Genomic DNA, 57,671 nt, shown 5'->3' with positions numbered 1-57,671 from the left:
GAGCACGGCAGCAGGCCAGCACCCACGCGCTCACGCGATCACACGACCGAAACGAACGGCCCGCTCAGCTCCACCACGCCGGGAACGACAGCGTGATCGTCTCCACCAGCGCCTTCCGCGACCGACGGGGCCCCGCCAGCCAGGCCTCGATCGCCCCGACGAACCCCTGCGCCACGAACCCCGCGGCGACGTCGTCGAGCAGCTCGGGCCGGCGTGCGGGGTCGAGCTCGCGGATGTGCAGGGCACTCGACACCGTGAAGTGCTCGACGAGCAGCCGGTGCAGCGACGCGTCGTTCGGGTCCGGCAGCGCCTTGCCGTAGATGTCGCGGTGCGTGGTCACGTGCTCGACGACGGCGTTGATGCCGCGCCGGGTGATGGCTGCGAGCTCGTCGGCTCCGGCGCCCCGGTCGGCGGCGGCTCGGCGCTCGTCGGCGTCGTCCTGCCGGATGCGGTCGAGTTCCGGCGTCAGGACGTCGGCGAGCAGCGACCCGGGGGAGACGGCGTGCGAGTAGAACGTGGCCCGGTTGATGCCGGCGGCACGCGTGACGTCGGCGACGGTGATCTCCGAGACCGGTCGGTCCGCGGCGAGTCGCAGGATCGCCTCGCGCAGCGCTGCAGTGGTGTGCAGGATCCGGGCATCCACCATGACGCCCACCCCCTTCTGATCCGCTTCACCCGGAAGGCCCCCGAGCAGTCCGACGCTACCGCATGGTCCGCGCGCGGCCGAGGGGCAGCACGAGCCGCTTCACGCGGGCGGCCGGCACCGGCGGCGCCGAGCACGCACCGGCGACCGTAGGATGGTTCCGCGGACGAATCGATTCGATCGACCCGCGATCACCCCCGCCCCCCTCATCGTCGAAGGACTCCTGTCTCGTGACCGCGCCCGCCACCACCGGTTCGCTCCGGGTCGTCCTGCACCCGGGAGACTCGCTCTCCCGCGGGCAGCGACTCGTCTACGTCTTCGTCCTGGGCGCCCTCACGGCGCTCGGTCCGTTCACGATCGACCTGTACCTGCCGGCGTTCCCGGCGATCAAGGACCAGTTCAGCGTCACCGACGGTGCGGTCCAGCTGACGCTCACCGCGACGACGCTCGGCTTCGCCATCGGGCAGCTCCTGGTCGGCCCGTGGAGCGACAAGGTGGGTCGCCGGCTGCCGCTGATCATCGCGACGACGGTGCACATCGCCGCGTCGATCGGCGCCGCGACCGCGCCGGACATCGAGCTGCTCGCCGTGTTCCGCGTGCTGCAGGGCATGGGCGCCGCAGCCGGTGGTGTCGTCGCGATGGCGACGGTGCGTGACCTGTTCGGCGGCAAGCCGCTGGTGCGGATGCTGTCCCGCCTGGCGATGGTGAACGGCCTCGCGCCGATCCTCGCGCCGCTCATCGGTTCGCAGATGCTGCAGTTCACCAGCTGGCGCGGCATCTTCGTCTTCCTCGCCTGCTACGGCCTGGCGGTGGTGATCGCGTCGATCCTGCTCATCGTCGAGACCCTGCCGCCGGCCCGCCGGCACGAGGCCGGGCACTCCACCATCGGCCAGCGCTACAAGGCGCTGTTCTCCGACCGGATCTTCGTCGGTGTCGCGCTCATCGGCGCCATGGTGTTCAGCGGGCTGTTCTCGTACCTCAGCGCGTCGCCGTTCCTGTTCCAGCAGGTCTACGGGCTCGACGCGCAGCAGTACGGGCTGCTCTTCGCCGTCAACTCGGTCGGGGTCGTCCTCGGTGTGCAGATCTCGTCGCGGCTCGCCCAGCGCGTCGGTCCGCAGTGGATCCTGGCGTGCTCGACCGCGACCCTGCTGCTGGCGTCGCTCGCGATCATCGTCCTCGACCAGCTCGGGGCCGGTCTGGTCGGCGTGCTGGTGCCGCTGTGGTTCTTCATCGCCGCGTGCGGGTTCTCGTTCCCGCTCGTCCAGGTCATCGGTCTCGCCGCCCACGGAAAAGAGGCGGGGACCGCCGCCTCGGTGCTCGGTGCCCTGAACTTCGGCGTCGCCGGGCTCATCTCGCCGGTCGTCGGTTGGCTCGGCATCACGACGGCCACCCCGATGGCGATGGTGATGGCGTCGACCGCCGCCGTCGCGATCCTGATGCTCTGGTTCGTGGTCCGCCCCCGGACGGTCCCCGCGCTCACGCACTGACGACCCGGACCGCCGCGCGCTCCGGTCCCTAGGCTGAGCCCATGAGCGACGCGACGGAGCGGGCACGGGCGGCTGCCGAGGCAGCGAGACAGGCCGCCGACGAGGCACGTCGGCTCGCCGACGAAGCGGCGCGGCGAGCCGAGGAGCTCGCCGCCGCACTGGCGGTGGAGGAGCAGACGGAACGCACCGCCGACGCGGAACCCGCGGTCGTCGGGTCCCCACCACCCACCGGCCTGGAGGCGCGGCTCACGCCCGACGCGGAGCCCGCCCCCGCGGCCGCACCGGCTCCGACCACCCCTGCCGCGGCGGTCGAGGCGACCACCCCGGATCCGGTGGCGACGGCGGCGACCGGCGCCGCGCCTCCCGTCCGGGGTGGGACCGGACCGCTCGGATCGGACGCGGTCTCGGCGATCCGTGACGGCTACGCCGTCGACGGCGGTGCGATCGAACTCGGTGCCCTGGTCAACGGCGCAGCGGTGCCTGAGGTGCAGGTCCGCATCCCGCTCGCGATGCTGAACCGGCACGGGCTGGTGGCCGGGGCGACCGGCACCGGCAAGACCCGCACGCTGCAGGTGCTCGCCGAGCAGATCGCGGCGAACGGGGTGCCGGTGTTCGCCGCCGACATCAAGGGCGACCTGTCGGGTCTGGCCGTCGCGGGGCAGGCGACCGACAAGCTGCTCGACCGTACCGCGGGCATCGGCCAGCAGTGGCAGGGCGTCGCGAGCCAGGCCGAGCTGTTCTCGCTGGGCGGGCAGGGTACGGGCGTGCCGATCCGTGCCACCGTCTCCGGGTTCGGGCCGCTGCTGCTGTCGAAGGTGCTCGGCCTGAACGACACGCAGGAGTCCTCGCTCGGCCTGGTGTTCCACTACGCCACGCAGCAGGGTCTGGCGCTGGTGGACCTCGACGATCTGCGGAGCGTGCTGACGTTCCTGGTGAGCGAGCAGGGCAAGGGGGAACTCGCCGAGCTCGGGGGCCTGTCGAAGCAGACCGCCGGGGTGATCCTGCGCGAGCTCGTCACCTTCGCCGACCGGGGCGCCGACCGGTTCTTCGGGGCGCCCGAGATCGACACGCAGGTGTTCCTGCGGACGGCGGCGGACGGGCGGGGGATCGTCAGCCTGCTCGAGGTGCCCGGTGTGCAGGACCGGCCGGAGGTCTTCTCGACGTTCCTGATGTGGTTGCTGGCGGACCTGTTCAACGAGCTGCCCGAGGTCGGCGACCAGGACGAGCCGAAGCTCGTGTTCTTCCTGGACGAGGCGCACCTGTTGTTCAACGGGGCGTCGAAGGACTTCACCGAGCAGATCGTGCGGACCGTGCGGCTCATCCGGTCGAAGGGCGTCGGGGTCTTCTTCGTGACGCAGACCCCGAAGGACGTGCCGAACGACGTGCTGGCGCAGCTCGGGTCGCGCATCCAGCACCAGCTCCGCGCCCACACCCCGGACGACGCGAAGGCGCTCCGGGCGACGGTGTCGACCTACCCGACGAGTGACTACGACCTGGGCGAGGTCCTCACCTCGCTCGCGACCGGCGAGGCGATCGTCACGGTGATGAACGAGCGGGGCGCACCGACCCCCGTCGCGTGGACCCGGCTGCGCGCACCCCAGGGGTCGATGGACCCGATGCCGGCCGACGAGATGGCCGCGCGGGTGCAGGCCTCACCGCTCCTGTCGACCTACGGCACCCGCGTCGATCCGGACTCGGCGCGCGAGGTGCTCGCGCGCCGGATGGAGGCGGCGGCCGCTGCAGCCGACGCCGCTGCCGCAGCCGACGAGGCAGCTGCCGCCGCGGCGGACGCATCGGCGGATGCCCAGCAGGAGTACGAGCGGCAGCAGCGGGAGTTCGAGCGGGCCGAGCGAGCGTCGGACGCCCGGCGGTCCGGTCGGTCCGGCGGCTCCGGTCGGTCGGGCGGGACGCAGCGGTCCGGGACGCGGCGGTCCGGGACGCGGCGATCCGCGGGGGACCCGCTGTCGGACCTGCTCGGCTCCGGGCTGGGCGGGACCATCGCGAAGGAAGTGGTGCGCGGGATCTTCTCGACGCTGCGGCGTCGGCGCTGACCGGTGCCGCGCTGACCGGTGCGGTGCTGACCGGTGCCGCGCTGACGGGTGCCGTGCGGTGGCCGCTGGCCCGTCCGCCGGTGGGTCAGGGGGCGTTGAGACCGGCGAACTCGACGGCGAGCAACCCGCCGACGACCAGCACGACGAGGCCGCCGACGAGCAGGAACGCCGACCGCTGCTCGTACCAGGCGCGGCTCGTCGGGTAGCGCTTCGCGAAGGTGCGGGAGGAGACCGGCCGCGACTCTTCGACGACCTGCACGCCGAGCGCGTCGACCACACGGTCGAGCCCGTCGTCGCCCCACACGTCGGCGCGGAGCCTGAAGAGGTGGGTGCCGGTCCGGTCGAACGCGACGAGTTCCCGCACGGTCCGGTCCACGGACGAGCCGAAGGTCGTGGCGAGCACCAGGCTGTGCACGCGGTCGCGGGGGATCCGACGGTGCGCCGTGAGGACGCCACGGATCGTCAGACCGTCGTCGTCGATCCCGATGAACGCGGTGTGCAGTCGGACGAACACGATGCCGACGGCCGCGGCCATCGCGACGACGATGCCGGCGAACACGGCCCACGTGCGGAACGGGAACGAGACCCAGACCAGGGCGACGGCGAGCGGCACGGCCGAGAAGGCGATGCTCAGCGCGGTGGAACGGACGAGGGACCGGCGCGGACGGAGGACCGTGTCGAAGACGGCGGGTCGCACGGGCACTGCGGGCACGGTGGTGTCCCCCATGGCGCGTCTCCTCGTCCCCTCGGGTGTTCCGGGCACGCTGACCAGCACGCCCTCCGAGCGACGCCCCTGCCGCTCGATGCACCGCGGTCGGCTCGTCCCGGAGCCGTTCGCTCGGCCAGCATAGGCGACCGACGGGTACCGGGGACAGCCCGTTCCACCCCTGGTCGGCGTTTCCCGGCCAACCGAGGGGGAACAGGGCACGCGCTCGTCCGCAGGGTGGGGGACCGATCGACTGTGGAACGACGAAGGACCCGCACCGATCGGTGCGGGTCCTTCGTGGGTGTTGCGGTCTTGCTCGCTGCGGAGAATGGGGGATTCGAACCCCCGAGGGCTTGCACCCAACACGCTTTCCAAGCGTGCGCCATAGGCCACTAGGCGAATTCTCCTGACACCGTCTCGCGACGGCGACACCCAATGGTACAGGTTCTCCGAGGTGCTCACGACCGCGTGTCGTCGGCGACGGTGCTCCCAGATGTCGTGACATGTGCGGCGACTACCCTGGGCCTCGTGTCGACCCGCATCTACATCACGTCAGCAGAAGGGCACACGGGCAAGAGCACCGTCGCCCTCGGTGTCCTCGAGACCCTCGCCCGGTCCGTCGGCCGCGTCGGCGTGTTCCGGCCCGTCGCCCGCTCGGTCGTCGAACCCGACTACGTGCTCGAGCTGCTGCTGCAGCACACGGCCGTCGGCATCTCGTACGACGACGCGGTCGGGGTCACCTACGACGACGTGCACGCCGACCCCGAGGCGGCGCTCGGCACCATCGTCAACCGGTTCGCCCAGGTCGAGCGGCAGTGCGACGCCGTCGTGGTGCTCGGGTCCGACTACACCGACGTGGGGAGCCCCACCGAGCTGTCCTTCAACGCGAAGGTCGCCGCGAACCTCGGCGCTCCGGTGCTCCTCGTGCTCGGTGGGCGCGACGCCGCCGAACGTGCGGCCCGCACCCCCGAGGGCATGGCGCAGGTCGCCGACGTCACGACGAGCGAGCTGCGGGCGGCACACGCGCAGCTGTTCGGCGTCGTGGTGAACCGTGCCGACCCGGACGCCCTCGCCGCCATCGTGACGAGCGTCGAGCAGGCCGTGCACGACGACCACCCCGACGTCCCGGTGTGGGCGATCCCCGAGGACCGTGTGCTCGTCGCCCCGACGGTCCGCGCCCTGCTGCAGGCCACCGGCGCCACCCTGGTCCGCGGTGACGACGCCCTGCTCGACCGTGAGGCCCTCGGTACCGTCGTCGCGGGCATGAGCATGGAGAACGTGCTGCCCCGGCTGATCGAGGGCGGCATCGTCGTCGTCCCCGGTGACCGGAGCGACGTCCTCATCGCCACGCTGCTCGCCAACCAGTCCGAGACGTTCCCGAGCCTGGCCGGCGTCATCCTGAACGGCGGGTTCGAGATCGCCCCGCAGGTGTCCCGGCTGCTCGAGGGCCTGTCGAGCTCGCTGCCGATCGCGCAGAACGACCTCGGCACCTACGACACCGCCCTCCGGATCACCCAGACCCGGGGCCGCCTGGCCGCCGACTCGCCCCGGAAGGCCGACCTCGCGCTCGCCCTGTTCGAGCAGCACGTCGACGCCGAGGCCCTGCGCGACCGCCTGCAGCTCGCTCCGTCCGGGGTCGTCACCCCGCTCATGTTCGAGCACGGCCTGCTCGACCGGGCGCGCAGCTACGGCAAGCGCATCGTCCTGCCCGAGGGCGAGGACGACCGCATCCTCCGCGCCGCCTCCACCCTGCTGCAGCGCCAGGTCTGCGAGCTGACGATCCTCGGCGACCCCGCGGCCATCCGCACGCGGGCGACCGAGCTCGGCCTCGACCTCGAGGCCGCGCAGCTCGTCTCGCCGTTCGACCCCGAGCTGCGTGAGCGCTTCGCCGAGGAGTACACCCGGCTCCGTGCCCACAAGGGGATGTCGATCGAGCTCGCCCGCGATACCGTCACCGACGTCTCGTACTTCGGCACGATGATGGTGCAGCTCGGGCTCGCCGACGGCATGGTCTCCGGCGCGAAGCACACCACCGCGCACACCATCCGGCCGTCGTTCGAGATCATCAAGACCCGTCCGGACACCTCGATCGTGTCGAGTGTGTTCCTGATGGCGCTCGCCGACCGCGTGCTCGTCTACGGCGACTGCGCCGTGATCCCGGACCCGACGAGCGAGCAGCTCGCCGACATCGCGATCTCGTCCGCCGAGACCGCGACCCAGTTCGGCATCGACCCCCGCGTCGCGATGCTCAGCTACTCCACCGGCGACAGCGGTTCCGGTGCCGACGTGGACAAGGTGCGCGCCGGCACCGCGTTCGTGCGGGAACGGCGGCCCGACCTGCTCGTCGAAGGCCCGATCCAGTACGACGCCGCAGCCGACCCCACGGTCGCGTCGACGAAGATGCCGGACTCCCCGGTCGCCGGCCGCGCGACGGTGTTCATCTTCCCGGACCTCAACACCGGCAACAACACGTACAAGGCCGTGCAGCGCTCGGCCGGCGCCGTGGCGATCGGCCCGGTCCTGCAGGGCCTGCGCAAGCCGATCAACGACCTGTCGCGCGGCGCCCTGGTGGGCGACATCGTGAACACCGTCGCGATCACCGCGATCCAGGCCGGCACCGCGACCGACGCGGCCTGACCGCCCGACCCGCACCGCGCCTCCAGGCCCGACAGAAAGTGACCACCCCGTGACCGCAGCCCTCGTCGTCAACTCCGGCTCGAGTTCGTTCAAGTACCAGCTCATCGAACTCGAGGACGAGCGCACGCTCGCCTCCGGACTCGTCGAGCGCATCGGCGAATCCGCCGGGGCCTGGAAGCACACCAACGCGCTGACGGGGGAGTCGTCGTCGAACGACGCCGCGTCGGTGCCCGACCACGCGGCCGGCTTCCAGGCGATGATCGACGCGTTCGCGAAGGTCGGGCCGTCGTTCGACGAGCACCCGCCCGCCGTCGTCGGCCACCGCGTCGTGCACGGGGGCACCACCTTCGACCGCGCGACGGTCGTCACGGACCAGGTCGAGCAGCAGATCGAGGACCTCAACAGCCTCGCACCGCTGCACAACCCCGCGAACCTCGAGGGGATCCGCGCCGCGAAGCAGGTCTTCTCGGACGTCCCGCACGTCGCCGTGTTCGACACCGCGTTCCACCAGACGATGCCGCCGCACGCGTACACGTACGCGATCCCCGCCGACCTGGCCGCCGAGTACGGGATCCGCCGCTACGGCATGCACGGCACCAGCCACAAGTACGTCTCCGAGCAGGCCGCGGAGTTCCTCGACCGGCCACTCGCCGAGCTCAAGACGATCGTGCTGCACCTGGGCAACGGCGCCTCGGTCGCGGCGATCGACGGCGGGAAGTCCATCGAGACCTCGATGGGGCTGACCCCGCTCGAGGGGCTCGTCATGGGCACCCGCTCCGGCGACCTCGACCCCGCGGTGCTCATCCACCTGCACCGCGAGGCCGGGATGACCTTCGACGAGCTCGACACCATGCTCAACAAGCGGTCCGGTCTGCTCGGCCTGACCGGCAACGGCGACATGCGGGACGTGCAGGACGCCGCCACCAAGGGCGACGAGCAGGCGGAGGCGGCGCTCGCCGTGTACCGCCACCGCATCCGTCGGTACGTGGGCGCCTACACGGCACAGCTCGGCGGGCTCGACGCGGTCGTGTTCACCGCGGGGGTCGGCGAGAACAACGCCCTGCTGCGGCGGCGCGTGCTCGCGGGGCTCGAGCACCTGGGCATCGAGATCGACCCGGACCGCAACGAGCTGGCGTCGCGCGACGCCCGCCGCATCTCCACCGACGGCTCACGTGTCGCGGTGCTCGTGATCCCGACGAACGAGGAGCTCGAGATCGCCCGGCAGTCGGCTGCGGTCGCGCTCTGACGTGCGGGGCGCGTGTCGCCTCGCGTCGGCTCGCCCGCAGGCTGCGGACGGGAGGCGCGGCGCGGGCTGGCTCCGTGCCTCCCGTCCGTCCGTGGGTCGCGTCCACCGCACGGTGCGGCCGGCGCCGACCGGTCAGGTCAGGGCGCCCAGCGCCGCCGGGATCGGGGTGTCGCCGCTGGTGACCTCGAACTGCACGCCGACCGCGGCGTCGTCGAGCAGGGCGTGCAGGACGACGGTCGCGACGTCCGCGCGGGGGATCGAGCCGCGCGGGACCGTCCGGCCGACGTGGACCGTGCCCTGCGGCGGGGTGTCGAGCAGGCCGCCGGGACGCACGATCGTCCAGCGGAGGCGTCGGGCCCGCAGGTTCGCGTCCGCCTCGGCCTTCGCCCGCAGGTAGACCTGGAACACCGCGGCGTCGTCCTGCGCGGGCACGACGGCGAGCTCGGGGTCGTAGGTGTCGGCCGCCATCGCGGAGATCATCACGTAGCGCTCGATGCCGGCACGCTCGGCGGCGTCGGCGAGCAGGATCGCACCGTCACGGTCGACGGTGAGCTTCCGCTCGGCGCCGCTGTTCGGCCCGGCACCGGCGGCGAACACCACGGCATCGACACCGCGCAGGCGGAGCGCGAGGTCGTCGTCGCCGAGCTGCTCCAGGTCGGCGACGATCGCACGCGCCCCCTGTTGCTCGACGTCGGCCACGTGCGCAGGGTTGCGGACGATCGCGACGGCGTCGTGGCCGGCGTCGGTGATCTGGCGGGCGAGGAGCAGGGCGATCTGGCCGTGTCCTCCGGCGATGGCGATCTTCATGTGTTCGAGTCTGCCCGTCGCGTCCGGTAGACTTCTCGGCGGCTCCTCACGTGACGCCATCCAGGCCAACTCCCCCAGGGCGGAAACGCAGCAAGGGTAACCAGGCTCTGGCGGGTGCGTGAGGAGTCTTCTTCGTTCCGGGTCGAGTCGGCTCCCCGGTGTCCGCCCCCCGTTCGGGAGGTCTCGCGTCCTTTTTCGTCGATGCTTGCGGACAGCTTCCTGATCATGTGTAAAGATCTGCCTCAGGAATCCCCAACCAGGATTCCGACCCTCCACCGCCTCACCAGCGGAGGAGCCTCCACCGCCTCACCAGCGGTGGATTCCGAGGATCAGGTGGCGGGCGCGCCCGCCAGGAAAAGAGACACGCATGCGCAGGCACGCGTCGCTGCCCGGTACCCCCGTACCCTCCGCAGCGGACGAACGGACACGACGGATCACCCGCGCCGACGGCCGAGCTCGAGGACGAGCGACGGACGGTCGGCGGTTCCTCCTGCGCGGCGGCGTCGTCGCCACGGTGACGGCGCTCATCGCCGCCACCGTGGCGATCCAACCCGCTGCGGCCGCCCAGAACGACGTCGCCGAGGCCGAGGGGCTGCTGCTCAGCGGCTCGGGCATCGTCGACGCCGATGCGGTTGCCCAGCTCGGCGGCGCGTACTCCGCGCGGGGCGCGGCCTCGGGCGGCGGCACCACGAACCAGCCGCTCAACCTGACGGCGCTCAACGCCGTCGGGGTGGACCTCGGCAACGACATCGACCTGCTCGGCCCGAACGGCATCCTGACCCTCGGCGTCGACGGTCAGTACGCCACGACCTCGGCCGCGGGCGCGACCGCGTCGTCGGGACTCCTGACGAACGACGGCGGCATCGGGGTCGGCACCGGGTCCGGCACCGGCGCTGCGACGGTCAACCTCAACCCGCTGTTCTCGCGCGTCGGCGCCGACACCACGGTGCTGTCGAACGCGCAGCTGCGGGTCGGGGCCCTGGCGTCCCGGATCCAGGCGACGCGTGGCACCACGGTCGGGACGACGACGGACTACCGGATCGCCGGCGCGGACCTGAACCTGACGAGCCCGGCGGTCGCCGGACTCAGCACGGCGCTCCGGAACGACCTGCGCACCTTCTCGGGCACGGTGAACTCCGCGGTCGGTGCCGACGGGGCGCTGTCCGGCACGACCACGGCGCTGACGAGCGAGCTGCAGCGCCTCCTCCGCACGACGAGCCTCGGACTCGTGAACGTCAACGGCACGACGGTCACCGCGACCGTCGACCTGAACCTCGACGACACCCTGACCCGTGTGCTGCAGCAGCCGCTCACGGACGGTGCGGTGACGATCACCCCGTCGACCGGCGCGATCACGGTCGACCTCGACCGGCTCACCACGCTCAACGGTCAGCCGGCGAACACGTCGGTGCTGACCGAAGCGGCCGTGAGCTCGATCAACCGGAGCATCACGACGATCCTCGGCACGCAGCTGCCGACGGCGCTGCAGACCGCGGTCGTCAACACGATCGACTCGACCGCCGTGCGGGTGAACGTCACCGCGAACGTCAACCTCGCGGGCATCCCGCTCACCGCACTGGCCCTCCGCGCGGACACCACGCTCGGCGCACTCGCCGGCACGTCGCCCGCCGCCGCCACGGTGACGGCGACCGGTGGCCCCCTCGGGCTGAACGTGCTCGGCACCCTGCTCGCCCCGGCGGTCAACACCGTCGTCATCCCGGCACTGCAGACCATCGTGCGTCCCCTGGTGACGGGCACGGCCCTGACGAACCTCGGCACGACGCTCACGGCGACGACCTCGGCCGTCTCCACCCTGCTGAGCCCCGTCGTGCTGCTGCTCCGTCAGGTCGTCGACCTCACCGTGAACGCGCAGGACACCACCGGCTTCCGCGACCCCCGCGGGTACGACACCGGATCGCGGAGCGTGCACGCCCTGCGGCTCTCCGTGCTCCCCGGGGCGAACGTCGCCACCGTGGACCTCGCCACCTCGACCGTGCGCGCCACGGCGTTCGCGGCTCCGACCATCACGGCGCCCACGGCCGGACAGCAGTTCACCGTGCCGTCGGCGACCTCGACCCGCAGCGTCGTCGTGAGCGGGGCCGGGGAGCCCGGCGCCACCGTGGCGGTCAGCCTCGGCGGGGACCGGACCGGCACCGCGACCGTCGCTGCCGACGGGACCTGGACGACGACCATCGCCGACGTCCCCACCGGTGCGTACACCGCGACCGCGACCCAGACGGTCGGCGGCACCGCGGCCGGCACCGCGACGCAGGACTTCTCCGTCGTGGCCCAGCGCGCCCTGACGATCACCACTCCCACGGCCGGTCAGACCTTCACGACGACGGGGGAGACCGCCCCGGTCACCCTGACGGGCACCGCGACGGCGAACGCGCGCATCAGCGTCGACCTGGGCGGCGGCGTGACCGCGACGGGCACGGCGGACGACGCCGGCGCCTGGAGCGTCACCGTCCCCGAGGTCCCGGTCGGCGAGCAGACGGCGAGCGTCACGCAGACCGTCGGCGACACGACCTCGGCACCCGTGACCCGGCCCTTCCGGGTCGTGGCCGCGGCCGGCCTGACCGTCGACACCCCCACGGCGGACCAGGACTTCCCGCTCGCCGGCGACACCCGGTCCGTCCCGTTCTCCGGCAGCGCACAGGCCGGTGCCCGCGTGGACGTCGACCTCGGTGACGGCCTGACCGCCAGCACCCGCGCGAACGCCGACGGCACCTGGTCGACGAGCGTCACGGACGTCCCGGCCGGGGAGTACTCGGCCGAGGTCACCCAGACCGTCGGCGGCACCACGAGTGCCCCGGTCACCCGGGACTTCACCGTGACGGCGGCCCCCGCGCTGACAATCGACGAGCCGGCCGACGGCAGCACCATCACCGTCGCCGACGAGAGCTCGACCACCCCGGTGACGGTGTCCGGCTCGGCCGCCCCGAACGCCCGGGTCACCGTCGGCATCGGTGGTTCCTTCACCGCCGCGGTGACCGCGGACGAGGACGGTGCCTGGACGACGACCTTCGCCGACGTCCCGGTCGGAGAGCGCACCGCCACTGCGCGGCAGAGCGTCGACGGCACCACGTCCGGCCCGGTGGAGACCACCTTCACCGTCGAGGCGGGCGACCCGCTCGCGATTACCTCGCCGGAGGACGGCGACGTCGTCACCGTCCTCGACGCCGACACCACCACCGACCTCGACCTGGCAGGCACGGCCGAGGCCGGCGCCGAGGTGCGGGTCTCGCTCGGCGACGGACTGACCGCCACCACGACGGCCGACGACGACGGCACCTGGACGCTGACCGTCACCGACGTCCCGGCCGGTCGGTACACGATCTCGGCGACGCAGACCGTCGGCGGGACCACCTCGCCGGCCGTCCGCCAGGTCGTCACGGTGCAGGCGGGCGCCCAGCTCGCCGTGACCGCTCCGGCGCAGGACGCCACGGTCACGGTCGCCACCGACGACTCCGTCGTCGACGTCACCGTGCGGGGCACCGCGCAGCCCGGCGCCCGCATCGAGGTCGTCCTGGACGACGGCGACGCGGTGTCCACGACGGCGAACCTGCAGGGCGCCTGGTCGGTGGTCCTCACCGACGTCGGCACCGGCGACCACACCGCGACGGTCACCCAGACCGTCGACGGCGCGACCTCGGCACCGGTGGACCGTGACTTCGCGGTCGAGGCCGGCGACGAGCTCGTCATCGTGGCACCGGGTGACGCCCAGCAGGTGCCCGCCGGCACCGGCGGCCAGGCCAACGTGGTCGTCCGCGGCACCGCGGAGCCCGGCGCGACCGTCGCCGTCACGATCGACGACGGTGACCCCGTCGAGGTCGTCACGGACACGGCCGGCAACTGGGAGCTCCCGACCACGCAGCTCGGCATCGGCGAGCACACCGTCGAGGCCGTGCAGACCGTGAACGGCACCGACGGCCCGGTGGTCACGCGTGACTTCACTGTGGTCCCCGGCAACGCCATCGTCATCGACACCCCGGCGAGCGGCGCACGCTTCGTCGTGGTCGACGCCGACGCCACCGCGACCGTCCGGATCACCGGCACGGCCGAGCCCGGCGCTGCGGTGACCGTCTCGGTCGGCCCCGGCACCCGGTTCACCACCACGGCTGACGACGACGGGCGGTGGGCGGTCGACGCGACCGGTCTCGCCCCGACCGGCGTCTACACGGCGTCGGCCAGCCAGGAGGTCGAGGACGTCGTGACGAGCGCCGTCCCGATCACCTTCGAGGTCGTCACGGCCAACGCGCTGACGATCACCGGTCCCGACACGGACCCGATCACGGTCGCCGGACCCGACGTCGAGCGCGACGTCACGGTCACCGGCACCGGCCAGCCCGGCGCCGCGGTCACGGCGACCCTCGCCGGCTCCGAGGACCAGGAGACGACGGTCGGTGCCGACGGCACGTGGTCGGTCGCGTTCCCCGACCTCGGCGTCGACGTGCACCAGGTCTCGGTCACCCAGACCCTGGCCGGCAGCGTCTCCGACCCGCGCACCTCCGACCCGGTCGGGCGCACGATCACGATCGAGGCCGCCGAAGCCGTCACGATCACCGCACCGGGGACCGATGCGGTCCTGCTCGTGCCGGACGCCGACGCGACGCGCGACGTCGTGGTCACGGGTTCGGCGGAGCCGGGTGCGCCGGTGACGGTGCGTCTCGGCGACGACGAGGCGACCACCACCGCGGACGCGGACGGCGACTGGACGGTCACGTTCGGTGGGGTCGGTGTCGGCACCCCGACGCTCACCGCCAGCCAGACGGTCGGCGGGACCACCGCCTCCAGTCCGGACCAGACCGTCACCGTGCGGGCCGGAACCGCGCTCACCATCGTGACCCCGGAGGACGGCGACGTCGTGACGGTCGCCGACACGTCCGGCACCGCCGACGTCGAGGTGACCGGTCGGGCGCAGCCCGACGCCGAGGTGACGGTCCGGATCTCGACCGGCGAGACCGAGACGGTGACGGCGGACGAGGACGGCCGGTGGGAGACCACCTTCCAGGACGTCCCGGTGGGCGACCACCGCGTCACCGCGACGCAGGTCGTCGGCGGACAGACCTCGACGCCGGTGACGGCGGCGGTGTCGGTCCGTGCCGGCGCCCCGCTCGTCGTGTCCACGCCGCGGGGTGCCACCACCGTCACGGTGGCGGACGACGACGCCACCACCGGGGTGGACTTCGCCGGCACCGGGGAACCGGGCGCGACCGTCACGGTCGACCTCGGCGACGGTGGGAGCGCCACGGCGACCGTGGACGAGGACGGCCGCTGGGCGACCACGGTCGAGGACGTGCCGACCGGCTCGTTCACGGCCTCGGTCACGCAGGCCCTGAACGGCACCACGAGTGCGGCGGTCGAACGACCGGTGTCCGTGGTCGCGGCTGCCGACCTGATCATCCGTGAGCCCGGCGACGACCCCATCACGGTGGCCGACGGTGACGCGACGACGACCGTGACGGTCGCCGGTGACGCCCAGCCCGGCGCCACGGTGACGGTCACCGTCGACGACCGCGACCCCGTCGAGGTCACCGCCGGAGACGACGGCTCGTGGAGCGTCGACGTGCCGGACCTCGGTGTCGGCGAGCACACCGTCGAGGTGACGCAGACCGTGGACGGCTCGACCTCGACCACCCCGGTCGGGACGACGTTCGAGATCGAGGCGGGCGCGCCCGTCGTCATCACCGAGCCGACGGCCGACCAGGAGTACACGGTCGCCGACGGGGACGGCACGACGACGGTCGACGTCGCCGGCACCGCCGAGCCGGGCGCGACCATCGTGGTCGACCTGGGCGACGGTCGCACCGAGTCGACCACCGCGGACGACGACGGCGCGTGGAGCGTCTCGGTCCCCGGTGTGCCGGCCGGCACCACGACCGTCAGCGTCACGCAGCGCGTCGACGGCACCGAGTCCGCGCCGGTGACGGTGGACGTCCGCGTCCTCGTCGCCGACCCGATCACGATCGCCACCCCGGCGGACGGGACCACGATCCGGGTCGCCCAGCGCGACTCGCTCGCGACCCTCACCGCCGCGGGGGCCGCCGAGCCCGGTGCCGAGGTCCGTGTCACGATCGACGGCGGCGACGCCCGGACCGTGACCGCGACCGACGCCGGCACCTGGAGCGTCGACCTGCCGGACACCGCCGTCGGCGAGCACACGATCCGTGCGACCCAGACGGTCGACGGCTCGACATCCGCAGCGGTGCGCAGCACCTTCACCGTCGCACCCGGTGCGGCGCTGACGGTCACCGCCCCGGCGGACGACACCACGTTCACCGTGCCGAGCACCGACCCCACCGCGACCGTCCCGGTCGGCGGCGAGGGCCAGCCCGGCGCGACGGTCCGCGTCGTCCTCGACGACGCCGACCCGGTCGTGGTCCGTGTCGGCACCGACGGACGGTGGGAGACCACGCTGGTCGACGTGCCGGCGGGCGAGCACACGCTCGTCGTCAGCCAGGTCGTGAACGGCACGACGTCCGACGCGATCGAGCGTGACGTGACCGTCGTGGTCGCCGCCGCGGACGCGATCGTCGTGACCAGCCCGGCCGACGGCGCCGACCACCGGGTGCTCGGCGGCTCGACCGACGTGCGCGTGACCGGTACCTCGGCACCGAACGCCGCGGTCTCGGTCCGCATCGACGACGGCACCGCGGTCACGACGACCGCGGACGACGACGGCGCGTGGTCCGTGACGGTGCCGGACGTCGCCGAGGGGACCCACACCGTCGCCGCCAGCCAGACGGTCGACGGTGCCACCACCGACGCCCCGCGGGTCGGCTTCACCGTGACGGCCGCGACGCCGGTCGTCATCTCGAGCCCGACCGACGGCCAGGCGTTCCCGACCACGGGGTCGACGACGTCGGTCCCGGTGAGCGGTACCGCCGAGCCCGGTGCGACCGTCACGGTCGACGTCGACGGCCGGAGCGCGACGACGACCGCCGGCGACGACGGTTCGTGGACGGTCACGATCGGTGGCGTCCCGCTCGGGGACCACACGGTGTCGGTGACGCAGACGGTCGGCGGTCGGACCTCCGACCCGGTGACCGCCGACGTCACGGTCGTGGCCGCGCAGGAGACGGGCATCGTCATCACGAGCCCCGACCCCGGGCAGCTGATCCAGGCGGACGGCTTCGGGGACACCGGCTCGTTCACGGTGACCGGTCAGGCCACCCCCGGCGCCGCGGTGACGGTGACCCTGTCCACAGGGCAGGTCCGCACCACCACCGCCGACGACGAGGGCGCGTGGAGCGTCGCGTTCGAGCGCGTCCCCGAGGGGGAGTGGACGATCGGCGCCACGCAGTCGGTGAACGGCACGACCTCGGCGGCGCCGCAGGTGCCGATCGTGGTCGACACCCTGGAGCCGCTCGCGGTCACCTCGCCGACACCGGGTTCGCAGTACACGGCGGACGAGGACGGTGACCACGACCTGATGGTCACCGGTACCGCGGAGCCCGGCGCGACCGTCACCGTGCAGCCGATGGGCCGCGACGCGGTCGCCACGACGGCCGACGAGGACGGCACGTGGTGGGTCATGGTCGGGCTGCCGGTCGGCGGGCACATGCTGCGCGTCACCCAGTCGGTCGGCGGGTTCACCTCGCAGGCGCAGATGCTCCGCGTCATGGTGATGGACGACGCCGTGGACCCGGAGGAGCCGGGTACGCCCGGCACCCCGGGGACGCCCGGAACGCCCGGTACGCCCGGTACGCCCGGTACGCCCGGGCTGCCCGGCACGCCGGGGACCGGCGGGGGCTCCGGGAGCGGCATCGGGACCGGCAACGGCATCGGCGGTGGCTCCGGGAACGGCTCCGGCACCGGGATCGCTGGCTCCGGCAACGGCACCGGTGACCTCGCCTGGACCGGCGCGGACGTCGTCCCGATCGCCGGCACCGCGGCGGGCCTGGTGGCCCTCGGGTTCCTGCTGCTGGGGCTCTCCCGCCTCGCCCGCGGGTTCCGTCGCCGCACCCGCGGCTGAGTCCGCACCAGCGTCACACACCGCGCCTCCCGCCCGTCGACCAGACGGACGGGAGGCGCGGTGCCGTCCGGGCGCTCGGCCCACCGCCTGTGGGTGGTCCGGCCCGGCGGGACGACCTGTGGACGGGCACGCGGGTTGTCGGTCGTGACGGCTACCCTTGTCGCGTGGTCACCGCCCTGTATCGCCGTTACCGGCCCGAGAACTTCGCCGAGCTGATCGGGCAGTCGCAGGTCACCGACCCGCTCCGCACGGCGCTCCGCACGAACCGCGTCAACCACGCCTACCTGTTCAGTGGCCCGCGTGGCTGCGGCAAGACGACGTCGGCCCGCATCCTCGCGCGCTGCCTGAACTGCGCCGAGGGCCCGACCGACACACCCTGCGGTGTCTGCCCGAGCTGCGTGGAACTCGCCCGCGACGGCAGCGGCTCGCTCGACGTCATCGAGATCGACGCCGCGAGCCACAACGGTGTCGACGACGCGCGTGACCTGCGCGACCGTGCCGTGTTCGCCCCGGCCCGCGACCGCTACAAGATCTTCATCCTCGACGAAGCGCACATGGTGACGCCGCAGGGCTTCAACGCGCTGCTCAAGCTGGTCGAGGAACCCCCGGAGCACGTCAAGTTCATCTTCGCGACGACCGAGCCCGAGAAGGTCATCGGCACCATCCGGTCGCGCACCCACCACTACCCGTTCCGGCTCGTCCCGCCCGCGGTGATGCTCGAGTACATCGAGCAGCTCTGCACGCAGGAGTCCGTGTCGGTGGCCCCCGGCGTCCTGCCCCTGGTGGTGCGTGCCGGCGGCGGATCCGTCCGTGACACCCTGTCCCTGCTGGACCAGCTGATGGCCGGCAGCGAAGACGGGGCGATCGCCTACGAGCGTGCCGTGGCCCTGCTCGGCTACACCGACGCCGCCCTGCTCGACGACGTCGTCGACGCCCTGGCCGTCGCCGACCCGGCGTCCGCGTTCGCCGCGATCGACCGTGTCGTGCAGACCGGACAGGACCCCCGCCGCTTCGTCGAGGACCTGCTCGAGCGCCTGCGCGACCTGATCGTCGTCGCGGCGACCAACGAGAGCGCCGCCGCGGTCCTGCGCGGGGTCTCACCGGAAGAGCTCGACACCATGAGCCGCCAGGCCGGGGTCTTCGGCGCGACCGGGCTCTCCCGTTCCGCCGACATCGCGAACCGGGCCCTCACCGAGATGACCGGCGCGACCTCGCCCCGGCTGCACCTCGAACTCATGACGGCCCGGATGCTCGTGCCCGAGGCTGACGACACCCAGCGCGGGGCCCTCGCCCGGGTGGAGCGGCTGGAACGTCGCGTCGGGGTGGGCGACGCCGGTGGACACGACGCCGGTGGACACCAGGCCGGCGCCGGCGAGCAGTCCGCTCCCGCCGTCGCCGCTGCACCGCGTCGTGAGCAGCCGGCAGCCGCGGCTCCTGCCCCCTCCCTCGCCCCGTCGCCCGCTCCGGCAGCGCCTCGCACGACGCCCGAGCGTCCCGTCGAGCAGCCCGCCGCGCCGCAGGCCGACTCCGGAGCCGTGGCTCGTGACGCCGCAGCGTCGTGGGCAGCGGTCGCTCCGAGCACCCCTGGAGCGCCCGAGCAGACCTCGGCCGAGCCCGCGAAGCCCGAGCCCGCGAAGCCGGAGCCCGCGCCCGCGAAGGCCGCTGCCGAGCCGGTCAGTCCGTCGTCCACCGGTCAGGGCACGACGATCGGTGACGAGCCCGCCGTCCGGACCGTCGGTGCCGTCGGCTTCCAGCAGATGCGCGACTCCTGGCCGCAGATCGTCGAGCACGTGCAGCACGCCAAGCGTTCGGCGTGGTCGGTGGTCGTCACGGCGCAGGTCACCGCGCTCCGCGACGACGTGCTGACGCTGACGTTCCCGAGCCAGCAGGACGTCGCCTCGTTCAAGGAGATGTCCGACCCCTCGGCCAGCGTCAGCGAACTGCTCCGCGCCGCCATCGTGGACGTCCTCGGGCTCCGCGTGAAGTTCGTCGCCCGCGGGCCCGGACAGCAGCAGCGTCCCCAGCAGCAGCAGCAGCAGCAGCAGCCGGCTCCGGCGCAGCAGGCCGCACCGGCCCAGCGTCCGGCCCCCGCTGCGCAGGCGCCCGCCGCCGCGAGCCCGGCTCCGGCGCCCACAGCACCGGAAGCCCCGGCGCCGGCGTCCGCTGCCGCCCCCACACCGACGGCCGCCCCTGCCACGGAGCCGAAGGCCGCGTCGGCAGCACCCGAGTCCACGGCAGCCCCTGCGCCGACGGCAGCGCCGGCGCCGAAGTCCGCGCCGGAGCCGAAGGCAGCGCCGACCGCGTCCGCGCCGCAGCGCGACCAGGCACCGGCCGAGCCGACCCCCGCTCCCTCCGGTGCACCGGTGACGGACTGGGCGGTCGCGACGATCCCCGCCAGCGACCCCACCGCCGACGCCGTCCCGGAGTCCGTCGAGCCCAGCTGGGCGGCACCCTTCGGCACCGTGCCGGCGTCCGCGCCGGTCGCCCCCGCCGAGACGAGCACGCCCCAGCCGACCGAGCCGGCACCGTCGGCCGCACCCGCGCGACCGGCCGGTGCCACGGCCGGGAAGCCCGACCAGCCGACCACCCCGGGTCCGCAGGCGGCGTCCGGAGCGGGCGCCGTGCCTCCCGGCGGTCCTGTCGTGCCGGGCGTACCGGTCGACGACTACCCGCTCGACGACGAACCGTACGACGACGGCGCACCGTTCCCCGACCCGGGGATCGGACGCGGCGCAGCGCCAGCAGCGCCCGCAGCAGCTGCGCCGGCAGCCCCGGCGCAGCAGGCCGCACCGCAGCGCGCGGCCCAGCCCGCCGCCGCTCCCGCACGCACCGCACCGCCCGCGCGCCGCGCCCCGGTCGCCGGCCGGTACGGCGAGGCCGTCGTGCGTGAGATCCTCAACGCCCAGTTCATCGAGGAGACCGCTCTCCACCAGGACGGTGCCTGATGTACGACGGGATCGTCCAGGACCTCATCGACGAGTTCGGCCGCCTGCCCGGCATCGGACCGAAGTCGGCGCAGCGCATCGCATTCCACATCCTGCAGACCGAGTCGTTCGACCCGAGTCGTCTGTCCGAGCTGCTGGCCGACGTCAAGGAGCGGGTCCGCTTCTGCGAGATCTGCGGCAACGTCACCGAGAACGTCCAGTGCAGCATCTGCCGTGACCCGCGCCGCTCCCCGGCCACGATCTGCGTCGTGGAAGAAGCGAAGGACGTGGCGGCGATCGAGCGCACCCGGGAGTTCCGTGGGCTGTACCACGTGCTCGGCGGGGCGATCAGCCCGATCGACGGCATCGGACCGGACGACCTCCGCATCCAGCAGCTCATGACGCGCCTGGCCGACGGCACCGTGGCCGAGGTCATCATCGCGACCGACCCCAACCTCGAGGGCGAGGCGACGGCGACCTACCTCAGCCGGCTGCTCGTCCCGATGGGCATCCGCACCACGCGGCTCGCGTCGGGGCTGCCGGTCGGCGGCGACCTGGAGTATGCCGACGAGGTCACGCTCGGTCGTGCCTTCGAGGGGCGCCGCGTCGTCGGCGGCTGACCCCCACGCAGGATCCTTGCGTCGGGGCCCGCTCGCACGCAACATCCCCGAAACACCGACTACCATTGTGAGACCGCGTGACCTCGCGGTGTCGCCGTCTCCGGGAGTACCAGCCAGTGGCCTTGATCGTGCAGAAGTTCGGTGGTTCATCCGTCGCGGACGCCGAGAGCATCAAGCGCGTGGCGAAGCGGATCGTCGAGACGAAGAAGGCCGGCAACGACGTGGTCGTGGCGGTGTCGGCGATGGGCGACACCACCGACGAACTCGTCGACCTGGCGCACTCCGTCACGCCGATCCCGGCCGGCCGTGAGCTCGACATGCTCCTGACCGCGGGGGAGCGCATCTCGATGGCGCTGCTCGCGATGGCGATCAAGAGCCTCGGGGTCGAAGCGTCCTCCTACACCGGCAGCCAGGCGGGCATGCTCACCGACGCCCAGCACGGCAAGGCCCGCATCGTCGACGTCACCCCGAAGCGCGTGCGCGAGGCGCTCGACTCCGGCCACGTCGCGATCGTCGCCGGGTTCCAGGGCTTCAACCGCACCACGGGCGAGATCACCACGCTCGGCCGCGGCGGCTCGGACACCACGGCCGTCGCCCTCGCCGCGGCACTCGACGCCGACGTCTGCGAGATCTACACCGACGTCGACGGCATCTTCACCGCCGACCCCCGTGTCGTGCCGAAGGCCCGCAAGGTCGACCGCGTCACCAGCGAGGAGATGCTCGAGCTCGCAGCCTCGGGTGCCAAGGTCCTGTACATCCGCGCCGTCGAGTACGCCCGGCGGCACGGCGTCACCCTGCACGTCCGGTCCTCGTTCAACAACAACGAGGGCACCATCGTCTACAACCCTGCCGAGGGGGAAACCGTGGAAGAACCGATCATCACCGGGATCGCCGGAGACCTCTCCGAGGGCAAGATCACCGTCGTGGGGGTCCCGGACCAGCCGGGCAAGGCCGCCGAGATCTTCACCAACGTCGCGCGCGCCGGGGCGAACATCGACATGATCGTCCAGAACGTGTCGGCGGCGTCGACCGGGCGGACGGACATCTCGTTCACCCTGCCGAAGGACCAGGGCCAGACCGTGCTGACGGCGCTCGAGGTCGCGAAGGCCGACATCGGCTACGAGAGCATCCAGTACGACGACCAGATCGGAAAGCTCGCCCTGGTCGGCGCCGGGATGCGCACGAACGCCGGTGTCTCGGCGCAGCTCTTCCGCGCCCTGCACGACGCGTCGATCAACATCGAGATGATCTCCACCTCCGAGATCCGCATCTCGGTCGTCACCCGCGCCGACACCCTGAACGAGGCGATGCGCGTCGTGCACAGCGCGTTCGGCCTCGACGCCGACGCCGAGGCCGTCGTCTACGCCGGCACCGGCCGCTGACGCCCGCTGACCCGTCGATCCGCTGAACCACCAGGAGCACCGCATGAGCACCCTCACCGTCGCCGTCGTCGGCGCCACCGGCCAGGTCGGCGCCGTGATACGTCGCCTGCTCGAAGAGCGCGCGTTCCCGGCCGACCGGGTCCGCTTCTTCGCGAGCGCCCGTTCCGCCGGTACAACGCTGCCGTTCCGGGGCGAGCAGATCGTGGTCGAGGACTCCGAGCTCGCCGATCCGTCCGGCATCGACATCGCGCTGTTCTCCGCCGGGGCCACCGCCTCGCGGGCCCTCGGGCCGAAGTTCGCCGCAGCCGGAGCGCTCGTCGTCGACAACTCGAGCGCCTGGCGCATGGACCCCGACGTCCCGCTCGTCGTGAGCGAGGTGAACCCGCACGCCATCGACCAGGCGCCGAAGGGCATCATCGCGAACCCGAACTGCACGACCATGGCGATCATGCCGGTGCTCAAGGTGCTCGACACCGAGTCCGGGCTCCGCCGCCTGGTCGCGACGACCTACCAGGCGGTCTCGGGTTCCGGGCTCGCCGGGGTCGAGGAACTCCTGGGCCAGGCGAAGGCCGCGCTCGAGCAGGACACCGCTGCGCTGACGCACGACGGATCCGCCGTGACGTTCCCCGAGCCCGTCAAGTACGTCCGCCCGATCGCCTTCGACGTCGTGCCGCTCGCCGGCAGCATCGTCGAGGACGGCCTGGGCGAGACCGACGAGGAGAAGAAGCTCCGGAACGAGAGCCGGAAGATCCTCGAGCTTCCCGACCTGCTCGTCGCCGGCACGTGCGTGCGCGTCCCCGTGTTCACCGGGCACTCCATCTCGGTGCACGCCGAGTTCGAGCGTCCGCTGTCGCCCGAGCGTGCGACCGAGATCCTGTCGAGCGCACCCGGAGTCGAACTCTCCGACGTCCCGACCCCGCTGCAGGCCGCCGGCCAGGACCCGGCGTTCGTCGGCCGCATCCGCGCGGACCAGTCCGCGCCCGAGGGCCGCGGCCTCGTCCTATTCGTCAGCAACGACAACCTGCGGAAGGGTGCCGCGCTCAACGCGGTGCAGATCGCGGAGACGATCGTCGCGCGCCGCTCCGTCGACGCGTAGCGCGCCGAGCGCGACCAGCAGACGGACAGGAGGCCCGTGGCGACACCGCCACGGGCCTCCTGTCCGTCTGTCGGATGCCGCCGGTAGGATCGACGGGTGGCAGAGCAGCAGGTGGACCCCATCGACGTCGTCCTGATCGGCGGAGGCATCATGAGTGCCACGCTCGGGGCCATCATCCACAAGCTCGAGCCCAGCTGGAAGATCCGCGTGTACGAGCGGCTCGGCACGGTTGCGCAGGAGTCCTCGAACCCGTGGAACAACGCCGGTACCGGGCACTCGGCACTGTGCGAGCTGAACTACACGCCGGAACTGCCGGACGGCCGTGTCGACATCGCGAAGGCCGTCACGGTCAACGAGCAGTTCCAGGTCTCGCGGCAGTTCTGGGCGCACCTGGTCGAGACCGGTGTGCTGCCGGAGCCGTCGAACTTCATCAACCCCACGCCGCACATCTCGTTCGTCTGGGGCGAGGCCAACGTCGCCTACATGCGTGCTCGGTACGAGGCCATGCGTGACCACCCGCTCTTCGCGGGCATCGAGTTCTCGGACGACCCGGCGCAGATCCGGAAGTGGGCGCCGGCGCTCATCCCCGGCCGCAAGAAGGACCAGCCGATCGCGGCGACCTACTCGGCGGCCGGCTCGGACGTCGACTTCGGGTCGCTCACCCGCCAGCTCTTCGACCAGCTCGAGATCGACGGTGTCGAGTTCGAACCCTCGCACCAGGTCACCAACCTGACCCGCTCGAAGGTGTCCGAGGGCTGGGTGCTCAACGTCCGCAACGAGATCGGCCGGTCGCCGCAGCGCATCGCCGCGAAGTTCGTCTTCGTCGGCGCCGGCGGCGGAGCCCTGCACCTGCTGCAGAAGTCCGGCATCCCGGAGATCCGGGGCTACGGCGGCTTCCCGGTGTCGGGCGAGTTCCTGCGCACCGACGACCCCGAGGTGGTGCAGAAGCACTCGGCCAAGGTCTACGGCAAGGCCAGTGTCGGCGCCCCGCCGATGTCGGTGCCGCACCTCGACACCCGCATCGTCGACGGTGGTTCGTCGCTGATGTTCGGGCCGTACGCCGGGTTCAGCCCGAAGTTCCTGAAGCAGGGCTCGGTCCTCGACCTGTTCCGCTCGATCCGGCCGCACAACCTCCGCCCGATGCTGAGTGTCGCGTTCTCGAACTTCGACCTGGTCCGCTACCTGGTCGGCCAGCTCCTCGCGTCGAAGCACACCAAGTTCGAGGCGCTCCGTGACTTCATGCCGAGCGCCGAGCCCGAGCACTGGCACCGCATCACCGCTGGGCAGCGCGTCCAGGTGATCAAGCCCGACAAGGACAAGGGCGGCGTGCTGCAGTTCGGCACCGAGGTCATCACCGCCGCCGACGGTTCGATCGCGGGGCTGCTCGGGGCGTCGCCGGGAGCCTCGACCGCCGTGCCGATCATGCTCACGATGCTGCACCGGTGCTTCCCGGACCGCTGGGACGCCTGGCAGGACGACGTCCGAGCGATGGTGCCGACCTACGGGCAGGACCTCGGCGACGACCCGGAGCTGGCGGACGCCACGCTCGAGCGCACCGCGAAGGTGCTCGGCCTGCACCACTGAGGACTGCCCCGGACCGCTCCGGCTTGCGGTCCCTTCGAACGTGTGTTCGAATGACGGCATGCGGTGGAGTGGACAGGCGATCGATGCCGAGCAGAGTGACGCGCTGCCCGGGATGGAGTCGAACAGCGGGTTCGTCCGGAGCGTGACGACACCCGAGTTCGCCGGGGTGACCTTCCACGAGGTCCTGGCGAAGAGCGCCCTGAACCGGGTGCCGAGCGCGGACGGCTCGGGGACGTACGGCTGGACGATCAACCCGTACCGCGGGTGCAGCCACGCCTGCGTGTACTGCTTCGCCCGCCCGACGCACACGTACCTGGAGTTCGACGGCGGCGCCGACTTCGACCAGCAGATCGTGGTGAAGACGAACGTCGCCGAGGTTCTGCGGCGTGAGCTCGGCAAGCCCTCGTGGGACGGCCACCCGGTGGCGCTCGGCACGAACACCGACCCGTACCAGCGGGCCGAGGGGCGGTACCGCCTGATGCCCGGTGTGATCGAGGCGCTGGCGGAGTCGCGCACCCCGTTCAGCATCCTGACGAAGGGCACGCTGCTGCGCCGCGACCTCCCGCTGCTGGTCGAGGCGGCGAAGGTGGTGCCGGTCGATCTCGCGATGTCGATCGCCGTGTACGACGACTCGCTGCAGCAGTCGGTCGAGTCCGGCACCCCGACGACGTCGGCCCGGCTGGCGACCGTGCGGGCCATCCGCGACGCTGGGCTCGACTGCGCGGTGTTCCTGATGCCCGTGCTGCCGTACATCACCGACACCCGCGCACACCTCGACGACGCCATCGGTCGGGCGACCGCGGCCGGCGCGACGAGCATCATGTACTCGGCGCTGCACCTGCGACCCGGCGTCAAGCCGTGGTGGTTCGAGTGGCTCGGCCGCGAGCGACCCGACCTGGTGCAGCGGTACCGCGCGATGTACCTCGACAACACCTACGCGCCGAAGGACTACCGACGGTGGCTGTCGGAGCGCATCCGCCCGATCCTGGCGGCCCACGGGGTCGGACTGGGGCGGGTGGACCCTGCGACGGGGTCGATGGGCTTCTCCGAACCGCGAACGCTGCAGTCGGGCGTGCCAGAGGAGCAGTCGGTGCCGACGGTGTCACCGCTGAAGCGCGCCGACCCCGGGTTCGACCAGCGGCTGCTCCGGCCGGCGGCGGCACAGACGCTGTTCTGAGGGGTGTCCGTCCGGGTCGTGTCCGGTCCACGTTCGGGGGACAGCAAGACCCCGGTCCGGGCCGCTATCATCGTGCGGGTCGCCGCACGGCCCCGGATTCGGGGTACACGGCCGCTGCTCCGGTGGTTGGATCGTGGACGGCGCCCTCGCCACCCGGAAGGATCCACCTCGTGCTCGGCATCCCCACGCACCTCGCACCGCGAGTGAACGCGTGGTCGACCGTGCGCGCATTCCACGCCGGCGCCATCGGGTCCCTGTTGGCCGCGGCCATCACGCTCGTGCTCTACGGCCTGTCCGAGCCCGGGGTGCAGGTCGTCGGCACCGCGCTGGCGGTCGTCCCGATGCTCGCCATGATCGGCGTGCACGTGCAGTTCGGCACCCGGGTCTCGGCGATCGCGTTCCTGGCCGTCGGCGGTGTCTGCGCCTGGTGGTTCGCCGTCGGGGTCCAGCAGCAGGTGCCGACCGGGTGGGTGACCTCGTACCTGATGTCCCTCGTCGTGATCCCGCTCATCCTGGTCGGGGGAGCGGGGGCCGTGCCGAGCCGCGTCGTGCTGTGGTCCTTCGTGGGCTTCCTGACCGGACGACTCGCCACCTGGATCGCCATCGTGCAGGCCGACCAGTCGCCCCGTCCGCTCATCCTGGCGTGGGTCACCCTGGGCTTCGTGGTCGCGCTCGTGCTCTTCACCACCCGCAGCACGGGCCGGAGCGAACGGGTGCAGCCCGAACTCCTGCGCTCCGCGCGCGAAGAACACGTGTCCGCCTACCGCGCCGGGGTCGAGGCCGAGGCGTCCGCGATCCTGCACGACACCGTGCTCAACCACCTGGGCGCCATCGCCCTCGCGCCGGACGGCCCGATGGACCCGCACCTCGCCGAGACGGTCGACGCCGACGTCGCGGTGCTCACCGGCAAGGGGTGGCTCGCGCCGACCGCCCGCCCGCGTCCCGGGGCCGCGGCCGAGGCGTTCGGCGCCATGGTCGACGTGCACCGGACGCTCGGACTCGACGTCACCGTCTCCGGTGACACCTCCGCGCTGGAACGCCTGGACCAGCGTGCACTGTCGGCGGTCGTCCGCGCCGTCGGCCAGTGCCTGGCCAACGTGCGGAAGCACGCGGGGACCGACGCCGCCGAGGTGAGCGTGTTCGACGACAGCGCCTCCTGCACCGTCATGGTCGTCGACGACGGTCGTGGGTTCGACGAGGACGCCACCGGAGCCGACCGGATGGGCCTCCGCGGCTCGGTGCGTGAGCGGATCGGCCGGGTCGGTGGCGACGTCCAGATCTGGTCGTCGCCCGGCTCCGGCACGAGCGTCATGATGACCGTGCCGTACGGACCGGTCACCGGCGCGGTCACCGTACCGGTGGTCAGCGACGAGCGGGGGACCGAGCGATGACGACGGCACGGCAGCGCGGGTCCCGCCGCACCGCGCAGCAGTACGACCCGCTCGGCGCGATGGGGTCGCGGCCCCTGGCCCTCGTGCTCGGGGCCGGCAGCGTCGTCTGGGCCCTGCTCGTGTCGATCTTCGACCGCGACGTCGTGGGCAGCCCCACACTCAGCGCCCTCACGGTGCTGCTCGTCGCGGCCTCGGGGGTGGTGGTGCTCGCTGCCTCGAGCCCGTTCCGTGCGCCGTTCCCGCGTTCGGCGTTCGTCGCGCACGTGGGGTTGCTCGGCCTGGCGTCGGTCACGAGCGTCGCGGCGCAGTGGGGGCCGGACCGCAGTGCCCTGAACGACTTCATGTCCCTGATCACCGCGACCGGCATCGTCATGGTCGCCCCGTACCGCCCGTGGACCGACCTGACGATCGGCGGAGTCGTCCTGGCCGCGGTGAACGCCGTGACCTGGGGTGCGGGCGCCGCGGAGTTCCCGCACGAGGTGCCGGTCGCCGTCGCGGCGTTCCTGGCCGCGGCCCCGACGCTCGTGCTGACCGCCGCGTCCGCGGTGTTCGCCTGGACCTTCGCGGGGCTCGCCGAACGGGTGCAGATCCGTGCCGGGTCATACTCCGTCGCGCGCGCCGAGCGGGACGGCATCGCGGCGAGCGTGCAGCAGGACCGCTCGACGATCCTGTCCCGCGACGTCGCCCCGTTCTTCGCCGAGCTCCGCACGCGCGACGTCATCACCGACGCCGACCGTGCCCGTGCCCGCGCGATCGCCGACGGCATCCGGGCGTCCATGGTCGCCGACGCCGATCGCACCTGGTTCGAGCACGCCGTCCGGGTCGACGGCGGCCAGGCGCCGGTGGTCGACGACCCCGACGGCCTCATCGCGACGCTCGACACCGACCAGCGGGCGGTCGTCCGCACGTTCGTCCGCGCGGCCCTCCGTGCCTCGACCGTCGACCCGGCCGGCTTCCGCGCGACGGTGCGACGAGCACACACGGTGGCGGACCCGGCCGCCCAGGCGGCGTCCCTGGCAGCGTCGGCGCCCCTTGCCGCCCGGCCCGCGCAGTTGCCCGCACCCGCTCGTGTGTCCGTCGACATGGAGCTCGCCGTGGCGGACTCCGACATCGGCATCCACCGCACCTTCGACCCCTACTTCGCCGTCCTCCGCGTGACGTTCCCCGACCTCGACGTCGCGGTCCGCCCTTCCGCCCTCGCACTAAGGTTCTCCTATGACCAGCACTGACCCGAACAGGCTCTCGGAGGGGTTGCCGTCCCTCCCGAACCCGGGAGCACGACGTGTGCGGCTGGCCATCCTCGACGACCACGAGGTGCTGCTGGACAGCCTGTCGAGCTGGATCGCGGTGAACGCGTTCGACTTCGACCTGGCCCTGACCGCGCACACCTGGCTCGAGATGGTCCACAGCGACAGCTTCCCGACCGACCTGGTGTTCCTGGACTTCCAGCTCAAGGAACCCGTCTCGATCGAGGCCCGCGTCCGCACCTGCCGTGCCGCCGGCGCGAAGGTGATCGTGCTCTCGAGCGTCGACAGCCGTGAGTCCCGCGACCGTGCCCTGGCCGCCGGTGCCGCGGCGTTCCTGTCGAAGTCGCTCCCGATGCGCGAGGTCATGGACGTCGCCCGCGAGATCATGGGCGTCGCCCGCGAGACCCCGCAGCCCCGGGAGTGGCGTCCGCTGCCGACGGGCGCCGCCGCCCACCAGCGGCCGAAGCTCAGCGCCGGTGAAGAAGAGGCGCTCCGGCTCTACGTGTCCGGCTACTCGACGAACGAGGTCGCCGCGCAGATGAACGTGCAGTACGAGACCGCCAAGACCTACCTGCGTCGCGTGCGCGAGAAGTACAGCAAGGTGGGCCGCCCCGCCTCGAAGAAGTCCGACCTCATCCGGCGGGCCGCCGAGGACGGGTTCCTCGCGTAGTGGCGAAGCTCTACTTCCGCTACGGCGCGATGAACAGCGGCAAGAGCACGGGCCTGCTGCAGGCCGCGTACAACTACGAGGAGCGCGGGCACCGGGTGCTGCTCGCCAAGCCCGCCGTGGACACCAAGGGCGACCGTGAGATCGTCTCGCGCCTGGGCGTCACCCGGACCGTCGACATCGTCTTCTCCCCGGACGCCGACGTGCGCCAGGCCGTCACCGCGGCCGGCGCCGTCGACCCCGAGTCGGACCGCCTGGACGGCATGGTGCGGCCCGTCAGCTGCGTGCTCGTCGACGAGGCGCAGTTCCTCACCCCGCGGCAGGTCGACGACCTGCTGCGCATCGCGGTGCTCGACGAGATCCCGGTCATCACGTACGGCATCCGCACGGACTTCCGCACCGAGGCGTTCCCCGGCAGCGCCCGACTGCTCGAGGTCGCGCACTCCCTTGAAGAACTGAAGACCATCTGTCGCTGCGGCCGCAAGGCGGTCTTCAACGCCCGCACGGTCGACGGTCGGTTCGTCTTCGACGGCTCCCAGGTCGCGATCGACGGCGTCGACGTCGCCTACGAGTCGCTCTGCGCCAACTGCTACCTGACGGAGTCCGGCGGCCGCCTCGACGGCGCCTGACCACTCGGCGCCCGAGACGCCACCGAAGGGCGGCCTGGAGGCGCGGTACGGACCCCGCCACGGGCCTCCAGTCCGCTGCACGGTGCGTCCAGGGCGCGCCGCACGCGTCCGCCGAGTGGTCGCGAACCGTCGCTGCCGCGACCTCCAGGCGACGCCTGGTGACCCGTCGGCGGCCGGGCGACGGCATGTCCTGACCGGTCGACGTCCCGGTCCCGAGTGGAATGCGGGCGGGCCCGCGTGCGTTGGTGACCACATGACCGACGACACCCTGCACCTGTCCGTCCTCGACCTGGCCACCCGCGAGTACGGCCAGTCCAACACCGAGGCCCTGCAGGGGTCCATCGACATGGCCGTGCACGCCGAGCAGCTCGGGTACGAGCGGTTCTGGGTCGCCGAGCACCACGGGATGCCGGGCATCACGTCCTCGGCCCCGGCGGTGCTGCTGAGCGCCGTGGGTGCGGCCACCTCGACCATCCGCATCGGTTCGGGTGGCGTCATGCTGCCGAACCACGCGCCCCTCGTCGTCGCCGAGCAGTTCGGCACGCTCCGTGCCCTGTACGGCGACCGGGTCGACCTCGGGCTCGGGCGCGCTCCCGGCACCGACGGCGCGACGGCGATGGCCCTCCGTCGCACGGACCGACTCGACGTCGACGACTTCCCGGACCGCCTGGCCGACCTGATCGGGTTCTTCACCGGCATGGGCGCGGAGAACCCGCTCGCCGGCATCCGCGCCGTGCCGGGCTACGGCGACGTGCCGGAGTTCTGGCTGCTCGGGTCCTCGGGCTACAGCGCCCAGGTCGCCGGTGCGCTCGGCATCTCCTTCGCGTTCGCCCACCACTTCGCGTCGGACAACACCGAGGCCGCGCTCGCCCTGTACCGCGACTCGTTCCGTCCGTCGCGCTTCCGCGAGACGCCGAACGCGCTGATCGGCGTGCAGGTCGTCACCGACGAGGACCCCGCCGTCATCGACGAGCAGAGCGCCCCGGGCATGATCTCGTTCATCCGGATGCGCTCGGGCCGGAAGCCCGAGCCGGTGTCGATGGACGAGGCGCGTGCCTACGAGTTCAACGACCTCGAGCGTCGGTTCATCGCGGCCCGCACCGAGCGTCAGGCCTACGGCAACGCCGAGCAGGTCGCGGAGAAGATCAACGCACTCGTGGCGTCGACCGGGGCGAACGGCGTGATCGTGTCGCCCGGTGCTGCGCAGGCGCGGTACCGGCACCAGGCGCTCGACGTCGTGGCCGGGCTGCACGCCGCCGGCAAGCTCGAGCCCGCGGGCGCGGCTGCTGCGTCCGTCTAGTCCGGGTCGCTTCGTGAGCAGGAATGGTCGGGTGTCCACTGGGCACCCGACCATTGCTGCTCACGGAGTTCCGCGGAGCCTCAGGTGAGCAGGCCCAGACGCGTGGCCGCGGCGACCGCACCGACGCGGGAGCCGACGTCGAGCTTGCGGAACACGTTGTAGACGTGCCGCTTGACGGTGCCGATCGCGAGCTGCAGGTCGGCGGCGATCTCGGCGTTGGTGCGTGCGGCGGCGACGAGTCGCAGGACCTCGAGCTCGCGGTCGCTCAGCGGTGAGCCGGCACGGGCCTCCGTGACCAGGTCGACGGGGAACGTGACCGGAGCCGCGTCGGCATGTGCCGCACGCGCGATCCGGTCGACGAGTTCGCGGCTCGGGGTGTCCTTCGTGACGAAGTCGACCGCGCCGGCGTCGAGCAGGGTGCGGCGGAGGACCGCGTCCCGGTGCATCGTGAGCACCACCACCCGGATGTCCGGGCGGGTGCGGCGGATCGTGGCGATCGTCGTCCGTGCCGGAGGACCGTCCAGCTCGACGTCGAGCAGCAGGACGTCGACCGCGGCGGCCTCGGGGGAGTCGAGCACCTCGGCCGGTCGCTCGCCGTGTGCGACGACGCGGATCGTGGGGACCGCGGCCAGGATGGTGGCGAGCCCTTCACGGAACAGCCGGTGGTCGTCGACGATGGCGACGTGGGTGACGGTCACAGGGTGCCCCTCGGGATCCTCAGGCGGACGGTGGTGCCGTGCTGTCGGCTGCCGCGGGTGCTCTCGACGTCGAGCCGAGCGCCGATCACCGCGGCACGCTCCCGCATCGTCTGCTGCCCGAGGCGACCGTCGGCATCGCGCTGTACGTCGAAGCCCGGACCGTCGTCGGTCACCGTCACCACCACGGCCGCGGGCGACCACACGAAGCGCACCGAGGCCGTCGACCCCGGGGCGTGCTTGCTGCGGTTCGTGAGCGCCTCGAGCAGGATCGTCAGCGCTTCCTCCGCCTGCCAGTTCGGCAGCGGGCCGGAGGTGCCCGTCGACTCGATGGACAGGTGGTCGTCGTCGGGGAACAGGTCGTGCACGTGGCGGCGGAGCGCGTCGTCCAGCAGTGCGTCACCGACGCGGGCGTGCAGGCTCACCGCGAGGTCCTGCACGTCGCCGAGTGCACTCCGGAGCAACCGTGCCGCGTCGTCGAGCTGTGCGGCGCGCTCGTCCGAGGGCGGGTCCGTCAGCAGGACGAGGTCGAGGCGCTGCAACCCGGCGAGGATGCCGTGTGCCACGCGGTCGTGCAGGTCTCGCGCGATCTGCGTGCGGGAGTCCAGGTGTGCCGTGGTGACACGCTGGCGCAGCGCCTCCGTGTACGCGACCGCTCCGGCCGGGAACCGGCTCCAGATGCCGGCGTGCAGGGCCCTGGTGGCCCGCAGGACCTCGGCGGTGGACACCGCGCCGACCTCGTCGACGAAGACCGGCAGGTAGGCGTCGAAGAGCATCTCCGCCGCGAGCATCGCGCCGGCCGGGTGCTGGGCGTGCTCGGCGTGCAGACTACCGGTCGCCAGGTGCTCGGGGTCGAGGAACGTGTGGCTCACGACGCTGCCGTCGGTCCCCGCCGCGTAGCGCTCGTGGGCCTCGGCGATCATCGACGTGACGTTCTCCGTCAGGTTCCCCGCGAGCACCGGGTCGTCCGCGATGTCGGGGAACTCCGCAGCGATCGTGGTGAGCACGGCGGCGAGGGGATGGTCGTTCTGCATGGCGCTTGCGAGCGTAGCGGGAGGTGGTGCTCGCAGCGGGGGACGCACGGACCGAGTGGGTCGTGCGACCCATCGGACGGTCGAGCTGCGCCCGGGAAAAGCAGAAGGCCCTGGTTCCGGAGAACCAGGGCCTTCTTCGTACTGTCTCAACACAGTGTCGGGGTGACAGGATTTGAACCTGCGACCTCCTCGTCCCGAACGAGGCGCGCTACCAAGCTGCGCCACACCCCGCGGTGTGATCACTCCGTACCGGAGCAACCCGACAATACTATCCGATGATCCAGGGTGCTCACGACCATCCGGCGAACTCCCGGGCGAGTCGGGTCAGGACGCCCGTGCGGAGAGGGTGACCACGACCGCCTCGGGTCGGCAGGCGAACCGGACGGGCGCGTAGATCGAGGTGCCGAGGCCCGCGGAGACCTCGAGCCACGACCAGTGGTTGCGGTGCTCCCACTTGTGCAGCCCGCTGGCGTACCGGCGGGGGAGGTCGCTGTTCGTGACGAGCGCACCGACCCCGGGGACCGCCACCTGACCGCCGTGGGTGTGCCCGGCGAAGATGACGTCGGCGCCCTGGGTCACGAAGGCATCGAGCACGCGACGGTAGGGGGCGTGCGTGACACCGATCGCGACCGGCGCGGGGCCGTCCTCGTCCTCGGACCACGGCACGTCACTGCGCATCTCGTCGACGTTGGTGGGGAGCAGGTCGAGCCGGTCCCAGTCGCGGTGCGCGTCCGAGGTGCCGAACAGCTCGAAGCGGGAGCCGCGGAGTTCGATCGCGTGCGCCTGGTCGTTCAGATCGAGCCAGCCGAGCGACTCGAAGAACGCCGTCTGCCGATCGATGTCGAGCCCGACTGGCTCCGCGGCCTTGTGCATCCGGCTCGGCCCGGAGAAGTACTTGAGCGGGTTGCGCGGGGAGGGCCCGAAGAAGTCGTTCGACCCGTAGGCGAAGACCCCGGGCACGCCGCGGAACGGCTCGAGCGCGTACTCCACGGCGGCGTTCGCGGTCGCGTGGCCGAGGTTGTCCCCGGTGTTCACGATGAAGTCCGGTTCGACCAGGCTCAGGTCGCGCAGCCACTGCTGCTTGTCGGCCTGCCACGGAGCCATGTGGATGTCGGACAGGTGCAGGACGGTGACGTCGCGGGAGCCCGGCGGGAGCACCGGGACGGTCTCCCACCGGATCCCGAAACGGCGACGCTCGACGAGCGAACCCCACGCTGCCGACGCGGCACCGACGGCCGCGCCGGCTGCGAGGACCCCGAGTGCGGTGCGACCGCGGGTCACTTGCAGTCCTTGGGCGCCTTGCCGTTCTTGTCGCCGTACAGGGTCAGCGTGACCGTCGAGTCCTTGTTGGCGTCGGTGTGCACGCCGGGCTCGACCGAGGCGACACGGCACTCCTTGTCGCCGCCGCCCTTCGCGTACTGCTCGGCGATGGCGACGTTCGTCAGCCCGACCTGGTTCAGCTGGGCGCGTGCGTCAGAGAGGGGCTTGCCCGTCACCGACGGCACGGTGATCTGCGACCCGTCGGAGGTGTAGACGGTGACGCTCGACCCGGACGACAGCAGCGAACCGGCCGACGGTGAGGTCGAGGTCACGGTTCCGGCCTTGCCGGCGCCCGGCTGCGCGCCGCCGTCGACGTAGGTGAAGCCGGCACCCGAGATCGCGGCGCGGGCCTCGTCGGCCGTCTTGCCGCGGAGGTCCGGCAGCGCCTTGCTGTTGCCGCGGAGGGCGGAGGTGTTCGGGTCGGTGAAGGCACCGGCGGGGTAGGCGGCGTTGATCGGGGTCATCGCCTGCTGCCACACGCTCGCTCGGACACCGGCGTACGTGCCGTTGACCCCGTTGCTGTAGTGCCGCAGGTTGTTGAGCTTGCCGTCGGTGTTGCCCTGCCAGTACGCCGTCGCGACCCGCGAGCTCGACCCGACGAGCCAGATCTGGTTCGCGGTGTCGGTGGTACCCGTCTTGGCGAACAGCTGGGTACCGTCCGGGGTCTGCGCGCCGCGGGCGGTACCGCTGGCGATCGTGCCCTTCATGGCGTAGACAGCGGCGTGGGCGACCTCGGGGTCGAGCACCTGCTTGCAGTCCTTGGTCTGTCCGCCGAGCTGCTTGCCGCTGGGGGAGGTGACCTGCTCGATGGCGATCGGCTTGCAGTAGATGCCGTTGTTCGCGACGGCGGCGTAGGCGGCTGCCATCGTCATCGGAGCGATCTCGTTGACGCCGAGGACGGACGACGGGGTGTACTGCAGTTCGCCGCCGTCGGCGCGGTGCACGCCGAGGGACTCCGCCGTGTCGCGGATGTCGCACAGGTCGAGCTTCTGCGCCATGTTCAGGAACGCCAGGTTGATGGAGCCGGCGGTCGCGGCGGCCACCGTGTAGTTGCCGCTCTCGCCGGGGCTGTCGTTCTTCGGGTTGTAGTTGCCCGCGGTGATCGGTGACCCACAGGCGGTCCAGCCGGACGACATGTTCCGTGGTGCGCCGCTGACGACCTCGTTGAGACCGTGACCAGCCTTGAGCCAGGCGAGGAGCGTGAACAGCTTGTACGTCGAGCCGGTCTGGAAGCCGCCGGAGTTGCCGTACTTGTAGTCGACGCTGTAGTTGATCGAGGTCGACGTCGGCGCGGACTTCAGGGACTGGTCGTAGTCCTTGTTCTGCGCCATCGTCAGGATGCGACCGGTGCCCGCCTCGATCGAGTTGAGCGTGGCCCCCAGCGCCAGGCCGGTCTCGGCCTTGTTGTCGTAGGTGTTGACGAGCCGCTTCTGCTCGGCGTTCAGGTCGATGTTCAGCGTCGTCTGGATCTTGTAGCCGCCGTTGCGCCACGCGGTGTCACGGGCCTTCTGCGACGATCCGAGCTGCGACATCTCCTTGACGACCTTGACGGCGTAGTCGCAGAAGAACTGCGATCCGTCGCCGACCGACGCCCGGCACCCCTGCGAGGGCTGGGTCAGGCGGACGTAGTCCTTCGGGTTCGAGGCGACGGCCTGGTCGTACTCGGCCTTCGTCAGGTTCTTCTGGGCGTACATCGACTTCAGGATGACGTCGCGCCGGGCGACGTTCGCCTCGTACTTCTTCGGGTTCGACAGGTTGCGCGCCTCGGGGTACTGCACGATGGCGAGCAGTGACGCCGCCTCGGCCGGGGTCAGGTCCGTCGCGCTCTTGTTGTAATAGTGCTGCGCGGCGGCCTGCACGCCGTACGTCTGGTCGCCGAAGTAGGCGATGTTCAGGTAGGCGGTGAGGATCTCCTTCTTGGAGTACTTCTTCGCCAGCCCGATCGCGAGCTTCATCTCCTCGAGCTTGCGGGGGATGGTCTGCTCGACTGCCTCGTTGTAGGCCTTGACCTGCTCCTTCTTCGTGGGGAGCTCGAGGGCCTGCTGCATCTTGATGTTGCGGACGAGCTGCATCGTCAGCGTGGAGCCACCGCCGGAATCGCCGAGACCGCCCGCGAGGCTGCCGACACCGGCGCGGACGAGGGACGTCATGTCGACGCCGCCGTGGTCGTAGAAGCGCTTGTCCTCGCCGTCGATCGCGGCGTTCTTGAGCTGTTCGCTGATCTGGTCGAACTTCAGCTCTTCGCGGTTCTGGTCGTACACGGTCGCGAAGTGCACGGACTTGCCGCCCGAGTACGCGTAGACCTCGTTGCGCTGCGGGAGGTCACCGATCTCGATGTACTCCGGCAGGGACTCGAACACGCCGATGGTGGACGTCGTCGTGACACCGGCGACCGCGATGGCCGGGGTGACACCGATCGTGACGAGCAGGCCGGCGAGGGCACTGAACCCGACGAATCCGATGAAGGCGCCGACTGCTGAGACGGGCTTGGTCCGCGATGCAGACGTCTTCTGGGCAGACATAGGATGCAGCCTAAACGACACCCCCGACTGAAAGGCTGGCAAGGAACCGCATGACTCGCTGGGAGTACTTCACCACGCCGCTGATGATCCACAACACCACCGCGATCCTCAACAACTACGGGGACGAGGGTTGGGAACTGGTCCAGATCGTCACCGGACCCGAGGGCGGTCTCGTCGCCTACCTGAAGCGCCCCAAGGCCGACGCATGAGCGTCTCCGACCGGCTCGCCGCCCTCGGCCTGACGATCCCGGCGGTCGCCGCGCCCGTCGCCGCGTACGTCCCCGCCGTCGTGACGGGGCAGTACGTCTACACGGCCGGTCAGCTGCCGTTCGTCGACGGTGCCCTGCCGGTGACCGGCAAGGTCGGCGCCGACGTCGACGCCGAGACCGCCGCCGCCCAGGCTCGTGTGGCCGCGCTGAACGCCCTGGCCGCCGTGCAGTCGGTCGCCGGGTCGCTCGACCGCGTGGCGCGGGTCGTCAAGGTCACGGTCTTCGTCGCGTCGGACCCGTCGTTCACCGGGCAGCCCGGTGTCGCGAACGGGGCGTCGACCCTGGTCGGCGAGGTCTTCGGTGACGCCGGCGTCCACGCGCGGAGCGCGGTGGGCGTCGCGGTGCTCCCACTGGACGCGCCGGTCGAGGTCGAGTTGGTGGTGGAACTCACCGCCTGACGGACCGTCAGTCGAACGCAGGACGCGAACAGGGCCTCCAGTCTGGATCTGACTGGAGGCCCTGATTCCGTCTGGCGTGACTACATGAGTTCCGAGATGGTCGCCATGATCGTCGGGTCGGCGAGTGTCGTCGTGTCGCCGATGCGGCGGCCCTCGGCCGCGTCGCGGAGCAGCCGTCGCATGATCTTGCCGGAGCGTGTCTTCGGTAGCTCCGGGACGATGACGACCTGGCGCGGCTTCGCGATGGCGCCGATCCGCTTGCCGACCCAGTTGCGGAGTTCCGCGGAAGCGGCATCGCGGTCGACGTCGGCGGCGGCCTCGGCCGTCAGGATGACGAACGCGACGACGGCCTGCCCGGTGGTCTCGTCGGCGGCACCGACCACGGCGGCCTCGGCGACGCCCTCGTGGCCGACCAGCGCGGACTCGATCTCGGCCGTCGACAGACGGTGGCCCGAGACGTTCATGACGTCGTCCACACGCCCCTGCACCCAGATGTCGCCCTGCCCGTCGAGCCGCGCACCGTCGCCGGCGAAGTAGCGGCCGGGGAACCGCGACCAGTACGTCTCGACGAACCGGTCCGGGTCGTTCCAGATCCCGCGGGCCATCGACGGCCACGGCTCGGTGATCGTCAGGTAGCCGCTCGCACCCGGGTCGGCGCGGTTGCCGTCGTCGTCGACGATCTCGGCGACGATGCCCGGCAGGGGCGTCTGCGCGGCGCCGGGCTTGAGCTTGGTGACGCCGGGCAGCGCGGAGATCATGATCGCGCCGGTCTCGGTCTGCCACCACGTGTCGACGATCGGCGTGCGGTCGTGGCCGATGACCTGCCGGTACCACTGCCACGCCTCGGGGTTGATCGGTTCGCCGACGCTGCCGAGCAGGCGGAGGGTCTCGAGGCTGCGCGCCTCGGGGATCTCGCGGCCGGCCTTCATCGCCGCGCGGACCGCCGTGGGTGCGGTGTACAGGACGGTGACGCCGTAGGCGTCGACGAGGTCCCACCAGCGCCCGGGCTTCGGTTCGTCGGGGGTGCCCTCGTAGAGCACCTGGGTGACGCCGTTGGCGAGCGGGCCGTAGACGACGTAGGAGTGGCCGGTGATCCAGCCGATGTCGGCGGTGCACCAGTAGACGTCCTTCTCCGGGTGCATGTCGAAGACGTTCTTGTGCGTGTAGGCCGCCTGGGTCAGGTAGCCGCCGGAGGTGTGCACGATGCCCTTCGGCTTCCCGGTCGTGCCCGAGGTGTACAGGATGAACAGCGGGGTCTCGGCGGGGAACGCCGGGGCCTCGTGGGTCGGTGCCGCCTTGGCGAGCTCGTCGTGCCACCAGAGGTCGCGGTCGTTCCAGGCGATCTCGTTGCCGCCGCGCTTGACGACCAGGACGTGCTCGACCGTGTCGGTGCCCTCGCCGGTCAGTGCCTCGTCGACGGCGGGCTTGAGCGGTGAGACGGCGCCGCGCCGCCATCCGCCGTCCGCGGTCACGACGAGCTTCGCGCCGGCGTCCTCGATGCGGGCGCGGAGGCTCTCCGCGCTGAACCCGCCGAAGACGACCGAGTGCACGGCGCCGATGCGGGCGACGGCGAGCATCGTCACGACGGCCTCGGGGATGAGCGGCAGGTACACGATGACCCGGTCGCCCTGGCCCACCCCGAGGTCGGTGAGCATGTTCGCGGCGCGCTGCACCTCGGCGGTCAGCTCGGCGTAGGTGATGCGGCGCGTGTCGCCGGGAGCGCCCTCGAAGTGGATCGCGACCCGGTCGCCGTTGCCGGCGCGGACGTGTCGGTCGAGGCAGTTCTCAGCGACGTTGAGCGTGCCGTCGGCGAACCACTTCGCGAACGGGGCGCCCGACCAGTCCAGGGTCTGCGTGAACGGGGTGCGCCAGTCGAGCAGGGAGCGGGACTGCTCGGCCCAGAAGGCCTCGCGGTCGGCTGCTGCCGCGTGGTGGAGGTCCTCGCCGGCGACCGCGTCGGCCACGAACTCGGGCGGCGGTGCGAAGGTCGCTCCGTCGTCGCCTCGGGGGTCGGTCTGGGTCGGAGTGGACATCGATGTCCTTTCGCGTCGTTGCGGCCTCTGGTGGCATCCGTCGTGGTTGCGTGCGTGCATCCGGGGCGGTTGCGTGCGTGCATCCGTCGCCGGTGCCTGCGTGCACCCGTTGCCGGTGCCTGCGTGCATCCGTCGCCGGTGCCTGCGTGCATCCGGAGACTACCCCTCGGCCGGGTCGGGGCGCGGCACGCCCGGACGTCGTGTCCAGAGTTGCCCTCGAGGGCCGATCGTGGGGTACAGTAGTTCCCGCTGGACTCGTTTCCGGCGGCATCGAATCGGATTCCCCCCAATCCCTCGATGTCAAGGCGGCACCTGTTCCCCCCAACCGGTGCCGCCTCTTCTGTTTCCCGGGGTCCGACTCGAGAGAGGGTTGCTCGTCGGGCGCCGTCTTGTGCCCCGATCCGCGCAGGGACGCCGGTCGCGTGGACAGACCGGTCCATGCTCGTGCATGCATTCTGCATGTTCTTGCGTAGCAGGTGCTACGCGCAGTCCGGCCGGGGGAAGCGGGGGTGGTGGGTCACCCCGAGCGCGTCGGTGTCGCATCATCGACCGGGGTACGGCTTTCTGTTTCGGGGGACAAACCGGTCCGTTGGTAGGGCACTCCGACGTTGTCCACAGAAGTGGGGACCGTCTCTCCGGGGCGGTGGCGCGCTCCCTACCGTCGGCGGCATGCCCCTGCACCGTGCTCCTCTTCTTCCCCGCGCGTCGGCGCCTGCTGCGTCGACACCGCCTGTGTCCTCGGCACCGGCGCGGCCGTTTGCTCCGTCCGCCCCCTTCCTGCCCGGAACCGCGCAGCCGACTCGTCGCCGGGCCGCCGTGGTCGTCGAGTTCGAGGAACTCGCAGCCCTGGTGACGGATGCCACCGTGACGGACGTCCTGGTGCTCGGTGGCGTCGGGACGTGGGTCGACCGCGGGACCGGCCTCGAAGCCGTCCAGCCGCGACTGACCGAAGCGCGAGCCCGCGAACTCGCGACCCGGCTCGTCGCGCTCGGCGGTCGCCACGTCGACGAGACCACCCCGTGCGCGGACGTCCGGCACGGCGACGGCGTCCGGGTGCACGTCGTCCTTGCTCCGGTGTCCGTCGGGGGCACCGCCGTGTCGATCCGGCTGCCACAGGTCCAGCGACCCTCCCTCGCCACCCTCGAGCGCGGCGGGACCTTCGCGTTCGTCCCGCGATCGGTCGTCGAGGACGCCGTCGCCGCGCGCCGGAACGTCCTGGTCACCGGCGCGACCGGCAGCGGCAAGACCACCCTGCTCGCGGCGATGCTCGGGAACGTCCCCGTCGACGAGCGCATCGTGACGGTGGAGGACGTCGCCGAGCTCCGGATCGCCCACCCGCACGTCGTCGCGCTCGAGGCGCGGCAGGCCAACGCCGAGGGGGTCGGCGCGCTCGGCCTCGACCGGCTCGTGCGCGAGGCGCTGCGGATGCGCCCCGACCGGATCGTCGTGGGGGAGTGCCGCGGCGCCGAGGTCCGCGAACTCCTCTCCGCGCTGAACACCGGGCACGACGGAGGAGCCGGCACCGTGCACGCCAACGGCATCGCCGACGTCGCCGCTCGCCTCGAAGCACTCGGCGCACTCGCCGGCCTCGGTGCCGAGGCGCTCGCCCGGCAGGCCGTCAGCGCCTTCGACCTGGTCCTGCACGTGGAACGACGAGCAGGACAGCGGCGGCTCGGCGGCGTGGGCACGTTGTGCGTCGGCCCGGACGGGAGGCTCGAGGTGCGCCCGGTGGACGGGCTGCGGTGAGCCGACCCACACCCGACGGCCCGGCGCGGGTTGCCGGGGTGCTCGACCGGGTGGCGACGCTGGTCGCGGCGGGCGTCCCGCCGCCGCGGGCCTGGCGGCTCGTCGGCGGACTGCCCGGGGCCGGAGGACCCGCGCAGCAGGACATCGTCGTCGTCCTCCGCGTGGCGGACCGGACGGGAGCGCCCGTCGCGGAGACCCTCCGTGGGCTCGCCGGCGCGCTCCGACGCGCCGCCGCCTCGGACCGCGCGATCCGGGTTGCCCTGGCCGGTCCGCGGACGAGCGCCCGGGTCGTGCTCGCGCTGCCGCTCTTCGGGCTGGGCCTCGGTGCGGCCTGGGGCGCCGGTGCCGTCCAGGTCCTGGTCGGTTCACCGGCCGGATGGGCGTGCTCGTGCACCGCGGCGGCCCTCGTCCTGGCCGGTCGGAGGTGGACCGCCCGGCTGGTCCGTTCCGCGACGCCCGACGGCCGCGTCCCCGGGGTGCTCCTCGACGCCTGGGCCGTGGCGGTCGCCGGAGGCGGGTCGTGGACCACCGCCGGGCAGGCCGTCGCCGAGGCGTCCGCGGGAGCCGCCGCGCCAGCCGGAGACCTGGACCGGCTGCGGGAGGTCCTCGACCTCGCCCGGCGTGCAGGAGTCCCCGCCGCAGGGTTGCTCCGCCGCGCCGCCGAGGACGTGCGCGACGAGGCCGCTGCCGACGGGCTTGTGGCGGCGGAACGACTGGCCGTCCGACTGGTGCTGCCACTCGGGGTCTGCGTCCTGCCGGCGTTCGTGCTCGTGGGGGTGGTGCCCGTGGTGGTGGGGGTCCTCTCCTCCACGGTGGGCGGTACTGCGTGACTTCTCCACAGATGCCACCGGGACCGCCTCGTCGACACCCCGGCCCGGACACGCTGGTCCCACCGAACAGAAAGGACGGACACCATGAGCACCACGTCATCCCCCGGCAACCGCACCCGTCGGACCATCCGCCACCGTCACCCGCGCCCCCTCGTCGCCCGCTGGGGGTCACGACTGCGGGACGACCGCGGATCGGCGACCGCCGAGTACGCGGTCGTCATCCTCGCCGCCGTGGCCTTCGCCGGTGTGCTCGTCGCCGTCATGCGCTCCGGCGAGGTCCAGACCATCCTCACCGACCTCGTCCGTGGCGCGCTCTCGCTGTGAGCGCGGCTCCGTGACCGTCGAGTTCGCGGTGGCGCTCCCCGTGGTGGCGATCGTGCTGACCGCCCTCGTCGCGGCGGTCCTCGTCGTCGACGCGCAGGGCCGTCTGCAACTCGCCGCAGCCACCGCCGCCCGGGCGATCGGGCGCGACGACGAGAGCCAGGGGCGGTCAGCGGCCGACCGGATCGTCCCGGGGGTCTCGGTCGTCGTCCGGTCGGACGGCGACCTGGTCTGCGTCGACGCCACGCGCGGCGCGACCGGTCCCGCCGCGGCGCTCCCACTGACCGCGACGGGGTGCGCCGCGGCCCGAGGGGGTTGACGTGACGAGTCCCGACGGCGAACGCGGCTCGGCGACCGTGCTGCTCGTGGCGGTCCTCGGCGTGGGTGTCCTCGTCGGGTCGTCGGCGCTCGCCGCAGCCGGTCACCGCACGCAGGCCATCCGGGCCCAGGGCGCCGCCGACGCCGCCGCCGTGGGCACCGCGGCGGCCGCCACCGGGCTGGTGCCGGGGGAGCCCTGCGCGGTCGCCACCCGGATCGCCACGGCGAACGGGGCCGCCCTCGACGCCTGCGAACTCGTCGCCACCACGGCCCGGGTCCGCGTGGTCGTGGGCACGGGTCCGTTCGTCGTCAGCGCACTCGCGGTGGCCGGTCCGGCAGGCGACCCGCCCGAACACTATGTGTATGGTGTGCCTGTCGGCCCGCGGTCACCGATGTCCCGGTCGACCCGGACACGCTCGTGGACAGGGCCGATCAGCACCATCGATCAAGGAGACACGTGCCAGGCACGAAGAAGCTCGTGATCGTCGAGAGCCCTGCGAAGGCGAAGACGATCGCGCAATACCTCGGTGACGGATACGAAGTCCAGGCCTCGGTCGGACACATCCGCGACCTCGTCGAGCCGAAGAACCTGCCGGCCGAGCTCAAGAAGGGCTCCCTCGGCAAGTTCTCGGTGGACGTCGACAACGGCTTCGAGCCGTACTACGTCGTGTCCGACGCCAAGAAGAAGACCGTCTCCGAGCTGAAGCGTGCCCTCAAGGACGCCGACGAGCTCTACCTCGCAACAGATGAAGACCGCGAGGGTGAAGCGATCGCGTGGCACCTGCTGCAGGTCCTGAAGCCGAAGGTCCCCGTCAAGCGGATGGTCTTCCACGAGATCACGAAGGAGGCGATCCAGCGCGCGCAGGAAGCCACCCGTGAGCTCGACACCGCCCTCGTCGACGCGCAGGAGACCCGCCGGATCCTCGACCGTCTCTACGGGTACGAGGTCTCCCCGGTCCTGTGGCGCAAGGTCGCCCCCGGTCTGTCCGCCGGCCGCGTGCAGTCCGCCGCCACCCGACTCGTCGTCGACCGTGAGCGCGAGCGCCTGGCCTTCGTCTCCGCCAACTACTGGGACCTCTCCGCCCGGTTCGAGAAGGCCGGCGAGTCCTCCTTCTCCGCGCGACTCGCCCGGATCCACGGCACCCGCGTCGCCTCCGGTCGTGACTTCGACGACCGCGGCACGCTCAGCGGTGACGTCGTCCGGCTCGACCAGGCCGCTGCCGCGTCGCTGACGACGGTCCTCGAGCGCGCAGGTGACGCCACCGTCCGCAGTGTCGACTCGAAGCCGTACACGCGACGCCCGGCCGCCCCCTTCACCACGTCGACGCTCCAGCAGGAAGCCGCTCGTAAGCTCCGTCTGTCCCCGCGACAGACCGCTCGTGCTGCGCAGACCCTGTACGAGAACGGCTACATCACCTACATCCGTACCGACTCGGTCTCGCTCTCGAAGCAGGCCATCGACGCCGCTCGCAAGCAGGCAGCCGACCTGTACGGTTCGGCCACCGTGCCCGACAAGCCCCGTCTCTACGCGAGCAAGAGCAAGAACGCGCAAGAGGCGCACGAGGCTATCCGTCCCGCCGGGGACTCCTTCCGCACTCCGCAGGACCTGCAGGGCACCCTGACCGGTGTGGAGTGGCGCCTCTACGACCTCATCTGGAAGCGCACCATCGCGTCCCAGATGGCGGACGCCAAGGGTTCGACCGCGTCGATCGTGCTCGGCATCTCCTCCACCGAGTCGGTCGAGGGCATCGCGTCGACCGCGAACGGCACCGACGCCGAGTTCACCGCCTCGGGAACCGTCATCACGTTCCGCGGCTTCCTCAGCGCCTACGAAGAAGGCCGTGACGAGGACCGCCACGAGTCCTCCGAGCGTGCCGGCCAGGACGTCGCCCTGCCGAACGTGGCCCAGGGCGAGCACCTCGCGGTCACCGACGTCGAGGCGAAGGGGCACGACACCACCCCGCCGCCGCGCTTCACCGAGGCGAGCCTCATCAAGACGCTGGAAGAGCTGGGGATCGGCCGTCCGTCGACCTACCCCACGATCAGCCCGACGATCATCGACCGTGGCTACGTCTCGCTCCGCGGCACGCAGCTGGTGCCGAACTGGATCGCGTTCAGCGTGGTGCGCCTGCTCGAGGAGTACTTCGGCGAGCTCGTGGAGTACGACTTCACCGCCGAGATGGAAGAAGACCTCGACCGCATCGCCCGCGGCGACGCCGACCGCGTGGACTGGCTCAAGGGCTTCTACTTCGGTGGCGGCGACGACGACCAGCGCGGCCTGCGGACCGTCATCGACAACCTCGGTGAGATCGACGCCCGCGAGATCAACTCGGTCGAGCTCGCTCCGGGCCTCACGCTCCGGATCGGTCGGTACGGCCCCTACATCGAGGTGCCGAGCGACGACCCCGAGAAGCCGCGGCGTGTCAACGTCCCCGAGGACCTCGCTCCCGACGAACTGACCGTCGAGAAGGCGAAGGAACTCGTCGACGCCCCGGTGATCGGGGACCGCGTCGTCGGGATCAACCCGGAGACCGGGAAAGAGGTCCTGGCGAAGGACGGCCGCTTCGGCCCCTACGTCACGGAGCGCACCCCCGAGCCCGAACCCACCGTGGACCCGAAGACCGGCGAGGTCGTCGAGGCGCCCGTAGCGGCGGAGGCCCCGGAGGCCCCGGCGGCCGAGGCAGCTGCTGCGACCGCGACGAGCGAGACGGCGACGGCGAAGAAGGCCCCCGCCAAGAAGGCGCCCGCGAAGAAGACGACGAAGAAGGCCGCGGCGCCGAAGGAACGCACCGCCTCGCTCTTCAAGTCGATGGACCCGCAGACCGTCGACCTCGAGACCGCGCTGAAGCTCCTCGACCTTCCCCGCGTCGTGGGCCAGGACCCGGAGACGGGCAACGACATCACGGCGCAGAACGGCCGGTACGGGCCGTACCTGAAGAAGGGGACCGACACCCGGACCCTGCCCGGCGAGGACGCGATCTTCGACATCGACCTGCCCGGTGCACTCGAGCTGTTCGCGCAGCCGAAGTACGGCGGCAACCGCACCGCGAGCGCCGCCCTCAAGGAGTTCGACGCCGACCCGGTGTCCGGCAAGCCGATCAAGATGAAGGACGGCCGGTTCGGCCCGTACGTCACCGACGGCGAGACGAACGCGACCATCCCGAAGGGTGAGGACGTCGAGGCCGTCGACCACGCCCGCGCGGTGCAGCTCATCGCCGACAAGCGTGCCAAGGGGCCGGTCAAGAAGAAGACCCCGGCTCGTCGGACGGCGGCCAAGAAGAAGTGACCGGTCGCTTCATCACGCTCGAGGGCGGCGACGGCGCGGGCAAGACGACCCAGGCGGAGCTGCTCTCGGCGTGGCTCGGTGCGCACGGCCGAACCGTGGTGCGCACCCGCGAACCCGGCGGCACGGACCTCGGCGCCCAGATCCGGCAGATGGTCCTGCACGAGCGGGGCCACGTCGCTCCACGGGCCGAGGCGCTGCTGTACGCGGCCGACCGTGCCCAGCACGTCGAGACGGTCGTCCGTCCGGCGATCGCCCGTGGCGAGGTCGTCCTGCAGGACCGCTACATCGACTCGTCCGTCGCCTACCAGGGCGTCGCGCGCGGGCTCGGCGCCGAGCAGGTCCGCTCCGTCTCGGAGTGGGCAGCGGACGGTCTGGCACCGGACCTCACGATCCTGCTCGACCTCGACGTCACTGTCGGACGCGCCCGGGTGGCCGCGGCACGGGGGGACACCTTCGACCGCCTCGAGTCCGAGGCCGCGGCGTTCCACGAGTCCGTCCGTCAGGCCTTCCTCGAGATGGCCGAGGCTGAGCCATCGCGCTTCCTGGTGGTCGACGCCTCGGACCCGACCGACGCCGTGCAGGACGCGGTCCGTCGAGCGGTCGCTCCGCTCGTCGGGATCGACCCGGCATGACGGTGGTCACTGACAGGATGGTCCCGTGAGCGTGTGGGACGGCCTGACCGGGCAGGAAGAAGCGGTCGCGTCGCTGCGCAACGCGGCCGAGTCGACCGACGGCACCGGTGGCATGACGCACTCGTGGCTCATCACCGGCCCGCCCGGGTCGGGTCGGTCGAACGTGGCGACCGCCTTCGCCGCGGCGCTCGTGGGCAACGGCCCCGACGACGACCACACCCTGCGGCAGATCACCGCGAAGACCCACCCCGACGTCTCGGTGCTCACCACCCAGCGCGTGATCATCACGATCGACGAGATCCGGCAGCTCGTCACCTCGTCGTACTACTCGCCGTCGGTCGGGCGGTACCGCGTCGTCATCATCGAGGATGCCGACCGCATGACCGAGCGCACCTCGAACCTGCTGCTCAAGGCGCTCGAGGAACCCCCGGAGCGCACGGTCTGGATCCTCTGCGCCCCGAGTGAAGCCGACCTGTTGCCGACGATCCGGTCGCGCGTCCGCTCGGTCCGTCTGCGCGTGCCCGGCATCGAGTCCGTCGCCGACCTGCTCGTCGCCCGGACCGGTGTCGACCGCGCCCTCGCGATGGATGCTGCTCGTCAGGCGCAGAGCCACATCGGCATGGCGCAGCGCCTGGCCACGAGCGAGCCCGCACGTGACCGCCGCCGCCGGACCCTGACGACCGTGCTCGGTGTGCGGAGCGTGGGTGACGCCGTCATGGCGGCCGCCGAGCTCCTCGCCGTCGCCGACGAAGACGCCAAGTCCATCACCGAGCAGCGCGACTCCGAAGAGCGCGACGCGGCCCTGCGCTCGCTCGGGGTCGAACCCGGCGGGACGATCCCGCCGGCGCTCCGGTCGCAGCTCCGCGCCCTCGAGGACGATCAGAAACGCCGTGCGACCCGGAGCCTGCGCGACGGCCTCGACCGGATCCTGGTGGACGTCTCCTCGCTGTACCGCGACCTGCTCCTGCTGGGGCTCGGAGCCCCGGCGGAACCGGTCAACCTGGCCATGCGAGACCAGCTCGAGCACGCGCTGCCGACGACACCGCCCGCTGCCGCGCTCGAGGTCCTCGACGCCGTCGCCCTGGCGCGCCAGCGCATCGCGGCCAACGTGGCGGCACTCCTGGCGCTCGAAGCACTGCTCGTCACCATCGCCCGCGCCCGCCGCTGAGGCACGGCGTGCGACAATCACGGCATGCCCGACGATGAACCCGGCCTGCGCGAACGGAAGCGCCGCGCCACCCGGCGCGCCATCCAGCAGGCTGCGCTCCGGATCGCCCTCGAGGACGGCCTCGGCGCGGTCACGGTGGACGAGATCTCCCGGCGAGCCGACGTCTCGCCGCGGACGTTCTTCAACTACTTCCCGAGCAAGGAGCAGGCGATCCTCGGGGACGACCCGCAGCTGCCCGACGACGCGGCGTTGCAGGCGTTCGTCGACGGTGGTCCGAGCGGTGACCTGCTCGCGGACATCGGTACGCTCCTCGTGCACTCCACGCGCGAACTGATCGAGGAGCGCGGGCTCATCGAGGAGCGTCAGCAGGTCCTCCGCGCGAACCCGGAGCTGTTCAGCCGTCGGATGGCGTCCATGAAGGAGTTCCAGGCGGAGCTGCAGGCGGCCGTCGCACGGCGGCTCGAAGACGCCGACCCGGAGCTCGCCGCGGACCCTGAGGCGCTTCGTCGCCGCGCCGGTCTCGCGGCCATCGTCGCCCTCGCCGCCCTGCGCCACGCATGGTGGGAGTGGTCGGGTTCCGAAGCCGGGACACACCTGGTCGACGAGCTCGAACGGTCCTTCGCCGAGCTCGGCGTGCTGGTTTCGCGTTCACTCGTCTGAACCTGTATAGTCATTGCTCGTGCCACTCCGGACATGGAGTGTGCGCCGCCTTAGCTCAGTCGGTAGAGCGATTCACTCGTAATGAATAGGTCGTCGGTTCGATTCCGACAGGCGGCTCCGTGAACACCCCGGTCAGGTCCACTCGAAGTGGCTCTGACCGGGGTTTTCGTATTCCGGACGAATCCGTGTCCCTCGCCCGAGGGGCAGACGTCGGGCGTGATCGCGGGCTAGCCTTGTCCGCGATACGGGGGACACGATGACCGACCACCAGCCCAGCGCTCCACCGGCGATGACGCAGTGCTGAAGCGTGTCCTGGTCATCGTCGTGGTCGCCGCCACCGCCGGAGCCCTCGCGGTGACCGCGGCAGCCGTGCCCGAGTCCGTCGCGACGTCCGCGTCGACCTCGTCGCCGAGCACCGGTTCGTCCGCGACCCCGACGGCGTCCGCGACCGGCCCCGCGTACCTGGCGGACCGCGAGCCGACCTTCTCCGAGGACTTCGACATCCCCGCCGCAGCCGGCGGCCCCTTCGCCGAGACGTACCGGAACTCGTGGCAGCCGTACCCCGACGGCACCGGCGGCAAGTACTACTCGAACGAGGTCGTCAGCGCCCACGACGGCTACCTGGACGTCGCGATGGACGGTGAGCACGGTGCTGCCGGAACGTTCGGCACACCCACCGGCGCGTGGTCACACGTCGGCGGCACCTTCAGCATCCGAGCGCGGGCGACCGGCGGAGACGGCAACGGGATCGCGGTCATGCTGTGGCCGACGTCGAACGCCTGGGCCGACGGCGAGTTGAGCTACCCGGAGGGACAGTTCGACGGGTCGCCCCGTGTCTTCCACCACTCGATGCTGCCCGGGCTGGAGCGCCGCTTCGAGCACTACAACACCCGGGTGTCCTGGAACGAGTGGCACACCTACACGACCGAGTGGGTGCCGGGCAAGAGCGTCCGGTACTACCTCGACGGCAAGCTCGTGTTCACGGTGCCGCGCAACGTCCCCACCACTCCGCACCGTTACATGTTCCAGACCGGCAACTGGGGCGACCCGGGGCACGTCCAGATCGACTGGGTCCGCACCTACGACAGGTGAGTGACCAATCCCCCCGGACGGGGGCTCCGAATCAGTCCGGTCGTACGACCCGACACCCGTGTGCTCGCGTCGATGACCCGAACCTCGACGCGGGCGCGCGGACGGGAACGATCCCCGTTCTGGGGCTGCCCGACGGGCTCGGCGCGGTCCACGATGAGTGGGAACCCGTTCCGTCGTCACCGAGAGGTCGTCATGCTGCTGTCCCTGGTCTACATGAGCGCAGCGAACGAGGTGTTCGACCAGGAGCGGCTCGACGCACTGCTCGAGCACGCACGGGTCCGCAACACCGCGTCCGGCCTGTCCGGTCTGCTCGTCTACAAGGACGGCCGGTTCATGCAGCTGCTCGAGGGCCCCGAGGCGGCCGTGCTCGAGACGTACCAGCGCATCATCGACGACCCGCGGCACACCGACGTCGGCCTGCTGGTCGAGGAGCGCATCCACACCCGGCGCTTCGGCGAGTGGAAGATGGCGTTCCACCGCGAACCGGACGCCGACCTGCCCGACGGCTTCGACTCGTTCCTCGCCGAGGGCGACGCGAGCGCCGACAGGAGCCGTGCCCGCGAGCTCCTGCGCTGGTTCCGGAACCACCCGATGGCCGCCCCGGACGCGGCGCTCGGCAAACACCGCCGCTGACGACCCGAGGCGGCCACCGCCGCTGACAGCGCCGCCGCGGCCCACCTCGCGCTGGTAGACAGGACCCATGACGGTTCGCTGGGGAGTCATCGGCACAGGCGGCATCGCACGGTCCTTCGTGGGTGACTGCACCGCGGCCGGCATCGTGTTCACCGCCGTGGGCAGCCGCAGCCGCGAACACGCCGAGGCCTTCGCCGCGGAGTTCGGCATCGAGCGGTCCCACGGTTCCTACGAGGACCTGGTGGCGGACGAGCACATCGACGCGGTCTACGTCGCGACCCCGCACGTCCGGCACGCCGAGGACGCCATGCTCGCGATCCGGGCGGGCAAGCACGTCCTGGTCGAGAAGGCCTTCACGATGACCGCGGAGGAGGCCCGTACGGTCGTCGACGCAGCTCGGCACGCGGGCGTCGCGGTGATGGAGGCGATGTGGACCCGCTTCCTGCCGCAGATGGCGATGATCCGCGAGATCGTCGCCGAGGGCCGGATCGGTCGCCCGATGGTGGTCGAGGCGACCCACCACCAGGCCCTCCCGACGGACCCGGGTCACCGGCTGCGCGACCCGGCACTCGGTGGGGGAGCGATGCTCGACCTCGGGATCTACCCGGTGTCCTTCGCGGTGGACGTGCTCGGCGTGCCGACCGCGCTCGTCGCAGCGGGCACGCTGAGCGAGCAGGGTGTCGACGAGCAGATGGGCCTGGTGGTGACGCACCCGGGCGGCGCGCAGTCGATGATCCACTTCGGGATGGACCTGCGGAGCCCGAACACGGCGTCGATCATCGGCGAGACCGGCCGCATCGACCTCGACTCCACCTGGTACACGCCGACCACCTGGCGGATCCGCGACCGCGACGGCGCCGTGGTCGAGGAGTTCGACGGTCGCGAGGAGCTCGCCGGCTACGAGCACGAGGCACGCGCCTTCGAGACGATGATCACGTCGGGCCGCCACGACGGCGGCCCGATGGACCCGGACGAGACCGTCGCGATCATGGCGGTGCTGGACGAGGCACGTCGCCAGGTCGGGGTCCGGTACCCCGCCGACGGTCCCGGCACGGCTCCCTGATCCGGCACCCGTCCTCGACGGATCCCGCCCCCGGCCTGGAGGCTCCTGCCGCAGTTCCGTAGGATCGGTCACGATGTCCGAGCAGCAGCCCACCCCGCGTTCCGTCCCGGAGCGGTTCCGCGCCGCCGTCACCGCGGCGCGCGCCTCCGCCGCACGACGCCCGGTTCCCTGGATCGCGGGTGGTCTCGCGGCGCTGCTCGTGGTCGGCTCCGGTGGGGCCGTCGCCGTCGCAGCGGCCACGACTCCTGACTCCCGGACTGCCGCCGCGCCGAGCTCGACCCGGACCGCGTCCTCGGCTCCGGACCGGACGACCACCACGAAGCGCCCGACGGCGAAGCCGTCCCCGACGCCGACCGCCGACGCCCGCGCGGTGCCGGACGACCTCGCCGGCCCGTCCGCCCTCCGGACCTGCTCGATCGCGACGGCTGCGTCGGCGAGCGGCCTCGGCGACTTCGAGGGGTACGTGATGGACGCCGAGACGGGCAAGGTGCTGTTCTCGAAGCACGGCGAGCGGGCCGCCCAGACGGGCAGTGTCATGAAGACCCTGACGTCGGCGACCGCGCTCTCCGTGCTCGGGGGTGACCACCGCATCCCGACGACCGTCACACGGGAGTCCGCGAACACCGTCGCCCTGGTCGGGCACGGTGACGCGACGCTGTCCGCCGGCGGCGGCACCGTGTACCCGGGCGCCCCGACCCTCGCCCAGCTGGCGCAGCAGGTGAAGGCGAAGGTGGGTGCCGCCCCGGTCACCACGATCGTCACCGACGACTCCTACTGGAGCGATGCCGACGCCTGGGACCCCACGTGGCCGGTCTCCGAGCGCACCATCGGGTACCAGCCGGAGGTCACCGCGCTGATGGTCGACGGCGACCGAGCGAACCCCGCAGCGGCGACGTCACCGCGGTCGGAGGACCCGGTCGGGCGGGCGGGCGTCGCCTTCCGCACGGCACTGGCGAACGCAGGAGTCGCGGGCGCCGGTTCCGCGCAGATCGTCAAGCGGGCGACGACGGGCACCGAGACGATCGCCACGGTCTCCTCGCAGCCGGTGTCGACGCTCATCGGGCAGATGATCCCGAACTCGGACAACACCCTGGCCGAGATGCTCGCCCGGGTGTCCTCGAAGGAGTCCGGGTCGAACGGCTCGGCGGCGTCCCTGTCGTCCGTGTACCAGTCGGCGCTGCGCTCCTACGGCCTCGACCCGGCCGGCATCGTGATCAAGGACGGCTCGGGCGAGAGCGCCTCGAACGCCGTGTCACCGGAGTTCGTCGCCCACCTGATGGTGCAGGTCGCCTCCGGAGCGAAGGGCCTCGGGACGCTCGCGAACGCCCTGCCGGTGTCCGGTCAGTCCGGCACCCTCGCGAGCCGGTTCACCGGCGCGAACGCGGTCGCCCGTGGCAAGGTGCACGCGAAGACGGGTTGGATCGACAGCGCGAACACCCTCGGCGGCTACATCGACGCCGCCGACGGTTCCCGGTTGACCTTCGCCTTCTACGCCATCGGTTCGCCGCGGGCGGCGGCACTGCCGGCACTCGACGCGGTGACCGCCGCGACCTACTCGTGCGGGAGCAAGCTCACCGGCTCCTGAGCCGGCGGGTGTTGGATGGATCCATGGCAAGAGCACTGCTCGTCGTGGACGTCCAGAACGACTTCACCGAGGGCGGTGCGCTCGCGGTCGCCGGGGGAGCGGCGCTCGCGAAGCGCATCACCGCGTTCCTCGGTCGGCACGGGGACGAGTACGACCTCATCGTGGCGTCCCGTGACTGGCACCACGGGGACGACGACAACGGCGGACACTTCGCCGGACCCGAAGGACCCGACTTCGTCGACACGTGGCCGGTGCACTGCGTCGCCGGGACGCCCGGCGCCGACTACCACCCCGACCTCGACACCGCCCTGATCGACGTCGACGTCCTCAAGGGCCAGGGCACGCCGGACTACTCGGCGTTCCAGGCCGTGAGCGAATCGGGCGTCCCGCTGGCCGACGTCCTCGCCGAGCGCCGCGTGCACACGATCGACGTCGTCGGCATCGCGACCGACCACTGCGTCCGGGCCTCGGCACTCGACGCCCGTGCCGCGGGCCTCGACGTCGCCGTGTACGAGGACCTGGTGGCCGGCGTCGACGCCGAGCGCAGCGCCCGGGCGCTCGACGAGATCCGGGCGGCCGGCGGACACGTCGACCGCAGCGACATGGACGAGGGCCTCGCAAACCCAGGAGGAGCACGACTGTGACCGACACCACCACGAACGAAACCACCACCACCACCACCGTCGCCGACGAGCACGTCCGCGTCGAGGGCGTCCCCACCGGACTCTTCATCGGCGGCACCTGGCGCGCCTCGTCCAGCGGGTCCACGTTCGCCGTGCACGACCCGTCGACCGGTGCCGTCCTGGCCGAGGTCGCCGACGCCACCTCCGAAGACGGCATCGCCGCCCTCGACGCCGCGGCCGCCGCGCAGGAGTCCTGGGCAGCCACGGCCCCGCGCACACGGTCGGACATCCTGCGCCGGGCCTTCGACCTGGTGCACGAGCACGCCGACGACCTCGCGGCCCTGATGTCGCTCGAGATGGGCAAGCCGCTGGCCGAGGCCCGCGGCGAGGTCGTCTACGGCGGCGAGTTCCTGCGGTGGTTCTCGGAGGAAGCGGTCCGCATCACCGGCGACTACCGCACGAACCCCGAGGGCACCGGCCGCGCGATCGTGCTGAAGCGTCCGGTCGGCCCCGTCTACGCGATCACACCGTGGAACTTCCCGCTCGCGATGGCGACCCGGAAGATCGGACCGGCCCTGGCCGCTGGTTGCACGGTGGTCGCGAAGCCGGCCGACCTCACCCCGCTGACGACCCTGTTCCTGGTCGAGCTGTTCCGCCGTGCCGGGCTGCCGGACGGTGTGCTCAACGTGATCCCGTCGAGTGACGCCAAGGGGCTGTCGGAGCCGATCATCGCCGACCCGCGCCTGCGCAAGCTGACGTTCACCGGTTCGACCCCGGTCGGTTCGGCGCTCCTCAAGCAGGCGGCGGACAACGTGCTCAAGACGAGCATGGAGCTCGGCGGCAACGCCCCGCTGCTCGTGTTCGACGACGCCGACCTCGACGAGGCGGTGGACGCGGCGATGCTCGCGAAGTTCCGCAACACGGGCGAGGCCTGCACCGCTGCGAACCGGTTCTTCGTGCAGGACGGGATCGCCGACGCGTTCGTCGCGGCCCTCACCGCGAAGGTGGACGCCCTGCGCGTCGGCCGGGGGACCGAGGACGGCACGACGCTCGGACCGCTCATCGACGACCGGGCCGTGGACAAGGCCGCGTCGCTCGTCGACGATGCCCTCGGCCGCGGTGCCCGGCTCGTCACCGGCGGCCACCGGATCGACCGCCCGGGCACCTTCTACGAGGCGACGGTGATCGACGACGTGCAGCCCGGCTCGGAGATCATGACGACGGAGATCTTCGGACCGGTCGCCTCGGTGACGCGCTTCAGCACCGAGGACGAGGGGATCCGGCTCGCGAACGACACCGAGTACGGACTCATCGCCTACGCCTTCACGACCGACTTCCGGCGCGGCCAGCGGCTCGCCGAACGCCTGGAGACGGGCATGCTCGGGCTGAACACGGGCGTCGTGTCCAATGCGGCGTTCCCGTTCGGCGGCGTGAAGTCCTCGGGCCTGGGACGCGAGGGCTCGCACGAGGGCATCGAGGAGTACCTCGAGACCGTCTACGTGCTGACGCCGGACCCGTTCGCCGCCTGAGCCCGAGTCGACGGTACGGCCGCGGTGCTCGCGGCCGTACCCGAACTCACACGAGCAGCTGGTGCTTCGCCAGGTCGCGGTAGAGCGGCGTCGACTCCACGAGCTCGGAGTGCGTGCCGCTGCCGACGACGCGGCCGTGCTCGAGCACGACGATCACGTCGGAGTCGACCACCGTCGACAACCGGTGGGCGATCACGAGCAGGGTGCGGTCCTCGGCGACGGCGTCGATCGCGAGCCGCATCTTCTGCTCGTTGACCCCGTCGAGTGACGACGTCGACTCGTCGAGCAGCAGGATCGGGGGAGCGGCGAGCAGCGCGCGGGCGATGGCCAGGCGCTGCCGTTCCCCACCGGAGAGCATCACGCCGTCCTCACCGACCTGCGCGTCGAGACCGCGGGGATCGCGGTGCAGGACCTCGCCGAGGTTGACCGCCTCGAGCACCCGGACGCAGTCGTCCTCGGTGGCGTTCGGCGACCCGAGCAGCAGGTTGGCGCGGATCGTGCCGGCGAGCACGGGGGCGTCCTGCTCGACGTAGCCGATCTGGGCACGGAGCTCGTCGCGGTCCATGCCGCGCACGTCGATACCACCCAGGCGGATGACCCCGTCGGTGGGGTCGTAGAACCGCTCGATGAGCGCCAGGGTCGTCGACTTGCCGGCACCGGACGGGCCTACGAGTGCGACGCGCGAGCCGCGGGGCACCCGGAACGACACGTCGTGGAGCACCACGTCGTCGGCCGGGCGCTCGTCGTCGACGTGATCCGGGCCTCCTGGACGGTCCGCGGGGTCGGACGCGACCGCGCCGTCGGCACCCGAGGCGTCCGCCTGGGCGCGGTACCGGAACGACACGTGCTCGAACGCGATGGCGTCGTCGGTGGCGACCGCTGCGGCGGGTCGGAGCGACTCGTCGTCCTGGGACTCGGTCGGCAGGTGCAGGATCTCCTCGATCCGACCGAGCGCGCCGAGCGCCTGGGCGACGGCCACGGCCGCGCCCATCGCCTGGCCGAGCGGCATGATCATCATGAAGAGCAGCAGGATGAACGTGATGAGCGTCGCGATGGTGATGGTGCCGGCGGCGACCTGTGCCCCGCCGACGCCCAGGACGGCGATGAACGCGACCTGCATGACGATGCTGGCGACGGGCACGACGAAGGCGGACATCTTGGCGATGTCGAGGCCCCGCTTGTAGGCCTCGGTCGCGTGGCCGTCGACCTCGCGCACCTCGCGCTCGGTGGCGCCGGCCGCTCGGATGGTGCGGACCGCGCCGATCCCGCGTTCGACGGCCGCGGTGAGGTCGCCGACCTTCTCCTGCGCACGCTTCGAGGCGACCCGGATGCGACGGCTCAGCCCGCCGACGACGACGATGGCGATCAGGACGATCACGATCACGATGCCGAGCAGCAGCGGGTCGATGATCGCCATCGCGACGATGGCACCGACGAACGTGAGCGCGCCGCCGATCGACTCGATCAGTCCCTGGGTCAGGACGGCCCGCAGGAGCGTGGTGTCGCTGCCGACGCGGGACACGAGGTCGCCGGTCCGGCGGGTGTCGAACTCTGAGATCGGCAGGTTGAGGATGCGGGCGATGAGCTTGCGGCGGGTGGAGAGCACGACGCCCTCGCCCGCGCGCTGCAGCAGGAAGTGCTGCACACCGTTCAGCACTCCCGCGACGATGACGAGCCCGACCAGCAGCCACACGAGCGTGCTGAGGGTGTTGCCCTGCTGCACCGCGGTGATGACCTGGTTGACCAGGAGCGGCTGCGCGAGCGAGGCCCCCGCACCGAGGACGCTCAGCACGATGATCACGACCATCGCGGGCTTGTTCTCGAACAGGTAGGAAAGCAGGCGACCGAACGTGGCGCGGGGGCCGTCGGAGGTCTTCGGGCGTGCGAAGGGGAAGCTCATCGTGTTCCTAGTTTCTGCCGTACTTCTTGTGCACTGCCTGTCGGCTGACACCGAGCAGCGTCGCGATCTCCTGCCACGAGGCGCCGGCGGTGCGGGCACGTCGCGCGGCGAGCTCTTCGGTCCGGTCGAGCTCACGGCGCAGCTCCCGCACGTTGGCGAGGGCGGAGAACGGGTCGTCCCCCGACGCTCCGGCCGCGAGGCTCGTGATGGTCGGTCGGTCCATGCCTGTCAACCTACATTGACGCACCGACATCCGTCAACCTGCGTTGACGGCGTCTCGCCGCGCTGCATCGGGTGCGCAGACGCCGGCGTCTTCGTTCGACGCCGCCACGCGCGCGAGACGCCGCCGAATCCGGCGGCGTCTCGGAGGGCATGCGGCGTCCCGCTGACACGACGGCGTGTTGCGCGGGGGGGCACACGAGGAACGGGAGGCCCGGTGCCA

Annotated in this window: 43 protein-coding genes, 3 tRNA genes and 1 other RNA gene; 35 read left to right on the top strand and 12 right to left on the bottom strand. The window is 71.9% G+C overall.

Features of this window, described 5'->3' with window-relative positions; all coding sequences use genetic code 11:
- Positions 1 to 64: 64 nt before the first annotated feature.
- Positions 65 to 646 (bottom strand): TetR/AcrR family transcriptional regulator, encoded by a 582-nt coding sequence (locus BIU89_RS13905; RefSeq protein WP_139179218.1) that lies wholly within the window; start codon positions 644 to 646, stop codon positions 65 to 67.
- Positions 647 to 873: 227 nt separating this feature from the next.
- Here BIU89_RS13905 and BIU89_RS13900 point away from each other — a divergent pair, with 227 nt between their 5' ends.
- Both BIU89_RS13900 and BIU89_RS13895 read left to right on the top strand, forming a co-directional pair.
- Entirely contained in the window at positions 874 to 2,130 is a 1,257-nt protein-coding gene (locus BIU89_RS13900; protein ID WP_051596893.1) for a multidrug effflux MFS transporter, read from the top strand.
- 41 nt (positions 2,131 to 2,171) lie between these two features.
- Positions 2,172 to 4,181 carry a helicase HerA-like domain-containing protein gene (locus tag BIU89_RS13895; protein WP_071247345.1) on the top strand — a complete coding sequence of 670 codons (2,010 nt, stop codon included), beginning with the start codon at positions 2,172 to 2,174 and terminating at the stop codon, positions 4,179 to 4,181.
- Positions 4,182 to 4,266: 85 nt separating this feature from the next.
- On the opposite strand, the gene BIU89_RS13890 is transcribed toward BIU89_RS13895, so the two are convergent.
- Both BIU89_RS13890 and BIU89_RS13885 read right to left on the bottom strand, forming a co-directional pair.
- On the bottom strand, positions 4,267 to 4,908 hold the full coding sequence (locus BIU89_RS13890; RefSeq protein WP_027466388.1) for a hypothetical protein: 642 nt from the start codon (positions 4,906 to 4,908) through the stop codon (positions 4,267 to 4,269).
- 301 nt (positions 4,909 to 5,209) lie between these two features.
- A tRNA-Ser gene (locus BIU89_RS13885) sits at positions 5,210 to 5,294 on the bottom strand.
- Between the two features lie 121 nt (positions 5,295 to 5,415).
- On the opposite strand from BIU89_RS13885, the gene pta reads away from it, so the two are divergent.
- Together pta and BIU89_RS13875 are read left to right on the top strand one after the other, a co-directional pair.
- Positions 5,416 to 7,524, top strand: coding sequence for a phosphate acetyltransferase (pta, locus tag BIU89_RS13880; protein WP_071247344.1), 2,109 nt, complete (start codon positions 5,416 to 5,418; stop codon positions 7,522 to 7,524).
- 49 nt (positions 7,525 to 7,573) lie between these two features.
- Positions 7,574 to 8,770: an acetate/propionate family kinase gene (locus BIU89_RS13875; protein ID WP_027466390.1), complete on the top strand. Its 1,197-nt coding sequence runs from the start codon at positions 7,574 to 7,576 to the stop codon at positions 8,768 to 8,770.
- Positions 8,771 to 8,902: 132 nt separating this feature from the next.
- Here the strand turns inward: BIU89_RS13875 and BIU89_RS13870 are convergent, their stop codons facing one another.
- A complete protein-coding gene (locus BIU89_RS13870; protein WP_027466391.1) occupies positions 8,903 to 9,577 on the bottom strand; it encodes an SDR family oxidoreductase in 675 nt (224 codons plus the stop codon).
- Between the two features lie 37 nt (positions 9,578 to 9,614).
- Between BIU89_RS13870 and ffs the strand changes: the two genes are divergently transcribed.
- The 13 genes from ffs to BIU89_RS13805 all read left to right on the top strand — a co-directional run bounded on the left by ffs (position 9,615) and on the right by BIU89_RS13805 (position 31,572).
- Positions 9,615 to 9,711, top strand: an RNA gene (ffs, locus tag BIU89_RS13865) — signal recognition particle sRNA small type.
- A gap of 233 nt (positions 9,712 to 9,944) precedes the next feature.
- Entirely contained in the window at positions 9,945 to 17,555 is a 7,611-nt protein-coding gene (locus BIU89_RS13860) for a choice-of-anchor G family protein (protein WP_071247342.1), read from the top strand.
- Between the two features lie 164 nt (positions 17,556 to 17,719).
- Positions 17,720 to 20,500 (top strand): DNA polymerase III subunit gamma and tau, encoded by a 2,781-nt coding sequence (locus tag BIU89_RS13855; protein ID WP_071247340.1) that lies wholly within the window; start codon positions 17,720 to 17,722, stop codon positions 20,498 to 20,500.
- Positions 20,500 to 21,099 (top strand): recombination mediator RecR, encoded by a 600-nt coding sequence (recR, locus tag BIU89_RS13850; RefSeq protein WP_017888680.1) that lies wholly within the window; start codon positions 20,500 to 20,502, stop codon positions 21,097 to 21,099. Before BIU89_RS13855 ends, recR begins: the two co-directional genes overlap by 1 nt.
- 116 nt (positions 21,100 to 21,215) lie before the next feature.
- Complete coding sequence (locus BIU89_RS13845) at positions 21,216 to 22,481, top strand: aspartate kinase (protein ID WP_017888681.1); 1,266 nt, start codon at positions 21,216 to 21,218, stop codon at positions 22,479 to 22,481.
- A 43-nt stretch (positions 22,482 to 22,524) separates the two neighbouring features.
- Positions 22,525 to 23,577 (top strand): aspartate-semialdehyde dehydrogenase, encoded by a 1,053-nt coding sequence (locus BIU89_RS13840; RefSeq protein ID WP_071247338.1) that lies wholly within the window; start codon positions 22,525 to 22,527, stop codon positions 23,575 to 23,577.
- A gap of 96 nt (positions 23,578 to 23,673) precedes the next feature.
- On the top strand, positions 23,674 to 25,161 hold the full coding sequence (locus tag BIU89_RS13835) for a malate:quinone oxidoreductase (protein WP_083404379.1): 1,488 nt from the start codon (positions 23,674 to 23,676) through the stop codon (positions 25,159 to 25,161).
- A 58-nt stretch (positions 25,162 to 25,219) separates the two neighbouring features.
- On the top strand, positions 25,220 to 26,338 hold the full coding sequence (locus BIU89_RS13830) for an Rv2578c family radical SAM protein (RefSeq protein WP_071247336.1): 1,119 nt from the start codon (positions 25,220 to 25,222) through the stop codon (positions 26,336 to 26,338).
- A 170-nt stretch (positions 26,339 to 26,508) separates the two neighbouring features.
- Positions 26,509 to 27,729 carry a sensor histidine kinase gene (locus BIU89_RS18655; RefSeq protein WP_071247335.1) on the top strand — a complete coding sequence of 407 codons (1,221 nt, stop codon included), beginning with the start codon at positions 26,509 to 26,511 and terminating at the stop codon, positions 27,727 to 27,729.
- Positions 27,726 to 28,958, top strand: a complete 1,233-nt coding sequence (locus tag BIU89_RS13820) for a hypothetical protein (RefSeq protein WP_071247334.1) — start codon at positions 27,726 to 27,728, stop codon at positions 28,956 to 28,958. Before BIU89_RS18655 ends, BIU89_RS13820 begins: the two co-directional genes overlap by 4 nt.
- Positions 28,945 to 29,646: a response regulator transcription factor gene (locus tag BIU89_RS13815; RefSeq protein ID WP_071247332.1), complete on the top strand. Its 702-nt coding sequence runs from the start codon at positions 28,945 to 28,947 to the stop codon at positions 29,644 to 29,646. The genes BIU89_RS13820 and BIU89_RS13815 overlap by 14 nt, the downstream gene beginning before the upstream one ends.
- Positions 29,646 to 30,272, top strand: a complete 627-nt coding sequence (locus BIU89_RS13810; protein WP_071247330.1) for a thymidine kinase — start codon at positions 29,646 to 29,648, stop codon at positions 30,270 to 30,272. Before BIU89_RS13815 ends, BIU89_RS13810 begins: the two co-directional genes overlap by 1 nt.
- A gap of 253 nt (positions 30,273 to 30,525) precedes the next feature.
- On the top strand, positions 30,526 to 31,572 hold the full coding sequence (locus tag BIU89_RS13805) for an LLM class flavin-dependent oxidoreductase (RefSeq protein WP_071247328.1): 1,047 nt from the start codon (positions 30,526 to 30,528) through the stop codon (positions 31,570 to 31,572).
- Positions 31,573 to 31,652: 80 nt separating this feature from the next.
- Here the strand turns inward: BIU89_RS13805 and BIU89_RS13800 are convergent, their stop codons facing one another.
- From BIU89_RS13800 to BIU89_RS13780, 5 genes are all read right to left on the bottom strand, one after another.
- Positions 31,653 to 32,270: a response regulator transcription factor gene (locus BIU89_RS13800; protein ID WP_071247326.1), complete on the bottom strand. Its 618-nt coding sequence runs from the start codon at positions 32,268 to 32,270 to the stop codon at positions 31,653 to 31,655.
- Positions 32,267 to 33,301 (bottom strand): sensor histidine kinase, encoded by a 1,035-nt coding sequence (locus BIU89_RS13795; protein ID WP_083404378.1) that lies wholly within the window; start codon positions 33,299 to 33,301, stop codon positions 32,267 to 32,269. Before BIU89_RS13795 ends, BIU89_RS13800 begins: the two co-directional genes overlap by 4 nt.
- A gap of 157 nt (positions 33,302 to 33,458) precedes the next feature.
- Positions 33,459 to 33,532: transfer RNA gene (locus BIU89_RS13790), tRNA-Pro, on the bottom strand.
- 93 nt (positions 33,533 to 33,625) lie between these two features.
- Positions 33,626 to 34,582: a metallophosphoesterase gene (locus tag BIU89_RS13785; protein ID WP_071247322.1), complete on the bottom strand. Its 957-nt coding sequence runs from the start codon at positions 34,580 to 34,582 to the stop codon at positions 33,626 to 33,628.
- Positions 34,579 to 37,143: a transglycosylase domain-containing protein gene (locus tag BIU89_RS13780; RefSeq protein WP_071247319.1), complete on the bottom strand. Its 2,565-nt coding sequence runs from the start codon at positions 37,141 to 37,143 to the stop codon at positions 34,579 to 34,581. The genes BIU89_RS13785 and BIU89_RS13780 overlap by 4 nt, the downstream gene beginning before the upstream one ends.
- Positions 37,144 to 37,193: 50 nt before the next feature.
- Between BIU89_RS13780 and BIU89_RS18240 the strand changes: the two genes are divergently transcribed.
- Positions 37,194 to 37,352: a DUF4177 domain-containing protein gene (locus BIU89_RS18240; protein ID WP_017888699.1), complete on the top strand. Its 159-nt coding sequence runs from the start codon at positions 37,194 to 37,196 to the stop codon at positions 37,350 to 37,352.
- Complete coding sequence (locus tag BIU89_RS13775) at positions 37,349 to 37,810, top strand: RidA family protein (protein WP_071247317.1); 462 nt, start codon at positions 37,349 to 37,351, stop codon at positions 37,808 to 37,810. Before BIU89_RS18240 ends, BIU89_RS13775 begins: the two co-directional genes overlap by 4 nt.
- A gap of 80 nt (positions 37,811 to 37,890) precedes the next feature.
- Here the strand turns inward: BIU89_RS13775 and acs are convergent, their stop codons facing one another.
- On the bottom strand, positions 37,891 to 39,843 hold the full coding sequence (acs, locus tag BIU89_RS13770; RefSeq protein ID WP_071247315.1) for an acetate--CoA ligase: 1,953 nt from the start codon (positions 39,841 to 39,843) through the stop codon (positions 37,891 to 37,893).
- Positions 39,844 to 40,659: 816 nt separating this feature from the next.
- Here acs and BIU89_RS13765 point away from each other — a divergent pair.
- The 16 genes from BIU89_RS13765 to BIU89_RS13690 all read left to right on the top strand — a co-directional run bounded on the left by BIU89_RS13765 (position 40,660) and on the right by BIU89_RS13690 (position 55,329).
- On the top strand, positions 40,660 to 41,589 hold the full coding sequence (locus BIU89_RS13765; protein WP_027466405.1) for a CpaF family protein: 930 nt from the start codon (positions 40,660 to 40,662) through the stop codon (positions 41,587 to 41,589).
- Complete coding sequence (locus BIU89_RS13760; protein ID WP_071247313.1) at positions 41,586 to 42,419, top strand: type II secretion system F family protein; 834 nt, start codon at positions 41,586 to 41,588, stop codon at positions 42,417 to 42,419. Before BIU89_RS13765 ends, BIU89_RS13760 begins: the two co-directional genes overlap by 4 nt.
- Positions 42,420 to 42,503: 84 nt before the next feature.
- Positions 42,504 to 42,743: a DUF4244 domain-containing protein gene (locus tag BIU89_RS13755; protein ID WP_027466407.1), complete on the top strand. Its 240-nt coding sequence runs from the start codon at positions 42,504 to 42,506 to the stop codon at positions 42,741 to 42,743.
- Positions 42,744 to 42,753: 10 nt separating this feature from the next.
- Positions 42,754 to 43,059 (top strand): TadE family type IV pilus minor pilin, encoded by a 306-nt coding sequence (locus BIU89_RS13750; RefSeq protein ID WP_173034573.1) that lies wholly within the window; start codon positions 42,754 to 42,756, stop codon positions 43,057 to 43,059.
- Position 43,060: 1 nt separating this feature from the next.
- Positions 43,061 to 43,540, top strand: coding sequence for an Rv3654c family TadE-like protein (locus BIU89_RS13745; RefSeq protein ID WP_071247309.1), 480 nt, complete (start codon positions 43,061 to 43,063; stop codon positions 43,538 to 43,540).
- Positions 43,516 to 46,344, top strand: a complete 2,829-nt coding sequence (gene topA, locus BIU89_RS13740) for a type I DNA topoisomerase (protein ID WP_071247307.1) — start codon at positions 43,516 to 43,518, stop codon at positions 46,342 to 46,344. Before BIU89_RS13745 ends, topA begins: the two co-directional genes overlap by 25 nt.
- Positions 46,341 to 46,976: a dTMP kinase gene (gene tmk, locus BIU89_RS13735; protein ID WP_071247305.1), complete on the top strand. Its 636-nt coding sequence runs from the start codon at positions 46,341 to 46,343 to the stop codon at positions 46,974 to 46,976. The genes topA and tmk overlap by 4 nt, the downstream gene beginning before the upstream one ends.
- A gap of 25 nt (positions 46,977 to 47,001) precedes the next feature.
- Entirely contained in the window at positions 47,002 to 48,144 is a 1,143-nt protein-coding gene (locus BIU89_RS13730) for a DNA polymerase III subunit delta' (protein WP_027466411.1), read from the top strand.
- 24 nt (positions 48,145 to 48,168) lie between these two features.
- On the top strand, positions 48,169 to 48,804 hold the full coding sequence (locus BIU89_RS13725; RefSeq protein WP_071247303.1) for a TetR/AcrR family transcriptional regulator: 636 nt from the start codon (positions 48,169 to 48,171) through the stop codon (positions 48,802 to 48,804).
- A gap of 44 nt (positions 48,805 to 48,848) precedes the next feature.
- Positions 48,849 to 48,921 (top strand) — tRNA-Thr (locus BIU89_RS13720).
- Between the two features lie 180 nt (positions 48,922 to 49,101).
- Positions 49,102 to 49,896: a glycoside hydrolase family 16 protein gene (locus BIU89_RS13715; RefSeq protein WP_071247301.1), complete on the top strand. Its 795-nt coding sequence runs from the start codon at positions 49,102 to 49,104 to the stop codon at positions 49,894 to 49,896.
- Positions 49,897 to 50,088: 192 nt separating this feature from the next.
- Entirely contained in the window at positions 50,089 to 50,529 is a 441-nt protein-coding gene (locus BIU89_RS13710) for a BLUF domain-containing protein (protein ID WP_071247869.1), read from the top strand.
- 67 nt (positions 50,530 to 50,596) lie between these two features.
- The gene (locus tag BIU89_RS13705; protein ID WP_071247299.1) at positions 50,597 to 51,592 is read left to right on the top strand and encodes a Gfo/Idh/MocA family protein; all 996 of its coding nucleotides are present in this window, start codon (positions 50,597 to 50,599) and stop codon (positions 51,590 to 51,592) included.
- Positions 51,593 to 51,665: 73 nt separating this feature from the next.
- Complete coding sequence (gene dacB, locus BIU89_RS13700) at positions 51,666 to 53,177, top strand: D-alanyl-D-alanine carboxypeptidase/D-alanyl-D-alanine endopeptidase (protein WP_071247297.1); 1,512 nt, start codon at positions 51,666 to 51,668, stop codon at positions 53,175 to 53,177.
- A 23-nt stretch (positions 53,178 to 53,200) separates the two neighbouring features.
- Complete coding sequence (locus tag BIU89_RS13695; RefSeq protein ID WP_071247295.1) at positions 53,201 to 53,821, top strand: isochorismatase family protein; 621 nt, start codon at positions 53,201 to 53,203, stop codon at positions 53,819 to 53,821.
- Positions 53,818 to 55,329, top strand: a complete 1,512-nt coding sequence (locus BIU89_RS13690) for an NAD-dependent succinate-semialdehyde dehydrogenase (RefSeq protein ID WP_441294460.1) — start codon at positions 53,818 to 53,820, stop codon at positions 55,327 to 55,329. The genes BIU89_RS13695 and BIU89_RS13690 overlap by 4 nt, the downstream gene beginning before the upstream one ends.
- 46 nt (positions 55,330 to 55,375) lie before the next feature.
- Here the strand turns inward: BIU89_RS13690 and BIU89_RS13685 are convergent, their stop codons facing one another.
- Both BIU89_RS13685 and BIU89_RS13680 read right to left on the bottom strand, forming a co-directional pair.
- Positions 55,376 to 57,229, bottom strand: a complete 1,854-nt coding sequence (locus tag BIU89_RS13685) for an ABC transporter ATP-binding protein (protein WP_071247293.1) — start codon at positions 57,227 to 57,229, stop codon at positions 55,376 to 55,378.
- A 7-nt stretch (positions 57,230 to 57,236) separates the two neighbouring features.
- A complete protein-coding gene (locus BIU89_RS13680; RefSeq protein WP_027466417.1) occupies positions 57,237 to 57,452 on the bottom strand; it encodes a hypothetical protein in 216 nt (71 codons plus the stop codon).
- Positions 57,453 to 57,671: the final 219 nt, after the last annotated feature.

The organism is Curtobacterium sp. MCBA15_005, from assembly GCF_001864855.1.
Taxonomy (GTDB): Bacteria; Actinomycetota; Actinomycetes; order Actinomycetales; family Microbacteriaceae; genus Curtobacterium; species Curtobacterium flaccumfaciens.
Note: the sequence above shows the minus strand (reverse complement) of the source record. Positions and strands in the feature narration are given on the sequence as shown.

Excerpts from the sequence above, each read along its gene's own strand:
- BIU89_RS13755 (WP_027466407.1), top strand. The coding sequence starts at position 42,504 with ATGAGCACCACGTCATCCCCCGGCAACCGCACCCGTCGGACCATCCGC.
- BIU89_RS13870 (WP_027466391.1), bottom strand. The coding sequence starts at position 9,577 with ATGAAGATCGCCATCGCCGGAGGACACGGCCAGATCGCCCTGCTCCTC.
- BIU89_RS13815 (WP_071247332.1), top strand. The coding sequence starts at position 28,945 with ATGACCAGCACTGACCCGAACAGGCTCTCGGAGGGGTTGCCGTCCCTC.
- dacB (WP_071247297.1), top strand. The coding sequence starts at position 51,666 with ATGTCCGAGCAGCAGCCCACCCCGCGTTCCGTCCCGGAGCGGTTCCGC.
- BIU89_RS13695 (WP_071247295.1), top strand. The coding sequence starts at position 53,201 with ATGGCAAGAGCACTGCTCGTCGTGGACGTCCAGAACGACTTCACCGAG.
- BIU89_RS13780 (WP_071247319.1), bottom strand. The coding sequence starts at position 37,143 with ATGTCTGCCCAGAAGACGTCTGCATCGCGGACCAAGCCCGTCTCAGCA.
- BIU89_RS13685 (WP_071247293.1), bottom strand. The coding sequence starts at position 57,229 with ATGAGCTTCCCCTTCGCACGCCCGAAGACCTCCGACGGCCCCCGCGCC.
- BIU89_RS13905 (WP_139179218.1), bottom strand. The coding sequence starts at position 646 with ATGGTGGATGCCCGGATCCTGCACACCACTGCAGCGCTGCGCGAGGCG.
- BIU89_RS13820 (WP_071247334.1), top strand. The coding sequence starts at position 27,726 with ATGACGACGGCACGGCAGCGCGGGTCCCGCCGCACCGCGCAGCAGTAC.
- BIU89_RS13895 (WP_071247345.1), top strand. The coding sequence starts at position 2,172 with ATGAGCGACGCGACGGAGCGGGCACGGGCGGCTGCCGAGGCAGCGAGA.
- BIU89_RS13795 (WP_083404378.1), bottom strand. The coding sequence starts at position 33,301 with ATGCAGAACGACCATCCCCTCGCCGCCGTGCTCACCACGATCGCTGCG.
- BIU89_RS13860 (WP_071247342.1), top strand. The coding sequence starts at position 9,945 with ATGCGCAGGCACGCGTCGCTGCCCGGTACCCCCGTACCCTCCGCAGCG.
- BIU89_RS13840 (WP_071247338.1), top strand. The coding sequence starts at position 22,525 with ATGAGCACCCTCACCGTCGCCGTCGTCGGCGCCACCGGCCAGGTCGGC.
- BIU89_RS13805 (WP_071247328.1), top strand. The coding sequence starts at position 30,526 with ATGACCGACGACACCCTGCACCTGTCCGTCCTCGACCTGGCCACCCGC.
- BIU89_RS13705 (WP_071247299.1), top strand. The coding sequence starts at position 50,597 with ATGACGGTTCGCTGGGGAGTCATCGGCACAGGCGGCATCGCACGGTCC.
- BIU89_RS13775 (WP_071247317.1), top strand. The coding sequence starts at position 37,349 with ATGAGCGTCTCCGACCGGCTCGCCGCCCTCGGCCTGACGATCCCGGCG.
- BIU89_RS18240 (WP_017888699.1), top strand. The coding sequence starts at position 37,194 with ATGACTCGCTGGGAGTACTTCACCACGCCGCTGATGATCCACAACACC.
- BIU89_RS13890 (WP_027466388.1), bottom strand. The coding sequence starts at position 4,908 with ATGGGGGACACCACCGTGCCCGCAGTGCCCGTGCGACCCGCCGTCTTC.
- acs (WP_071247315.1), bottom strand. The coding sequence starts at position 39,843 with ATGTCCACTCCGACCCAGACCGACCCCCGAGGCGACGACGGAGCGACC.
- BIU89_RS13710 (WP_071247869.1), top strand. The coding sequence starts at position 50,089 with ATGCTGCTGTCCCTGGTCTACATGAGCGCAGCGAACGAGGTGTTCGAC.
- BIU89_RS13725 (WP_071247303.1), top strand. The coding sequence starts at position 48,169 with ATGCCCGACGATGAACCCGGCCTGCGCGAACGGAAGCGCCGCGCCACC.
- recR (WP_017888680.1), top strand. The coding sequence starts at position 20,500 with ATGTACGACGGGATCGTCCAGGACCTCATCGACGAGTTCGGCCGCCTG.
- BIU89_RS13680 (WP_027466417.1), bottom strand. The coding sequence starts at position 57,452 with ATGGACCGACCGACCATCACGAGCCTCGCGGCCGGAGCGTCGGGGGAC.
- BIU89_RS13830 (WP_071247336.1), top strand. The coding sequence starts at position 25,220 with ATGCGGTGGAGTGGACAGGCGATCGATGCCGAGCAGAGTGACGCGCTG.